Below are 57,671 nucleotides of genomic sequence, written 5' to 3'. Positions count from 1 at the left end.
GGAGCACTGCCACCAATTGGCCGATGCCAATATTCCATTTATCTTTGATCCAGGCCAAGGCTTGCCGATGTTCAACGGCCCAGAGTTGCTTGAACTAGTTGATATCGCCAGCTACTTAGCCGTAAACGACTATGAAGGTGAAATGCTTTCGCAAAGAACAGGGTTGAGCTTGGCAAAAGTCGCTGAGCGAGTAAAGGCGCTGATTGTTACCAAAGGTGCTGAAGGGGCCGATATCTATGTTGATGGCAAATGTATTGCTATTCCGCCAGTACCAGCAGCAAAAGTGGTTGACCCAACTGGTTGCGGTGATGCATTCCGCGGCGGCTTACTCTTTGGGTTAGAAAATGGCATGGACTGGGAGACTACCGGTCGCCTGGCAAGTCTCATGGGATCAATCAAAATTACCCATCAAGGACCACAAAATCACCAATTAAGCAAAGATCAGATTGCCAGCCAATTTAAAACGGCGTTTGGCTTTAGTTTCTAAGCATTCTTTGGCTTTTCTCTAAGCCATCCAAAATTCAGGCAATAAAAAAAGGGGTCTCGTGAGAGACCCCTTCTAGTAACACCCGTCTGTTTAAGGACGTGTGCCAGTTGGGAAGGGCCAAGCAGCGGCAGGATTCAACGCACTAGTCGCTGGTGCAGCTTTCTTAGCCGCGGGCTTTTTTACAGCGGAGCCCGCTTTCTTCGCAGCAGGCTTACTTACTTTTTTTTTGCTACTTTACGAGCAACTTTTTTAGCAGCTGGTTTTTTTGCTACTTTACGAGCTACTTTTTTAGCAGCAGGCTTCTTAGCAGCAGCTTTTTTAGCAGCAGGACGCTTTTTAGCTACTTTTTTAGCAGCAGGCTTCTTAGCAGCTACACGCTTCTTAGCAGCAGGACGCTTTTTAGCTACTTTTTTAGCAGCAGGCTTCTTAGCAGCTACTTTTTTAGCAGCAGGCTTCTTTTTAGCTACTTTTTTAGCAGCAGGCTTCTTAGCAGCTACTTTTTTCTTAGCAGCAGGTTTTTTTGCAGCAGGTTTTTTCTTGGCGATTGCCATAGTAATACTCCTTCACGTGAGGATTAGTACAAACTACATTAAGAAGACCCGACCACTCATTTCCGCCTGGTTTTGCAACCTTTTGGATCTGACGAGCGAGCCATTCATCGGCGCGCGGCTTGATACTAAGTGCTGCACGCTAATGAATCCTGGAAAAAAAGCCGTGGCCCCGAAGGACAACGGCTTCTTAAATACGGTGGAAAAAATAGAGGGAATAGCCCAGGCACCCTTGAGCAAGGGTTTTCGGATTTGAGTCTGGTTTTGCTGACTTCTAAAACTATCCAACCGTCTAATCTCCTATTTAGCCAGTTGTGCGCTTTACTTCCGTCTTACTACTCCCAACTAAGCGCACCACCGGTTTGATACTCAATAACGCGTGTCTCAAAAAAGTTTCGTTCTTTTTTCAGATCAATCATTTCTGACATCCATGGAAATGGATTCTCTTCATTTGGGAACATCGCGTCAAGTCCTATTTGCAAACATCTGCGATTACAAATGTATCTTAGGTACCCTTTGAACATCGGAGCGTTCAATCCGAGCACTCCGCGAGGCATCGTATCTTCAGCGTAACGGTACTCTAATTCGACCGCTTTTTCGAAGATAGATTTGATCTCGTCTTTGAACGCGGAAGTCCATAACTGCGGGTTCTCCAGCTTGATTTGGTTAATTAAATCGATACCAAAATTGCAGTGCATAGACTCGTCGCGAAGGATGTATTGATACTGCTCAGCAGCACCCGTCATTTTGTTTTGACGACCCATTGCAAGTATTTGCGTAAAACCAACATAAAAGAACAAACCTTCCATCACGCAAGCAAAAACAATGAGTGAACGGAGCAATGTTTGGTCAGCTTCTAGAGTGCCAGTCTTGAAATTTGGATTGGTAAGTACATCAATATAAGGAATCAAGAACTCATCTTTGGCGCGGATTGACTCAATCTCGTTGTACGCATTGAAGATTTCAGACTGATCTAAGCCTAAAGATTCCACAATATATTGGTACGCATGGGTGTGAATCGCCTCCTCAAAAGCCTGGCGCAATAGGTATTGGCGGCATTCTGGAGCGGTAATGTGGCGATAAGTACCCAAAACAATATTGTTTGCAGCCAAAGAATCGGCTGTTGTGAAGAAACCAAGATTACGCTTAATAATGCGACGCTCATCTTCTGTCAGGCCATTTGGATCTTTCCAAAGCGCGATATCGCGGTTCATATTGATCTCTTGTGGCATCCAATGGTTTGCACAACCTGCCAAATACTTCTCCCAAGCCCATTTGTACTTAAATGGAACCAACTGATTTACGTCAGTCTTAGCATTAATCACACGCTTATCAGCGGCATTTACACGCAAAGCTGCGCCGCCAGATAAATTAGCGGCCGCCACTGGCGCAGGTGCTGCAGCTTGTGGTGCCATTGCCACTTGATCTGGCTGTGGACGTTGTGGCTCCACTGCAACCGGCTGCGGTGCAATACCAACTTTCGCTAGCGCTGGAGCAACTTCCTCTTCCCAATTCAACATAACTCTCTCCTAATTCTTATATTTATCACCAATAAGCGAATCGCTTATTGGCATGCTTCACATTCTTCAAATCCTGCATCGCCTGGGCGCATTGTGCAAACCGGACCGTCCGCCTCAACACCGCCACCAGCAGCAGCTGCAGCTGCATCAGTACCATTTACGCCGCCGCCACTAGAAACAGAGTTCAACTGACCGCTAGCAACAGTTGATTTCTCAACGTGAGTAGCAGCCATTGTGCGGAGGTAGTAAGTCGTCTTCAAGCCGCGCAACCAAGCCAACTTGTAGGTGTCATCCAATTTCTTGCCAGAAGCGCCGGCCATGTAGATATTCAATGACTGTGCTTGGTCAATCCACTTTTGACGACGTGAAGCTGCCTCAACCAACCAGGTTGGCTCAACTTCAAAGGCTGTTGCGTACAAATCACGCAAATCTTGTGGAATGCGATCGATCTTAGACAAAGTACCGTCAAAGTACTTCAAATCGGCAATCATGACTTCATCCCAGAGGCCGCGATCTTTCAAATCACGCACTAAGTACTCGTTTACCACTGTGAATTCACCAGAAAGGTTAGATTTCACGAACAAGTTCTGGAATGTCGGCTCGATACAAGCAGAAACACCAATAATGTTGGAAATCGTTGCTGTTGGAGCAATCGCCACGCAGTTTGAGTTGCGCATGCCGTGTTGCTTGATACGTGCACGCAAACCGCTCCAGTCCATAGTGGAAGAGTTGTCTACCTCTACGTAACCGCCACGCTCAGCTGCCAACATCGCTACTGAATCCTGCGGGAGGATGCCGCGATCCCACAATGAACCTTTGTATGTGCTGTAAACGCCACGCTCTTCAGCCAATTCATTGGATGCTTGATAAGCGTAGTAGCAAACCGCTTCCATAGAAGAATCAGCAAACTTCACTGCTTCGTCACTAGCGTAAGGAATACGTTGCATATGCAAGCAATCCTGGAAGCCCATGATGCCCATACCGACCGGACGATGCTTCAAGTTGGAGTTACGAGCTTTAGCTACTGCGTAGTAGTTGATATCAATCACGTTGTCCAGCATACGCATTGCAGTGCGAACGGTTCTTTGGAGCTTCTCGTGATCCAAAATCATCTTGCCGTTGGCATCAGTTGTCATGTGAGCGGTTAAGTTCACAGATCCCAAGTTACAAACCGCAATCTCAGTCTCGTTTGTATTGAGAGTGATCTCAGTACAGAGGTTAGATGAGTGAACTACGCCAATGTGCTGCTGTGGACTACGGATATTGCAAGGATCTTTAAATGTGATCCATGGGTGGCCAGTTTCAAACAACATACCGAGCATCTTGCGCCACAATTGCTGCGCTGGAATGCGGCGGAATGGCTTCAACTCACCACGATCAGCTTTTTGCTCATAAGCAACATAAGCTTCTTCAAAAGCTTTACCAAACTTGTCATGCAAATCAGGGGTATTGGATGGAGAGAACAAAGTCCAATCGCCACCTTCCATAACGCGCTTCATGAACAAGTCAGGAATCCAGTTAGAGGTATTCATGTCATGGGTACGACGACGATCGTCACCAGTGTTCTTACGCAACTCCAAGAACTCTTCGATATCTAAGTGCCATGTTTCCAAGTAGGCGCAAACCGCACCCTTACGCTTACCGCCTTGGTTAACAGCAACAGCAGTGTCATTCACCACTTTCAAGAATGGCACAACACCTTGTGATTTACCGTTAGTACCTTTGATATGGCTTCCCAAAGCACGAACGTTAGTCCAGTCATTGCCCAAACCACCGGCAAACTTAGACAACAAAGCATTTTCTTTCAATGCTTCGTAGATGCCATCAAGGTCATCATCTACAGTAGTCAAGTAGCAGCTAGAGAGCTGTGGACGTGTTGTAGCTGAATTGAACAATGTTGGTGTGCTGGACATGAAATCAAATGTAGAGAGGATTTCATAGAACTCGATTGCACGACGCTCACGGTCCAATTCATTCAGAGACAAGCCCATTGCTACGCGCATAAAGAAAGCCTGTGGCATTTCAATGCGACGGTCTTCAATGTGCAAGAAATAGCGGTCATACAAAGTCTGCAAACCGAGGTAGTTAAATTGCAAATCGCGGCTAGCATTCAAGGCTGCAGCCAGGCGTGGCAAATCAAACTCACGCATGCGTGGGTCTAACAATTCAGCAGAAATACCTTCGTTGATGTACTTAGCAAAATAAGTGCTGTACTCAGCCTGCATGTCGCCTTGCAATACTTCTTTGCCCAAGATTTCTTTACGAATCACGTGCATCAAAATGCGCGCAGTTACTTGGCTGTATGCAGGATCTTTTTCAATCAATGTGCGGGATGCCAAGATCGCGGAGTCATACACCTGAGCCATTGGTACGCCGTCATACAAATTCTTAATGGTTTCAGTGATGATTGGGGTTGCATCAATATGTGTTCCCAAGCCTTCACAAGCAGCTTCTATCACCGTGCGCAAAGCGGCCATATCTAACCACTTCTCAACACCGTTGTCACTGACTTTGATGCCAGACTCACCGGCCTGATTAGCGGTTTGTGCTTCTTGTGAAACTTCTTGCTGAGCAGCACGTTCTTGGTTGCGCTTTTCACGATAGAGAACATAGGCACGAGCAACGTTGTGCTCGCCACTACGCATCAAGGCCAACTCAACCTGGTCTTGAATATCTTCAATGTGGAACGTGCCACCGTTTGGACGGCTACGCAATAATGCGCGCACAACAGAATGTGTCAGTTGCTCAACTTGCTCGCGAACGCGTGCAGATGCAGCACCTTGACCGCCATTAACTGCTAAAAATGCTTTAGTTACAGCAATGGCAATTTTGGATGGTTCAAAAGCAACAACGGAACCGTTGCGGCGAATGATTTTGTAATCAGACAATTGTGTTGCCTGAGTGCCACCAACACCACCAGCTACAAAGCCGGCGGAAGGGGCTTGATTCATTGCCCCTGCAGGACTCATTCCTGGGTTATTCGCTCCAGCGGATTGGTCTGCTGTCTGTGGATTAGCGTATGTCATGTTGCTCCTGCGTCTATATATAGTTATTTGGACAAAATATCGTTAAAAAAACAATGGGGTATTGCTGGATTCAAACACTACATCTAGTGTCTTGAAGTGCATTAGGCACTAAGTATAGGGAAATATTTAGTATTTGGTAAGCTATTTATTACAAATATTTACTAGTACTTTTACTAAGTTTTCCACTTATTTTGGGGTCATTTTGGTGCGGATTTTTTAGCCCTTTTTAGACAAAGGCTGTAAAAGTAAGCGGACGCTCACATACAAAACTTGCTTATCGGGAATCCAAACCAAAGGGCAGTTTTTTGGCAGAAATTCCTGTCTCTTTTTGGAACTTTTTCCAATCAAAATTTATTCCAGGATCCGTTTTACGCTCAGGGGCAATATCGCTGTGTCCAGCAAATTGCAAATCAGGGTATGAGTTTGTCAATTTTTGAATGAGGTCTGTTAAGGCCCGGTATTGAACGGCCTCAAATGGTGTATCACCATCACCCTCTAACTCAATCCCAATAGAAAAATCATTGCACTTTTCTCTACCAAGAAACTCAGAAACCCCAGCATGCCAAGCTTTCTTGCGAGTAGATACGAACTGCACCAACGATCCAGAGCGTGTTATCAGGAAATGGCTTGATACTTTTTGATCGGCAATCTCCGCAAAATAGGGATGCTGATTTGGGTCTAGCTTGTTTTGAAAAAAATCCACGATATATCCACTGGAATCCCGCTCTCTAAATTCACCGGGTGGCAGACTAATGTGATGAATTACCGCAAGATCGGGTTGAATATTGTCAGGCCTGATATCTTGGTTAGGCGAAATGCGCCAATACGCATTACCAATCCAACCTTCAGAATCGAGGGCATACAGATGCTCTTTCGCGCAGTAGAAACGATCGTCATAAGCAATTGCTTCTGGTTGCGGAAGATGCACTTTGCAATATTGACACTGCACCATGACCTCAGGATCGGTAGCCTTCTTAGGCTTATCTTTACTGGGTTTTGGGGGATTTTCAGCATTGAGCTTAGCCTGCTTTTTACCTTTAATCCAAAGATAAACAAGGCCAGCACCTGCAATTAATAAAATCCACTTAAACAAGAATTACACTCTCTGCAAAATGACTTCAAGCACAAAGCGACTGCCTACATAAGCAAGCAGTAAAGCCGTGTAAGCACTTAATACCCAACGAATTGCAGCCCTACCGCGCAAACCTACTCGCCAGCGAGCCAAAAGTAATCCTGCAAACAAGACCCATGAGACCAAAGCAAATATTGTTTTGTGATCAAACACCAACGGCTTACCAAACAGAGTTTGAGAAAAGAGCAAACCGGAGAAGACCGTCAAACTTAGAAGTGCAAAACCAACGTAGAGCAAGTTGAACAGCAGACTCTCCATGGTCATTAAGGGCGGAAGGTCCTCCAACCAATGAGCTAGTCTTCCATTGGGAATAATGGCTAACTGACGATGCAGGGCACGATCTTGCACGCTCATGAGCATGGCGTGCATAGCTGCCAAACTCAACAAGCCCACTGCAACCGTCGCCACAACAAAGTGACCCTTGAACCAAGGGTCTGAAACTGCCTTAGGCGAAATTAAAACTCCAGGAAATAAATTGGGAAGGAATGCACAAATCAGCGCAAACATTAAAGCCATCCAACGCAGACTGGAGATGGGCAAAAACCAAGATTGAAACCAATAAAAGGCTAGGCCAACCCATGCAATTAAGGATAAATCTTGCGCAAAACCGAATACAAAGCCTTCCGGAGTGAAGACAGAGTCGTGAAGCTGCACCCCATGAATCACCAAAATTACAAAAATAGCGGCCTGCACCATGGCCGTTGAGAACCTAGACTCCACGCCGCTCTTGGCTTTGAAGCTTAAAACCAGCAAAAGCACTAAATAAAGTGCGGAAGGAAGCCATCCGTAACTTGAGTAACCTAAAATATCCATCTGGAAAGTCTAATCGATAAATGCTAGAAAACCTCACCGACCGCCTATCTCGCGTTGTTAAAACAATGCGGGGCCAAGCCCGCCTTACTGAAGCCAATACCGCAGAAATGCTGCGGGAAATCCGTTTAGCCCTATTAGAGGCTGACGTAGCGCTTCCAGTAGTGAAGTCTTTGCTTGAGCAAATTAAATTTAAAGCCCTTGGCGAGGAAGTGGTTGGAAGCCTCAGTCCAGGACAAGCTCTTGTTGGCGTAGTTCAACGTGAGCTAGCCCAAGTGATGATGGGCGACACCAATCAAAGTGGTGAACTCAATTTAGCAACTCAGCCACCTGCAGTAATCTTGATGGCTGGTTTACAGGGTGCAGGTAAAACGACCTCTGTTGGCAAACTAGCAAAATGGTTGCAAGAGAAAAAGAAAAAGAAAGTTCTCACCGTTTCATGCGACGTCTATCGCCCAGCCGCTATTGAGCAATTAGAAACTGTTACCAAACAAGTTGGTGCTGAATTTTTCCCAAGCGATGTTAGTCAAAAACCAAATGACATTGCGCTAGCCGCTCTTGACTGGGCACGCCGTCACTACTTTGATGTCGTCTTAGTCGATACCGCAGGTCGCCTTGGTATTGATGAAGCGCTCATGCAAGAAATCAAAACCTTGCATGCCAGCCTTAATCCAATTGAAACCTTATTCGTAGTTGATGCGATGCTCGGCCAAGATGCCGTCAATACCGCCAAAGCTTTCCACGAGGCTCTGCCATTGACCGGTGTGATTCTCACGAAGTTAGACGGCGACTCCCGTGGTGGTGCGGCCCTTTCAGTTCGCCAAGTAACCGGTGTACCACTCAAATTTATCGGCGTTGCCGAAAAGATGGATGGCCTTGAGGCGTTTGATGCTGAGCGCATGGCAAACCGTATTCTGGGCATGGGAGATATCCTTGCCTTAGTTGAACAAGCACAGCAGCATGTCGATGTTGCTAAAGCCGAAAAATTAGCCAGCAAGATTTCTAAAGGTGGATTTGATCTTGAGGATTTCCGCGATCAACTCATGCAAATGCAAAAGATGGGTGGCATGGCTAGCCTGATGGATAAGTTGCCAAGTCAAATGGCGCAAGCGGCTTCCAAAACTAATTTAAGTAATGCTGATAAACAAACCACACGCATGCGTGGAATTATTGACAGCATGACGCCTCAAGAGCGCAGAAAACCTGAATTACTGAAAGCCAGTCGCAAGCGTCGTATTGCTGCGGGCTCTGGCGTAGAAGTTCAAGAAGTCAATCGCCTGCTCGCACAGTTCGAGCAAATGCAAACCATGATGAAGCAATTCAAGGGTGGCAAAATGGCGCGCACCATGGCAAGCATGGCTGCAAAAGGAGCCGCCAAGGGTATTGGCGGACTCTTTAAGAAATAACTAAATCTAAAAGCTAATTAAGAGACGACCTAAGCGATTGATTGCTTAGCAGCTTGTACAGCAGCAATTACTTTCGCCTTAATTTCAGCTAGCGGGATGTTTTGGGATTCAGCATCAGTGCGGCCTTTGAATTCCACTTGAGAATCCGCTAAACCACGATCGCCAATGACTACACGGAACGGCGCTCCGATTAACTCCCAGTCAGCAAACATCGCGCCTGGACGCTCGTTACGATCATCCAAAATCACATCGACGCCTGCAGCCAATAGCTCATCATGCAATTGATCGCACGCAGCTTTTACTGCTTCTGACTTTTCGTAACCCATTGGGCAGATCACCACTTCAAATGGAGCCATCGAGATTGGCCAAATAATGCCCTTCTCATCATGCCCTTGTTCAATTGCTGCACCAAGTAGGCGGGTTACACCGATACCGTAACAACCCATCACCATTGGCTGAGCTTTGCCCTGTTGATCTAAGTAAGTACAACCCATCGCCTCTGAATAACGCGTGCCCAATTGGAATACGTGGCCCACTTCAATACCGCGGCAAATATCAACAACACCTTTACCATCTGGAGAAGGATCACCAATAACGGCATTACGAATATCCAAAACCAAAGGCTCAGGTAAGTCACGACCCCAGTTCACGCCGGTTAGGTGATGGCCAGCGTCATTCGCACCGCAAACAAAATCCGCCATATTAGCAACAGTACGATCAGCAACAACAGTCACGTCAGCACTCACGCCAACAGGACCCAAGTAGCCCGCAGGTGCATTACAAGCTTGCTTAATTTCGGCTTCTGTAGCAAAACGAGATTCGGCCATACCAGGAATCTTGCCAGCCTTTACTTCATTGAGCTCATGGTCACCACGCACCAACAACATAAAGAGTTTGGCTGGACCATTCTCTTGATCAGCAGCAAACAGCAAGGACTTCACGGTGGACTCAAGCGGAACATTTAAGAACTTAGCCACATCAGCGCAATTGGTTTTATCAGGCGTTGGAACTTTGCTCATTGCCGCTGAAGCTGCAGCACGATTGGCTATCAAAGCCAATGATTCCGCTGCTTCCAAATTAGCCGCGTAATCAGAGTTAGGGCAATACACAATCGCATCTTCACCAGTATCGGCAATCACATGAAACTCTTGACTGCCAGAGCCACCAATGGCGCCATTGTCAGCAGTTACCGCACGGAACTGGAGACCCATACGCTTGAAGATGCGGGTGTATGCATCAAACATGATTTGATAAGACTTCTTGAGACCCTCAACATCGCGATCGAATGAGTAAGCATCTTTCATGCTGAACTCACGACCACGCATGATGCCAAAACGAGGACGACGCTCATCGCGGAACTTCGTTTGGATTTGATAAAAGTTGACTGGCAATTGCTTGTAACTCTTAATCTCATTGCGAGCCAAATCCGTAATCACTTCTTCAGAAGTTGGCTGAATCAAGAAATCGCGATCATGACGATCTTTGATGCGGAGCAACTCTGGACCCATCTTTTCCCAGCGACCAGTCTCTTGCCACAATTCAGCGGGCTGAATCATCGGCATCAGCAATTCAATAGCGCCAGCACGGTTCATTTCTTCGCGAATGATGTTTTCAACCTTGCGAATCACCTTCAAACCCAGCGGTAGATAGTTGTAGATGCCTGCGCTGAGCTTGCGGATTAATCCTGCGCGCACCATGAGTTTGTGCGAAACCACCTCAGCGTCGGAGGGGGCTTCTTTTAGCGTGGCGAGAAATGATTGTGAGGCTTTCATGTATGGATATAATCAAATCGTTGATTTTAAAGGATTTGAGGCACGATCATGCTTGACCGTGAAGGGTATCGCCCGAATGTCGGCATTGTCCTCCTCAACAGCCGTAACGAGGTTTTCTGGGGAAAACGCGTTGGGCAGCATTCGTGGCAATTCCCACAGGGTGGGATTCAGCATGGTGAAAGCCCTGAACAGGCTATGTACCGCGAATTGCATGAGGAGGTTGGCTTACTGCCGGAGCATGTCCAAATTATTGGACGCACCAGGGATTGGCTTCGCTACGACGTCCCTGAGGAATACTTGCGCCGCCAAAACTCCACCCGGGTCCACCGTGCCGCCTATCGCGGACAAAAACAAATCTGGTTTCTCTTGCGTCTAGTAGGTTTAGATAGCGATATTCAACTGCGCGCTTCAGAGCATCCCGAGTTTGATGCTTGGCGCTGGGTTCCATTTTGGATTCAATTAGATGCGGTTATTGGATTCAAACGCGAAGTCTATCAATTGGCTTTATCGGAACTAGCACGTTATCTTTCCAGGGGCATGCGAATGCAGCAACTGGCATGGGGCACCCCACTGGACATGATCCAGTCTTTTTATGCTGGACACGAAGATCAATCCAAATCTTCAGAAAAATCAGACAAACCAAAATGAAAAAAACATTCCCCAGACTTGCCATTTACCTAAACTGCTTCGTCTTAGCAGTCTGTTTAGAAGGTTGTGCTGGTGACCCGCTTCAGAGTGGCCTAGATCCGTTTGCGCCGATGGTCTTTAAAGAGGGCACAACAACTATGCCCTTAAACCCACCCAATCAAGCCACTCTATTGCCTTTTTACGTATCACAACACACGATCTTCAAGTTTGCCGTGGATACAGACTCAATACTCATTGGAGCAGATGGAGTAACTCGCTATATAGTTGTCATGAAAAGCCCTAGCGGCAATGAACAAACGCAATATGAAGGTATTCGTTGCGATTCATTTCAATGGCGTCTATATGGCACACTTGAAAACGGAGCATGGAGAGAGAATCCTCTATCAACTTGGCGCAACATTCAAAACAATGTCCCAAACCGCTATCAAGCCTCCTTAGCTCAAGGTGCTTTTTGTAACTTCAATTCTCAAGAGAAAAACATCAAAACCATCTTAGATTCTCTGAATCCAAATGGCTTTATTGGCGGACAAAAGCCAACTAATTCATACGGAATTCAGTAAAAGAAAGTTCTGATGGATTACTTGGCGCTCAGACGAGTGCCAATCTTCTCGCCCGCCATTAGACGAGTAAGGACATTGGGTTCGCGCCCAGAAGCAATGACTGTTACTGCACCAGTCTTCACAGCAATCTTGGCGGCTAATACCTTCGTGAGCATTCCACCCTTGCTTAGTTCGCTTGCTGCACCACCAGCCATCTGTTCTAAGGCAGGATCGCCAGCAATAGCATCTGCTAACAATGTGGCATTAGGATTTTGACGTGGGTCTGCAGTAAACAAGCCACCTTGATCAGTCAAAATAACCAAGAGATCTGCATGAATTAAATTGGTTACTAATGCAGCAAGACTGTCATTGTCACCAAACTTAATTTCATCGGTGACCACGGTGTCATTCTCATTAATAATTGGAACGACACCCAATTTCAAGAGAGTATCCAGAGTGGCTCTAGCATTGGCATTTCGTTCCGCATCAGCCAAATCTGCATTCGTCAGCAAGATCTGAGCGCTACGCAAATTGAATCGCGCAAAACAACTCTCATAAACCTGCACCAAACCCATCTGGCCAACTGCAGCTGCTGCCTGCAGCTGATGGATTTCTTGTGGGCGCTTGGTCCATCCCAAACGTTGCATACCCTCAGCAATTGCACCTGAGCTCACCATCAATACTTCATGACCAGCCTTTAATAGGCCTGCCATTTGCTCGGCCCACATAGCAATCGCAGCATGATCTAAACCTTCACCATTATTGGTGACAAGACTAGAACCTACTTTGACAACAATCCGTTGAGTTTTCTTAGCATTCATAGCAATGAGCAAATGGAATATTTAATCTGGTTTTTTATCTTCTAGCTGGTCTTGATAGCGAGGATCTTGAGAACGCTCATCAGCATCATCACGGTCACGACGCACAGAATCTAAATAATCTTGCAAAGAGTAGCAAAGCTTGTCGCAGCCCATGCCAGTCAGAGCAGAAATCTCAAATACAGGGCCTTTCCACTTAAACTTTTTCACAAAGTCAGCAACAACCTTTTTGCGATCCTCTTCAGGGATCATGTCGACCTTGTTAAGCACTAGCCAACGTGGTTTCTCAACTAAGGCTTCATCATACTTACGCAACTCATTCACAATCGCCACGGCATCAGCTACCGGATCAACATTCGCATCAAAAGGAGCGATATCGACCAAGTGAAGCAGCACACCAGTACGTTGCAAGTGACGCAAGAAACGATGCCCTAAACCAGCGCCTTCGGCCGCACCTTCAATCAAACCAGGAATATCGGCAATCACAAAACTTCGCTCAGCACCCACACGCACAACACCCAAATTTGGATGAAGGGTTGTAAATGGATAATCCGCAATCTTTGGACGCGCATTCGAAACGGCAGTAATCAATGTTGATTTACCCGCATTAGGCATGCCCAACAAACCAACGTCAGCTAATACTTTTAATTCCAGCTTAAGCTTCCGGCGCTCGCCTTCTTTGCCATTCGTCTTTTGGCGCGGCGCTCTATTTGTACTGCTCTTGAAGTGAATATTGCCCCATCCACCAACACCGCCCTGCGCCAAGCAAAGACGTTCGCCATGTGTGGTTAAGTCCGCGATAGGCTCGCCAGTTTCGTAGTCAGAAATAATGGTGCCAACAGGCATGCGCAGCTCAATGTCATCGCCAGCGCGGCCATAACAATCCGCGCCACGACCAGGCTCACCATTTTTTGCAGTATGCGTTTTTGCGTAGCGGTAATCGATCAAAGTATTGATATTGCGATCAGCCGTTGCCCAGACGCTACCGCCTTTGCCGCCGTCACCGCCATCAGGACCGCCAAATTCAATGAACTTTTCACGGCGCATAGATGCACTTCCGGCACCACCTTGCCCGGCAATTACTTCAATACGTGCTTCGTCTATAAATTTCATGAATAAAAAAGGCCTCGCTTAGCGAGGCCTGTTCCTAAGAGTTAAATTCGGAATAAATCTGAATCAAACGAGTCTCAGTCAGGCGCCTTATGAACGAGGCAGAACTGAAACTTGGGCCTTCTTCAAAGCACCCTTAACGCCGAATTCCACTTGTCCGTCAATTAAGGCAAACAAAGTGTGATCTTTACCGATACCAACGTTTGCACCTGGATGAACACGTGTGCCACGTTGACGAATGATGATGCTGCCAGCATTGATATGCTCGCCGCCAAATACCTTAACGCCTAAGCGTTTCGATTCTGAGTCGCGACCATTTCGTGTTGAGCCGCCGCCTTTTTTCTGTGCCATATCTTTCTCCTACCTGAATTAGGCTTTAATCGTGTTGATCAAAATTTCAGTGAAATTCTGACGATGGCCTTGGTGCTTTTGATAATGCTTGCGACGGCGCATCTTAAAGATTGTCACTTTATCGTGACGTCCCTGGGAGACGACAGTGGCCATCACAGCTGCACCATTAACCAATGGATCACCTAATTTCAGTGAAGCGCCTTCGCCAACAGCGAGGACTTGGTCAAGAGTGATTTCGCTGCCGATTTCCGCTGGTATCTGTTCTATTTTCAATTTTTCGCCTGCAGCAACTTTATACTGTTTGCCACCGGTTTTTATGACCGCGTACATGGTTTGAAACCTCAATTAATATCTACATTTAAGCTAATCCACCCTGGACCAGCTAAGCCCATTATTATATCTTGCATGCCTAGCACTGTCAAAACCAATGACTTAAGCCAAATCCTGGCCCCAATTGCCTTAGATTTCAAGGCCTTAGATGAGGTTATTCGTCAGCGCTTGGCCTCAAAAGTGGCCTTAATTGACCAAATTTCGACCTATATCATCCAGGCAGGCGGCAAACGGGTAAGGCCCGCCCTTTTGATGTTGGTGGCCAAATCCCTAGCTAACGGCAAAGAAACCCCCCATATTTTGGAGATGTCCGCTGTAGTTGAGTTCATTCATACAGCCACCCTCCTTCATGATGACGTAGTCGACGAATCCACCCTCAGAAGAGGTCGCGAAACTGCGAATGCTGCTTTTGGCAATGCTGCCAGCGTTTTAGTCGGCGATTTCTTGTATTCCAGAGCTTTCCAAATGATGGTGGGCCCAAATGACTTAAGGGTGATGCAAATTTTGTCGGATGCAACCAATACGATTGCTGAGGGCGAAGTTTTGCAACTCCTAAACATGAATGATCCGGAAGTTGATGAAGCTAGCTACCTACAAGTCATTCGCTATAAAACAGCTAAATTATTCGAAGCCTCTACCGAGTTAGGCGCTATTCTTGCCAACGCTACTGATGCACAACGCGAACAAGCTGCTGCATTTGGCCGTCACATCGGCACAGCTTTTCAGCTAATGGATGATCTTCTCGATTACACAGCCAATGCTGCACAAATGGGAAAAAATGCTGGTGATGATTTGCGTGAAGGCAAACCAACTTTGCCACTCATTTACTTATTAGAAAACGGCACTAACGAAGAACGACTTTTAGTGCGTGCAGCAATTGAGCAAAACCAAGATTTACCAGATGATGTTTTTGCACAAATTCTGGCTGCCGTACAAAACTCTGGTGCACTAGATTACACGCAAGCAGCGGCTAAACGTGAAGCAGATCTAGCTCTGTCTTATCTCAAAGACTTCCCTGCAAACCCAGCCAGTCAAGCGCTAGAAGCACTCTGCGCATATTCACTTACAAGACAAACCTAAGCTCCTAAGGTCTTAACTCTCAGCTCGCGTGCTGTAATTCGCGTCTGCTCAGCCTCTTCACGCAATCGTGTAATTTCCTGCGAAGACAGTCTATCTAGATTGGAGTAATCCATTTTCCAAGAAGGATCATCAGACCATCTCAATGGTGACTGAACGGTTGTGCGTGGTGCAGGAGCAGACTCCAGAAGACGCAAAGCTAATTGAAAATTGAGATCCTGCGAAGCAACGTCACTCGGCTTTGCTGCAGCATTACCCAAAGGAAAATCACTAAACAACAATCGCGGTACGCCGCAATACTCAACAATGTCTTTTGCAGCACCCATCACCACAGTTGAAATTCCTGCAGCCTCCAAATATCCCGCCAATAAACTTTGACTCTGATGACAGATCGGGCAATTCGGAATCAATACCGCTACATCCACACCATCTGCTTGAAGCATTTCCAAAATACGTGGGGCATCTATTTCTAATGTATGGCGCTGACTGCGATTAGTGGGCAAGCCATAAAAATTAGGTGAAAGCGCACCCACCTCCCTCGTTGCGGCCGCTCTCTTAGCAGCTTCCAGCGGAAACCAACAATTACCGTCTTCCATATTGGCATTCTTGCGATCAATGCCGACATGAGCAATCCGTAAATCAACTTTCCCTTCGATGGATTGCTTATACGGCTGATAAAACTTAGCTGATGAGTTGTAAGGAGCACCCTGACCCTGAGGACCCTTATCTGAGTCATAGGGAACGGCTGTAGTAATAAGGCCTAATACTGATTGAGCTAGAGGCTTTTTGAGGGGAGTAAAGGGCACATCAAGAAAGTGAGCCCAAACATAAGGATGTTCGTAGCCCAAGCCTAAGTAATAACTTCGGGTGCGCTCCATATAGCGAACCGGCTGATCCTGTTCTGGTGCAAATTCAAGCTCAGAAGTCTTAGACATCAATTCATCCCTGTAAGATATTGCATATCAAATATTTAACTTCATAGGAACTTATTATGGCTCAGTGGCTTAGATTTCAGCATCAAGGAAAAAGTGGTTTAGGACAGGTACAGGGCGACCAAATCGCCGTGTACGAAGGTAATTTATTCAACGGACCCAAGGCGACCGGTGAAACCATCAAATTATCTGATGTCACCATCGACATCCCATGCACCCCTTCAAAAATGGTGGCCATGGTCGATAACTTTCATGCCTTAGTCACCAAACTTGAACATGCGGTACCAGCTGAGCCTTTGTACTTTCTCAAAGGGAATAACTCTTTCTTGGCAGCAAACCAAGTGATTCGCACGCCCAAATCCTACACAGGAAAAGTAGTTTATGAGGGCGAACTTGGCATTGTGATCGGCAAGCGCTGCCATGAGGTAGATGAAGCAGAGGCTGCAAAGGCAATTTTTGGTTACACCTGCATTAACGATGTAACAGCTATTGAAATTCTGAATCGCGATCCCGGTTATGCACAGTGGACGCGTGCAAAGAGCTTTAATACCTTTGGTGTATTTGGCCCCTACATCACCACCGATGTTGATCCAAGCAAACTAAGCATCAAGACGATCCTCAATGATCAAGAGCGTCAAAACTACCCAATTGCAGATATGATTTTCTCGCCTGCAAAATTAGTCAGCCTGATCTCGCAAGATGTGCCACTCGAAGCAGGAGACATCATTGCTTGTGGTACTTCCGTAGGCGTCGGCTCAATGAAGCCGGGAAGCAATGTCAGCATCATCATTGATGGCGTAGGACAACTCGATAATCGCTTCGAGTAATTTAGAGTCCAGAAAAGCAAAAACCCTTGCTATGTTGAGTAGCAAGGGTTTTTTATTTGCAGTAACTTTACTTTTTAGTAGCCTGATACTGAAGGCAAGGCTAAGCTGCCCTTAGAAGCTTGGACGTTTTCATCCAGATACTTCGTCAAAGCAAAAACGGTATTCAAGCAAGGGGTCGGAGTTTGCGTGATCTTGCCAAGCTCAATCACTGAACCTAACAAAGCATCAATCTCCAAGCTACGACCAGCTTCTAAGTCTTGCAACATAGAGGTTTTGTGTTTACCAACTTTTTCAGCGCCCGCAATACGACGCTCAATATCAACCCGGAAAGTAACGCCCAACTTCTCAGCAATAGTCTGAGCTTCGGCCATCATGTTACGCGCCAACTCTTTGGTCAATGGGTATTGGCAGATACCTTCCAAGGTACCGTGAGTTAGAGAGCTAATTGGGTTGAAAGTCATATTGCCCCAAAGCTTGAGCCAGATCTCTGAACGAATGTCGTCCAAGATAGGTGACTTAAATCCAGCCGCGCCCATCATCTCGGACATCTTCTGAATGCGCTCTGTAGTCTTGCCATCCAGCTCGCCCAATGGGAAGCGGTTACCTTCCACGTGACGAATCACGCCAGGTGCTTGAGTAAAGGTTGCTGGATACACTACGCAACCAATAATGTTGTTTGGATTAATTGCATTCTTAGCAACACCACCAGCATCCACTGTTTCCACAGAGTGATCTTGATAGTCGCCACCAAGCTTCTGGAAATACCACCAAGGAATTCCGTTTTGCATTGGAATCAAAATGGTTTCTGGACCCATGATCGCAGCTAAGTCATCAATGATCGGCTCCACTTGATGCGCCTTCACTGCCAGAATGACTACATCTGGAGTTTCAGCATCACGAATTTTTTCCACAGCTTTTACTTGGGCAACCAAAGGCTCTGGTTGGTCATCCATAATCAGAGCAAGACCACGCTCTTTAATCGCCGCTAAAGTTGCGCCACGAGCAACAACAGTGACATCGTTGCCTGCTCGCGCCAACATGACAGCCAGGTAACCGCCAATAGCGCCACCCCCACCGATCACACAGATTTTCATAGGAACTCCATAAGAACTAAAAATTTTGAATTGGGTCTATTTTAATTGGGTTTTTGCGCTGCAGCAATTAAGGTTGCCTAATTTTTAAGCAACCTTTAACTTAAATGACCTTTAATTGATCTCTAGGCACTAGGCTACCTAAAAGCATGCCTGCAATACTCGCCACCAAGCCAGCCAATTGAGGGGGCATGATGGCATCAGGCGCCAAAGTTTCGCAGCTGATCCAGACCGTAAGACCCCCAACCACCGCCAACAAGCCACCTAAAGAATTGGCTCTTGACCAATACACACCAAGCGCCAGGGGAACAAAAGCAGCCACCAAGGTCACCTTGTAGGCGTTCTCAACCATTTTGAAGATTGAAAGGTTTGAGTTAATCGCAAAAAATGTGACCACCACCGCGAAACAGAGCACGGTAATTCGCATGACTTTTAGCAAATCCTGGTCTGACAAATGCTTAAAAAAGCCTCGCACAATGTTTTCGGCAAATGTGACTGATGGAGCCAATAAGGTGGCACTCGCACAACTCTTAATCGCCGATAAAAGCGCCCCAAAGAACATTACCTGTGCAATTAATGGCGCATGATTCAGAATCAGTTTCGGCAAAATCATTTGTGGATCGGTATTTAAATATTGCTTCACCAAATCCGGACTAATCAAGATTGCTGAGTAAGCCAAGTACATTGGCACAAAAGCAAAAATGAAATACAACACGCCGCCCAGCAAAGCAGCTTGAACAGCAATATTGACATTCTTAGATGAGGTAATCCGCTGGAAGACGTCTTGCTGTGGAATAGAGCCCAACATCATGGTGCACAAAGCGGCGACAAAACCCAAGATGGATGCCAAATTCATATCCGGCCAGAAGTTACTAAATTGACCAGCTGCGGCCGCATGTTCAATGACTACGCCAATGCCACCAGTCTGAGAGGTCATTTCACCGCCGATATAAAGCATGCCAATCACAATGATGATCATTTGAATAAAGTCGGTAATGGCAACTGACCACATACCTCCAAACAAGGTGTAAATCAGCACGCTACCCGCACCAATCAACATGCCGCCTGTCTGAGAAATACTGCCCTCAGACACAACATTAAATACGAGACCCAAAGCTTTAATTTGTGCAGCCACCCAACCCAAGTAAGAAACCACGATACAGAGAGTTACTAAAACCTCTACAGTGCGCCCATACTTTTCGCGAAAGAAATCACCAATGGTGAGCATGCGACGGTTATAGAGATGCCGTGCAAAAAAGAGGCCGACCAAAATCAAACAAAGGGATGATCCAAATGGATCAGAAACTACACCCCCTAAACCCTCTTTGAGAAAAGTAGCGGGAATTCCTAAAACAGTTTCAGATCCAAACCAGGTAGCAAATACCGTTGCAGTAACGATCGGCAGAGGAAGGCTATGACCAGCCGCAGCAAAGTCAGCAGTATTTTTGACTCGCAGGGCAGCCCACAAACCAATCCCTACCGAGACAACCCAGTAAATAATGACGAACCAAATTAGCACGCCTACATGCTCCTTCTGAAATGTGATGAAATTATATGTCCATGTCACTTTTAGCAGTTAGCAAAAAGCGCCCATTTGGAGTGCTCCACGAAAGGCGCTGGTCTGACATAATTCAAGAGTGAGAGCGCCTAAGCAAACCCCAACACCCAACCCCTCTGCTGATCTGGCCTACCAAAAAGCCATCCTAAGCTCTGTATCGCGTACATTTGCCCTCACCATACCGCTCCTGCCACCAAGCATCGAAAAAGTGGTTGGCAACACCTATTTGCTTTGCCGCATTGTTGACACTATTGAAGATGCAGCAGAATTAAGCGCCCAGACCAAGCAGTCACTCTCGGCGCTTTTTTTAGATGCCGTTCTTGAAAAGACGCCAGTTGAAAGTTTTGTTGAACCCTGTCTTGATGCATTAAAAAATTACAGCAATCCAGATGAAATTGATTTGATTGCGAATACACCAACAGTTTTACGAATACTGCACACCTGCTCCAGCAATGACCAGCAGGCAGTTAGTCGCTGCGTTTCCATTATGTCGGAAGGGATGTCCTTCTTTCATAGCAAACAGAATCAAGCGGGCCTTCAAGACCTCGCAGAGTTCGAAAAGTATTGCTATGTCGTTGCTGGCGTAGTTGGTGAGCTTCTTACCACCATATTCAGCAATCATTCCCGGGCTTTTGAAAGAGCGCTCGTAGGGCATGAGAATCTTGCTATCGCATTTGGTCAAGCACTACAAATGACCAACATCCTTAAAGACTCGCCAGAGGATAAGGCGCGCGGAGTTTCATGGAAGCCAATGAATGTGAGTCAGGCGGAGCTTTTAAAGATTGCCTATCAAAAACTACAAGAGTCTTTGCAATATATTCTGCTGATTCCTAAAGAAGAGCTAGGCATGAGGCGCTTTTGCTTTTTGGCTTTCGGGTTAGCAGTGATGACGCTTACAAAAATTGCTCAGCGCGCAGAATTTAATAGCAAGGATGAAGTCAAGCTTTCCAAAAGCGCTGTGATGAAGTTTTATGGCTTTACCAAGATTGCCGTTAAAAGTGATGTCCTAATGAAGGCTTTTTTCTACCTCAACAGTAGAGCCTTAATTAAATAAAACTTACAAAGCACCCTCGTGCTTTAAAAGCCAGAGCTTAATTTGGCGATACAAACCTGGGGAATCCTCTTTCATAAACCCCCCAATTCCTTGCGCAGAAACTACTCTATGGCAAGGTGCAATTAAGGGGTAAGGATTTGCACCACATGCGGTGCCCACTGCCCGTGGACCACTCTTAATTTTCTTGGCTACCTCACCATAAGTTTTTGTTGTGCCGGCCGGTATATCTTGAATGCTGGTCCATACCTTTTTCTGATGTTCAGTACCCACAGGTTTTGTAGGCAAGTCAAATTGCCAGGTAGGGTCTTTAAAGTACGCCTTGCACTGGCGTGCCACCTCTTTTGCTAGTGCATTTTTTGGTGCTATCAAAACCTCTTCTGCTGGTAAGTAGTCAATTTTTGACAACATTAAACTTCCCTCCACCAGTTCCGTCAAAATTCCCAGGCGACCAAAAGGCGCTGCAATCACACAGTAACTTGGACTATTCGTGGTGAATGGCGTTGGAGAGGCTGTCATAGGGATTCATTCTCACATAATTAAACAGGTTGGCTGACCACTCTTTACACTGTGGCTATAGCTTGCTACATATCACTTTGCTATATTGACTCATCCTTACTTTTTTAGGCAGACCACATGGACACTTTTTTTGACGATTGGCCGTTTTACGGTCAAGTTGCTCTAGTCCTATTTTTACTCGCACTCTCTGGCTTCTTCTCGATGGCAGAGACCAGCATGCTGTCCTCCAATCGTCATCGTCTCCGTGCAATGGCCAATAGCGGTAATGCAGGAGCAGCGCTGGCTGAAAGACTCCTAAAACGTATTGATTCACTGCTATCCGTTCTGCTGATCTCTAACAATCTTATTAATACCGTTTTACCTATCCTGGTAACAGGTATTGCCCTGCATATTTTTGGTGACAGTGGTCTCGTACTCTCCATAGCAACCTTAGTGGTTGCATTGCTGATTATTATTTTTAGTGAAATTACCCCCAAAGTTATTGGGGCGGCATTTCCGGAAAAAATTGCATCCAATGTTGGCTGGGTTATTTTGCCGCTGACATTTTTACTGAAGCCTTTGCTCTGGTTTATTAATAGCTTTGTGTCGGGCCTGATGAAAGTCTCTGGCCTGCAATCGTCCTCTGATAGCAGAGCCATGAGCAAAGAAGAATTACGCAGTCTAGTGTTGGAATCAAACCGCTTTGTTTCCAACCATCATCGCAATATTTTGCTCAACTTGTTTAATCTAGAAAACATCACCGTTGATGATGTGATGACACCTAGATCCAAGATTGAAGTTTTAGACCTATCAAGACCCATTGATGAAGTGGTTCAACAATTAGAAACCTGCTATCACAATAAATTGCCAGTATGTGACCAAGACTCTGAGCGAATTGTGGGCATCCTCTCGGTCAAAAAGGCCTTGTCATTGTTGGGTGATACAGACTTAAAGCATGAGGATTTTAGAGTCCTGCTAAATGAGCCCTACTTTATTCCGAGCGGCACACCAGTCTTGCAGCAAATGCAGTTTTTCCAAGACAATCAACAGCGCTTAAGCTTGGTTGTAAATGAATATGGCGAAGTGCTGGGTCTAGTCACGTTTGAGGATATTGTTGAGGAGCTGATTGGTGAGTTCACCACCTCTTTCTCCAATCTTTCAACCGATCCTCATTGGCTTGATGATGGGACCTATCTAGCAAGTGGTGGCGCCTCACTAAGAGACCTTAATCGCCTACTTAATCTCAACCTTCCTTTGGATGGACCGCGCACATTAAATGGCCTCATTCTTGAAAAGCTAGAGGCAATTCCAGATCACGATGTCAGCATTCGTATTGCAGGCATAGTCATGGAAATTATTCAATTTGATGAACATGGCGTAAAAACAGTAAAACTCTATCGCCCATTGCAAGACCAAGAGCAAGATTGAGCATTGCTCAAGATGACTCACTAATCATTCGCACTTGGTATGAAATTGCCGCTCATGCCCTAGATGCTAGAGCGAGTGATATTCATATTGAGGCTGGAGCCCAAGCCACCATCATTCGATTTCGTGTAGATGGTTTATTAAGAGTTCACTCGCACTACCCCATTGAATTACATGAACGTCTGATTGCACGCGTCAAAGTTCTGGCTCGCTTAGATCTTGCAGAGAAACGACTTCCACAAGATGGGCGTCTTTGTATTGGGCACAATTTCTCCAAGCCCGATAGAGATTGTCGCGTCTCAATTCTGCCAACCCTTCATGGAGAAAAAGGCGTCATTCGAATACTGCCAAGCTGTACTGAAGATCTTGATCTTGAGGAAATTGGCTTTCTTCCGGATCAATTGTGCGAAGTCCAGCATGCACTTGCCCAGCCCAATGGATTAATCATCGTGACAGGACCCACTGGCAGCGGCAAGACTCGCACTCTATATAGCTGTCTAAGGTATCTCAACCAATCTCATCGTAATCTTTGCTCCGTAGAGGATCCGATTGAAATTCGTCTGGCAGGAGTTAATCAAGTTGCCTATCATCCACGGGCAGGGCTAGACTTTCCAACCATCATCCGCGCCCTACTAAGACAAGATCCTGATGTCATCATGATTGGTGAAATACGCGATGCTGCCACAGCGAACTTAGCGATTCAGGCAGCACAAACAGGACACCTCATTCTGAGTACCCTACATACCCGTAATGCACGCGGGGCTGTACCAAGACTTCAGCATCTGGGAATTGATCAAGAGTCTCTGGAGTCTTGTCTATTGATTGTCAGTTCACAGCGCTTAGTCAGAATGACTTGCCATCAATGCCTCAATCATCATTCGAACGAAAAAGCTCAATGCTTAAGCTGCGGTGATAGCGGCTACTTTGGACGTATTGGGGTTCATGAAGTACTTAGTCAATCCAAACTCTTTGATCCATCCCATTCATTTACTACTATGCGAGCAGCTGGATTAGCTCATGTACAAGCCGGATTAATTACCCAAGCGGACCTAGAATCAGAAGTAGGTGCATGGCACTGAGCAAGCAAGATCAATTGCATTTTGCCGACCAACTCCTAACACTCCTCGAGTCCGGCTTACCACTTCTCAATGCAATTGCACTCATATACTCCACCGCACCCAAGTCCTGGTTACCCTGGATTAGTGGCATCTATGCGCAACTAAAAAAGGGAGAGAGCTTTTCTCAATGCCTACGCAGCCAACAAAATCTATTTTCTATGGAGTTTATTAATTTGATTCGGGTTAGTGAACGTACAGGCGACTTTAATCTAGCTCTTAAAACAATCTGCGCACAACTTGAGGCTCAAATAGAATTGCGACGAAAAATTCAACAGGCGATGAGCTATCCCATGATCACCCTGACAAGCTCCTGCCTACTGGTAATTGTGATGATGATTTGGGTTGTGCCGGTCTTTAAGGATGTATTTGCTCATTTTCAAGCAGAGCTGCCAGCCCCAACGAAGGCATTGATTGATCTATCCGCCTGGTTTGAGGCGTTTTATATTGAGATGGTGATAACTCTAATCAGCCTAGTCAGTCTCTTTAGTTTTGCATGGATCAAGCTTCCTAAACTACAAAAGCAATGCGATCGACTCAGCTTCTGCATACCCTTAATTGGACAGCTCCTCAGACTAGCTACACTGACTTATTGGTGTCGCACATTAGGCCATCTGCTGAAATCTGGATTACCACTGCCTGATGCCCTCAGAGTTACCGCCCAATCATCAAACCATTGGCTTAGCCATGATTTCAGCGCTGAAATATTTAAGCACTTGACCCGCGGCTGGTCGCTTGGGGATGCAATAGTAAAAGCCGATCCTCGACATTCACTATTTGACCTTGAGACACTGCAACTCTTAAGAATTGCCTCGGAAAGTGGTGCGCTCGCTGATATGCTACTGAGGCGCGCAACTGTATTGAGCAACCAATTAAGCAATCGCCTAAATACCCTCAGTCATAGTTTGGAGCCTTTATTGATTATTGTTGTTGGACTCATCATTGGAAGCCTAGTCATAATCTTGTATCTCCCCATCTTTAACCTAGGACAAATTGTTTAATGGCCAATCTTGTTTTTTCAGAGTGGATTCAAATATTCCTAATATTGGTCTTAATGTATTTGGCATACTTTGATTTGCGCACCTTCAGGCTGCCCGACATCATCACCCTGCCGCTCATCTTCACGGGCCTATTATTCAATAGCCTTTCAAACCAAGGTTTTGCCTCTTTTCAAGATTCAATCATTGGCGCCATTCTTGGCTATTCAGGTCTCTGGTTATTAAATTCACTCTATCGCGCACTCAAGAAACAGAATGGCATAGGCATGGGAGATGCAAAACTCTTAGCAGCCTTGGGAGCCTGGCTTGGCTGGCAGCCATTACCCGGCATTCTTCTCACAGCATCTCTGACTGGACTGATTGGTGGCGTTATTTGGCTAGTGTGGAATAAGCAAAATCATCGGGCTGCTTTTCCATTTGGCCCCTTTCTTGCTATTGCTGGCATCATTGAGTTGTTATGGCCACAGACTATACAAACACTCCTGCTGAGCAAGCTAGCCTAGGCGCATTAAAAGGGCAATTGCCCCTTGTTGGCCTAACAGGCGGTATTGGCTCGGGTAAAACGGCAGTTAGCGATGAGTTGGCCAAGTTGGGAGCGGGTATAGTTGACACCGATCTGATTGCCCACCAGATTACCGCCCCAGGTGGTGCGGCCATTCCTTTAATTCAAAAGCAGTTTGGTGCGGAATTTATTGATCCCAGCGGAGCGCTAGATAGAAGCAAAATGCGCAGCTTAGTTTTTGCGGACCCTAAGGCCAGGAAATGCCTGGAGAACATTACCCACCCCTTGATTCGGCATGAAACGATTAAACAAGCCCAGCAATTGCTAGAGGAAAAGGCTCCTTACCTTGTTTTTGTAGTCCCGTTGTTAATTGAGTCTGGCAATTGGAGGCCCCTGCTGGATTATTTAGTGGTAGTGGATTGCCCAGAAGAGACCCAAATTGAACGGGTGATGCACCGCAGCAAATTACCCCGTAACGAGGTTGAGGCAATCATTAAAGCCCAAACAAGCAGAGCTGAGCGACTTGCTTTGGCCGATATGGTGATTGAAAACCAGGGATCCCTTGATCAACTTAAAGCAGAAGTCGTGAGCTTGCACCAAAAAATCTTACAGATTCAGAAAGATCGCTCGAGTTCGTCATAGAATATGGGCTTGTGATTGTCTACGAATACCCCTTCAATGAATTAGTTCGAAGCATGCTTCGGCTGGAGTATTTGTTCGCCCGCTTTAATCACTTTATTCGCTCGGATGACCCTGAGTTACACCACAACGCTATTTCTATCTTGTTTGATCTTGGGGATATTGGCGCTCGCGGTGATATCAAGTCATTGCTACTCAAAGAATTTGAGCGCCAAAAGTATGCGCTCAATGGATTGAAGTCATCACAAAAAGTAGATCAAGAAGCGCTTACACAAACTCTTTCTGAAATTGATGCTGTTGCTGCTAGCATCAACCAATCTGCTGGCAGACCTAACTCCGCTATTACCGAGAGTGAATGGTTAAATGCAATTCGTACTCGCCTAAATATTCCAGGCGGCACAAGTCCAATTGATTTACCTAGCTATCATGCTTGGAAAAATAGTCCCACTTCTGAGCGTCGCGAATTGCTTGAAAAATATATTGGTCCACTCTTGCCTTGGCAAGAAGCATGTCAATTATTTTTGCGATTACTTCGTCAATCGGGCGAGGCTAAAGATGTGGTTGCACATAATGGATCATTTCAACAAGCTCCTTCTGGCAAGGTATATCAATTAATGCGTATTGCCGTTGAAGATGACACTTTATTTTCTGAGATCAGCGCGAATAAATATTTGCTCTCAGTACGCTTCTTAAAGTCGGAAAGCGATAAAAAAGCACAACTGGTTAATGCAGATGTGCCATTCAAGCTAACCCTCTGTCAGCTTTAAGCCAAAGCCCTTCTAAGGCACTCCAGCATTGGCCAAGCGGCCGGCAGTAACGGCTCAACACTAGGCGATTCTGCAGCAATTGACTCCCAAGATAGTGCCTGTCCTTCACACCCCTTAGGTATACCAGACCAACTCCGAATGATGCTGACATATAGGCGAACATAGGCATGAGGATAATCATGCTCGAGAACCGTTAGCTCTTCACTTGCATGTATATCAATACCAAGCTCTTCTTGTAACTCTCGTTGTAGCGCCTGAAAAACGGTCTCGCCTTTTTCAACTTTACCGCCAGGAACCTCCCAGTAACCTGCGTAAGGTTTCCCCTCTGGTCTTTGTCCCAAAAGATAACGGCCTTCTTCATCGATCAATATTCCCGCTGCAACAACAGTAATGGGACGCTGGATTTCAGTCATGAAAATAATTCACTTAGGATTTTGAGCCGGCCCAGTGTTTGGCAAATTGCCAAGCAACACGCCCTGAACGTGATCCACGCTCCAAAGCCCAAACCAAGGCCTCAGGACGAGCCACTTCAATCTCCTTGGAACTCAAGCCAAAATGCTGCAACCAATGAGCCACGATCGCTAAATACTCATCTTGTTTAGGTGGATAGAAAGATAACCAAAGGCCAAAGCGCTCAGACAAAGAAATCTTTTCTTCTACAACTTCTCCAGGATGAATTTCACCATCATCGTTATGAACATAACTCTCGTTATCCTTCATATATTCCGGCAATAAATGACGGCGGTTAGAGGTGGCATAAATCAAAATATTGTCGACCTGGGCAGAAACGGAGCCGTCTAAGGCTGATTTCATGGCTTTGTAGCCGGATTCCCCATCCTCAAAAGAAAGGTCATCACAAAAAATAATGAAGCGCTCTGGACGCTCTGCTAAGAGCTCAGTAATGTCAGCCAAATCTGCCAAATGCTCTTTTTCAACCTCAACGAGGCGTAGACCCTGGCTAGCAAACTCATGCAAGCTTGCCTTAATGAGAGAAGACTTTCCGGTCCCTCTCGCACCAGTCAACAAAATATTATTGGCTGGCTTCTTCTGAATAAAGTTTTTTGTATTGTCACGAATGGAATCGCGTTGACGATCAATATTTTGCAAGTCTTCGAAGGTGATGTCGGATACATGCTTTACAGGCTGCAAGAATCCAATGCTGCCAAAAATACTATCGCGACGACGCCATCTAAATGCAGTTGAGGATTTCCACTGCTCATCAGTTAAAGGCTTAGGTAAAAAAGTATCGAGGTGGTCTAAAAGACGATCTAATTTTTCATTCATATTTCAGGCTGTCTTTTATGAGCGGTAGTCTGCATTAATAGATACGTAGTCATGAGATAAATCACATGTCCACATAGTTTGTGTAGCTGTGCCACGACCCAAATCAATCTTCACAGTAATTTCTGGAGCCTGCATTACCCTCTGACCATCTGCCTCTTGATAAGTAGGATTGCGTCCACCATCTTTCGCAACCCAAACATCGCCAAGCCACATTTGCACACGGTTAACATCTAAATCAGAAATACCTGCGTAACCAATTGCTGCAAGGATGCGCCCTAAATTGGGATCACTTGCAAAGAAAGCGGTTTTCACCAAAGGTGAATGGGAAACTGCTTTAGCAACCAAGCGGCACTCTTCAGGAGTTTTTCCGCCAACCACTTCAATAGTCATGAATTTAGTAGCGCCCTCGCCATCACGCACGATCATTTGCGCCAGCTTGCGAGCTAATGAAATTAACGCATCTTTCAAGATTGTGTAGCTAGGATCATTCGCAGATTGAATCTGAACTACTGACTGACCAGTAGCCATAATGATGAATGAGTCATTCGTCGATGTATCGCCATCAATCGTGATGGCATTAAAAGAAAGGTCTGCAACTTCACGTGTCAGGTTGCCCAGTAGACCTGGAGCAAATCCTGCATCAGTCGCAATAAACCCAAGCATCGTCGCCATATTAGGATGAATCATTCCCGCACCCTTACAGATGCCTGTAATGGTCACTACGCCAGCAGGCGTCTCCACAGTGACTGATGTGGCCTTAGGTTGAGTATCGGTGGTCATGATGGCTTCAGCCGCATCAAGCCAGTTGTCCTCACCCAAATTGGCTACCGCGTTTGGCAAGGCGGTGATAATTTTTTCAATCGGTAGCGGCTCAAGAATCACGCCCGTTGAAAAAGGCAAAATTTGCTCAGGATTAATCTTCAAATCTTTTGCCAAAGCAGCGCAGGTTTCTAAGGCATGCTTCATGCCTGACTCACCTGTTCCAGCGTTAGCATTGCCGGTATTGACTACCAAGGCCCTTATTTCACCGTTACGACCCTCTTGAGCCAAATGCTCGCGACAAACTTGCACAGGAGCAGCGCAAAAACGATTCAGGGTAAAAACACCCGCAACCTGGGATCCAGGCACCAAGGTCATCACCAGAAGATCTTTACGATTTGCCTTCTTAATTCCGGCTTCAGCGATGCCCATCTGAAAACCTTTAACAGGCTTGAGTTCGGCTTTTTGGGGGAGAGGTAGATTAACTGTCATAGTCCGATAATTGTAGATCAGACACCCCTCTCAAGTGATGGCATTTAGTCCGCAAATCAAAGCTTAATTTAAGCAAGATCCTCCAGCACTTTTTGCTCAATTGAAGCCCACTCTTCATCGGTAAATAATCTTGAGCGCGTATGAAACGCCTTTCCAGTAGAGCCTTCAAGAGAGAAGGTGCCTCCCTGCCCATCAATTACATCCAAAATAAGCTGAGTGTGCTTCCAATACTCGTATTGCAGCTTGCCAATATAAAAAGGCACTCCACCAACCTCGCCTAATTTCACATCGTAAGGCCCAATGGTTAAATCGGTAGGTAGATAACAGTTGGCAGCACTGTTATCACAGCATCCTCCTGATTGATGAAACATAATTTCTCCGTGTTGAGCCTTTAACTCGGCAATTAAAGAAAGTGCATCATCAGTAGCAACTACACGCTCAACCATAATATTTCTCCAATGACAAGTATGACAAAAGGGCGGTTCAAACCGCCCTTTTAAAAACACCAAACCTATTACTACTTAGAAGAATCCAAGTTTTGATTCACTATAGCTGACTAAAAGATTTTTCGTCTGCTGATAGTGGTCTAACATCACTTTATGGGTTTCTCTACCGATACCAGATTCTTTATAACCACCAAATGCAGCATGAGCAGGGTAAGCATGGTAACAATTGGTCCATACACGCCCAGCCTTAATTGCACGACCCATGCGGTAGGCCACATTACCATTGCGAGACCAAACCCCGGCACCCAGGCCATAAAGCGTGTCGTTTGCAATTGCCAAAGCCTCTGCCTCATCCTTAAAGGTGGTAACCGCTAAAACAGGGCCAAAAATCTCCTCTTGGAAGATGCGCATTTTGTTGTGGCCTTTAAACAAGGTTGGCTGAACATAGTAGCCGCCCTCAAGATCACCACCTAGATTCGCCTGAGAGCCTCCAATTAAGAGTTCAGCACCCTCCTGCTTACCGAGATCCAAGTAAGACAATATTTTAGTAAGCTGCTCTTTTGATGCTTGAGCACCCATCATGCTGTCGGTATCCAACGGATTGACATGTTTAATTGCAGAAACACGTTTTAGAACTTTCTCCATAAACTTGTCATAGATACTTTCCTGAATCAGCGCCCTTGAAGGGCAAGTACATACTTCACCCTGATTAAATGCAAACAGAACCAAGCCTTCAATCGCCTTATCTAAGAATCCATCATCTTTGTCCATCACATCAGCAAAGAAAATGTTTGGCGACTTACCGCCCAACTCAAGAGTTGCTGGAATAAGGTTGTTTGCAGCAGCTTGGGCAATTACACGCCCCGTAGAGGTGGAGCCTGTAAATGCAATTTTTGCAATGCGCTTACTGCTAGCCAAAGGCATACCAGCCTCACGACCAAATCCGTTGACGATATTTAAAACCCCCGGCGGCAATAAATCAGCAATCAATTCAGCCAATACCAAAATTGAAATCGGAGTTGACTCTGCTGGCTTTAAAACTACGCAGTTTCCTGCAGCTAAAGCAGGCGCCAATTTCCAGGCTGCCATCAAAATTGGGAAATTCCATGGAATGATTTGGCCGACTACGCCCAATGGCTCGTGATAGTGATATGCAATAGATGTTTCATCAATCTCCGATAGAGAGCCTTCTTGAGCACGGATACATCCCGCAAAATAGCGGAAATGGTCAACCGTTAGCGGAATATCAGCATTTAGTGTTTCACGAATTGCTTTGCCGTTATCAACAGTTTCTGCATAAGCAAGCAATTCAAGATTTGCCTCAATACGGTCGGCAATCTTTAACAATATATTTGAGCGATCCGTTGGAGAAGTCTTGCCCCATGCATCTGCTGCCTTGTGCGCCGCATCCAAAGCCAATTCAACATCTTCCGCACCAGAGCGCGCTGCTTTTGTGTATACCTTACCGCTTATTGGAGTAACTACATCGAAGTATTGACCCTTCACCGGGGCAACCCATTTACCACCAATGAAATTATCGTATTGCGCTTTGTATTGGACTTTAGCGCCCTGGGCGCCTGGTTGTGCATAAATCAAAATGTTCTCCCTTATGAAACATAAAAATCATTCATCCAGATCAATGAATGTCCATGACAGCCACTTTCACCCAAGCGCAAGATTCAATCAATCAGATGCAGTGCAGCAATTTTTGAAAGCGTTAAATTAAAGGAAAAATGAGGGTATTTCCTAGTCTCAAAAAGATAGAACTGTTCATTTATGTGACAACCTATTCGTCTTAGAGCTCAACTCATTTCTATAGATCAATATGAAGGCCTCCAATCTTAGGGACATCAGGAAAAGCTGGTTGCTTCATGGCGAGCCACCCAAGACTGATCTAGAGAGTCAGCTAGGCCTTACTGTTTATCGCTCATGGCAAAGATGCCTAAAGTCTGGTCTTGAAGCATTTCAGAAACAAGTTCCCGACAACATCTTAAGTGGACAGATACTTCAATCTCGTATTGAACATCGACATGAATTAATTGCTATCGCCAAGCCGACCATGAACTACTTACACGGTCTGATGGCAGGAAGCGGAGGCGTCATCCTGCTCTCCGATCACCAAGGCGTCATAGTTCACTCAGTTGGTGATGCACAGTTTGTTTCCAAGGCTGACAGGGTCCTTCTTAAAACAGGTGCCTCCTGGCTAGAAAACCATCGCGGCACAAATGCAATCGGCACTGCTTTGGTGGAGCGAGATGCAGTCTCGGTAAATGGATCGGAGCATTTTCTTGAAAACAATGGCTTTTTAAGCTGCACGGCAGCGCCCATATTTTCTCCGGATGGAAAAATTAGCGGGGTTTTAGATATCTCTACTGATAAAAGTGCCTACCATCCCCATACGATTGGTCTAGTAAAGGCCACTGTCCATTCTCTTGAAAAGCAATTATTTCTAACTCAAGAGTCCCGGTACGCCCTCATTCTTAAAATTCACAATAGTCCAGAAGGTCTTGGATCTATGGGTGAAGGTCTAATTGGAATTGATGAAGATGGCACAATTACAGGCATCGACCGCACAGCGCTCTCATTAATAGAAATGAATGCGCTAGATATCGGTGTAGTAAAAATTCAGCAAATCCTTGATGTGACCCTCAGCGAAGTATTTGATAGCGCAATCAAGAGTGCTGGGAAAGTAAGTAAATTCAACACCCATTTTGGAAAGAGTTTATTTCTTAAGATGCAATCAAATCCATCTTATAAAAGTCATACTCATCCAAAAGAAATTGAGAGTGCATCACAAAATCAATTCGGCGATTTGGCGGGTCGGTCTATTTCGGAAGAGTTTGAAGCTGGTGCACTAAAGCAGTTATCTAAAATTGCCATTCAGAAAACTTTAGAAAAAACGAACGGCAATATTAGTCTTGCTGCAAAATTGCTGAGAATTAGCAGAAATACTCTTTATCGGTATTTAAAGGGTTAGCCTTAAATACCGATTAGGCTAATGCACCGCAGCAGTTCTTATATTTTTTGCCACTACCGCATGGACAAGGATCATTGCGCCCCACCTTTGGTCCAGTGCGAAGAGGTGCCGGCTGAATATCAATCGGCGCCCCGCGATCACCGGTTGATCCTGCAACTTCTTTTTCTGGATCAGCGTGCTGATACTGAACATCGGATAGCTTAGCCAAATCATCATTCATCGATTCAGAGGCTTGATCTAACTCGCTTGCACTACGAATCTGAACTGTCATGATGCTTTTAACAACATCATTCTTAATGACGTTAAGCAACTCACCATATAACTCGAAAGCCTCACGACGATATTCTTGCTTAGGATCTTTTTGGGCATAGCCACGTAAATGAATGCCTTGACGCAAATGGTCTAAAGCAGCTAAGTGCTCACGCCAATGACTATCTAAGCTATACAACAGAACTGAACGCTCAAAACTAGCAAAAGATTCTCGACCGGAAAGATCTACTTTTGCATCGTAAGCTTCTTTAGCAGCCTGCAATACACGCTCAACAATTTCAGAATCATCTATGCTATCGGCCGCTTCAACCCAACCCTTTAGATCAACCGTAAGACCCCACTCGCTAGCTAGTGCATTCTCCAACCCAGTGAGATCCCACTGCTCTTCCATAGACTCCAGGGGCACATAAACCGAACAAACTGAACGCAATACGTCTTCACGTAAATTGGCAATTAAATCGCCAATATCGCTGCTCTCAAGCACTTCGTTTCTGAGGCGATAGGTTTCTTTACGCTGATCATTGGCAACGTTGTCATATTCGAGCAACTGTTTGCGAATATCAAAGTTACGACCCTCAACTTTGCGCTGCGCAGACTCAATAGAACGAGTCACCATGCCAGCTTCAATCGGCTCGCCGTCTGGCATCTTCAGTCGATCCATTACAGCGCGTAAACGATCGCCTGCAAAGATACGAAGCAGCGCATCATCTAATGAAAGATAGAAGCGGGAGGAACCTGGATCACCCTGACGGCCTGAGCGGCCTCTTAACTGGTTATCAATACGACGGCTCTCATGACGCTCTGTACCGATGATGTGCAATCCACCTGACGCAAGAACTGCATCATGAATACTTTGCCACTCATCCTGCAATTGCTTAATTTTGGATGCTTTTTCAGCATCGGAAAGAGAGCTATCCGCCTCAATCAACGAAGATTGCTTGCCAACGTTGCCACCCAACACAATGTCAGTACCACGACCAGCCATATTAGTAGCAATCGTGATCATTTTTGGACGCCCTGCTTGAGCAATAATTTCCGCTTCACGAGCATGCTGCTTTGCGTTCAATACTTGGTGCGGCAATTTACGTTGATCTAGCAGTTGCGCGATCAACTCAGAGTTCTCAATTGAGGTAGTACCAACTAGTACTGGCTGACCACGCTCATAACAATCTTGAATATCCTTAATGACCGCATCATAGCGCTCACGAGAAGACTTATAGATTTGATCTTGCTTATCTTTTCTTTGACTAATCCGGTTTGGAGGAATCACAACTGTTTCTAGGTTGTAAATTTCCTTAAATTCGTAAGCCTCTGTATCAGCAGTACCAGTCATACCAGCTAACTTGCCGTACATGCGGAAATAATTTTGGAAAGTGATCGTAGCTAAAGTTTGATTCTCATTTTGAATCTGTACGCCTTCTTTAGCTTCCACGGCTTGATGCAAACCATCAGACCAACGACGTCCCTGCATCAAACGACCAGTGAATTCATCAACAATGATCACTTCGCCATTTTGAACAACATAATGTTGATCACGGTGATACAAAGAATGTGCACGCAGAGCCGCATACACGTGATGCATCAAAGTAATGTTTTGTGGCGCATAAAGGGAATCGCCATCATTAAGCGCGCCTAACTGAACTAATACTTGCTCAGCTTTATCGTGCCCTTGCTCTGTCAGATAAACCTGCTGGGATTTCTCATCTACCCAGTAGTCGCCCGGCTTTTCAACGCCAGTACCATCCGCCTTCTCTTCGCCAATTTGACGCCCTAAGTGAGATGGCAGAGCATTAATCTTGATGTAAAGATCGGTATGATCTTCCGCCTGACCGGAGATGATTAACGGTGTGCGCGCCTCATCAATCAGAATGGAGTCAACTTCGTCAACGATTGCGTAAGCTAAACCACGCTGTACACGCTGGCCCAAATCCTGAACCATGTTGTCACGTAAGTAATCAAAACCAAATTCGTTATTTGTACCGTAGGTAATATCTGCGGCATAAGCTTCTTGCTTGGTAGTGTGATCCATCTGGGATAAATTCACGCCCACCTTCATACCTAAGAAGTTATATAGCTTAGCCATCCATTCGGCATCACGCTGCGCCAAATAATCATTGACTGTTACAACGTGCACACCCTTACCAGTCAGCGCATTCAAATAGACTGGCAGAGTAGCGGTTAAGGTTTTTCCTTCACCAGTACCCATCTCAGCAATCTTGCCTTGATGCAAGGCTAAACCACCTAAAATCTGGGCATCGAAGTGACGCATCTTCATGACGCGGGCACTAGCCTCACGAACAACAGCAAATGCTTCTGCGGCAATGTCATCCAACGACTCACCAGAAGCTAAGCGAGACTTGAATTCAGCAGTTTTTGCGGCAAGTGCAGCATCATCCAAAGATTGCAGGCTCGCCTCAAAAGCGCCGACCTTAGCAACGACTTTGCGATACTGTTTTAAGAGGCGGTCGTTACGACTGCCGACCAGGGTTTTAAGAAGACCGATTACCATGGGATATTGAAGAAAATTAAGTCCTTGAGTTTATCACCCGCAACCCCATTTTTTATGAACTTCACCCCTAAATCATCCCGCAAGCACACAGCCCATGACTGGATGGATTACCTACGAGAATCCGATGGGCTTGGGGGGATTTTGGCTAAAACAGAGGATCTGGCAAAACTGAAGGGGCGGATCCACTCAGCACTTTCTACCCTGGATTTAGGTCACCTCAGCTCAAAAATTGAAGCTGGCTGGCGCTCTGGCTCAAAAGATGAGCTCTTTTTACTGGTGAACAGTGCCAGCATTGCTAGTCGCTTACAGCAAATTTTACCTAGTCTAATCAAAGAGTTAGCTAATTCTGGCTTAGTATGTAGCGCAATAATGGTTCGGGTTAAACCAGCCCCACCAGTCTGGGAGGTAAAAGCCAGACCAGCCGAACGGGAAAAGCCAAAAGGCTTAAATGAGGCAGCTAAAAAGTCTTGGGAGTCTCTTTTGGAGAAATTAGGGCCAGAATCAGGCCTGCGCTCATCTATCGAGAAACTACTCAAAAACAAGCCGAAGTAGGCTAAAAGACAGCTTCGAAGATTGTTTCGAGCTTCTTAGAAAAAGAGGGGTTGGCTTTCTTGGGAATAGGCTTCAGGAGCCTTATTTTCAGCAAAGGAGCTAATTTCGTAAGAGCTTGGATCTTCCAAAAGCTTACGCAAAAGTGCGTTATTGAGGGCATGCCCTGACTTTTCAGCAACATAAGCGCCCACAATTGGGTGACCAATGAGGTAGAGATCACCAATCGCATCTAAGATTTTGTGACGCACAAACTCATCTTCATAACGAAGTTCTTCGTTATTCAAAATGCGGTGCTCATCTAAAACAATCGCGTTATCTAAACTGCCGCCACGTGCCAAACCCATTTCACGCAATGCTTCCACTTCGTGAGCAAAACCAAAAGTACGTGCGCGACCAATTTCACTGCGATAAGCGTGTTCTGCAAAATCCACTACAAAACGTTGTCCAGTTTTATCTACGGCTGGATGTTTAAAGTCAATCGTAAAGTCCAACTTAAATCCAAAGAATGGTTCTAAGCACGCAAGCTTATCGCCTTCACGAACCTCAACTGGTTTTTTAATCACGACAAATTGACGTGGCGCCTCTTGCTCGGCAATACCCGCTGATTCAATTAAAAACAAAAATGAAGCAGCGCTGCCATCCATGATGGGAACTTCTTCGCCATCAAGTTCAATTAATAAATTATCCAAACCTAGCCCAGCACAAGCGGATAACAAATGCTCTACAGTTGAAACACGTACACCATCTTTCTGAATTACAGAGGCTAGTCTTGTATCGCAAACCGCCAAGGCAGTTGCGGGAACAACTGACTGCTCAGGCGTATCCACCCTAACAAACTGAACCCCTGAATTCACTGGCGCAGGCTTGATAGAAATCGTCACCTTGCGGCCAGAGTGCAAGCCAATCCCCACGGTTTTTACCGGAGTTGCGATAGTGCGTTGCTTCATCATATGTGGGTATCTAAATTCAGGAGATATTCGTTAGTAAATTCCGATTACAGCTTTTTCAAAATAGAAGCTGCATCACTTACTTCAAACTTGCCAGGAGCTTCGCGATCAAGTGACTTCACAACGCCGTCTTCAATAATCATGGCATAACGGTCAGATCGCACACCAAATCCACGAGCAGTTAAATCCAATTCTAATCCGAGCTTTTTGGTGAACTCTGCACTACCGTCACCGAGCATGCGAATCTTCTTACCTACTTTTTGATCGCGCCCCCATGCACCCATCACAAATGGATCATTTACAGAAACACACCAAATCTCATCAACACCTTTAGCTTTAATCGCATCAAAGTGCTCAACATATCCAGGCACATGCTTAGCAGAACAAGTAGGCGTAAATGCACCTGGCAATGCGAAAAGTACGATCTTTTTACCGGCAGCTAACTTCTCAACTTCAAAGGCATTTGGCCCCAAGGAGCAGCCCTCGGTCTCTTCATTCATAAATTCATAAAGAGTAGCGTTCGGTAATTTTTGTCCAACAGCAATCATGACATCTCCAATAAATAATTGTTAGTAAGCATGCCAACGCAAGCGCGGGATTCGTCGTCCGGAGGGGCGCCGCGCTGGCATTTTGCAATTACCTATTGTATTAAGCAGTCAATTAATCTGCTTGCTTACGCAAAAAGGCTGGGATTTCATAGTAATCAGCCCCTTTGTCCAACATGGATTTAGCTTGCGGAGAGCTATCTGCACCTAATGTAGGCGCAGGAGTCGCTTCACGAGAGCTACGAAAAACGCGTGGTAAATCGTATTGGCTGTAATCAACACCAGTGCTTGCTGGCTGTGCTGCCATCGCTGGAGCACTACCAACACCAGTCATTGCCAAACCTGCGCTAGTTCCCAAAGCGGAATCCATACTTACCTTGCTCATTGCAGCAGATGGGCTTGCAGGGGCGAAACTATTGAGATCAGCCATTGTTGGCATGGCATCGTGAGTACCAGTAGCTTGTCTCCAAACTACTTCAGGCTGGTTATTTTTACGAGCTTGAGGATTATTCAAACCAGTAGCAACCACAGTCACACGTAAGGCGTCACCTAAGCTCTCGTCATATACGGTACCGAAGATCACTGTTGCGTCATCTGCAGCGTAGCCGCGAATCGCAGCCATTACTTCACGAGTCTCAGACAACTTCAATGAACGGCTAGCAGTAATGTTGACCAATACACCGCGTGCACCTGAAAGATCAACACCCTCTAACAATGGTGATGCCACCGCAGCTTCAGCAGCCAAGCGTGCACGATCCATACCAGAAACAGTTGCCGTTCCCATCATGGCTTTGCCTTGCTCGCCCATGACTGTCTTAACGTCTTCAAAGTCAACGTTAATCAAACCTTGAACATTAATGATTTCTGCGATGCCTGAAACCGCGTTATGCAATACGTCATCAGCGCAAGCAAATGCTTTGTCGAACTCAGCATCTTCACCCATTACTTCAAAGAGTTTTTCATTGAGCACAACAATGAGTGAATCTACATATGACTCGAGTTCTGCAGCACCGTTCTCAGCAACCTTCAAACGCTTCACACCCTCAAAATCAAATGGCTTACTGATCACGCCAACAGTGAGGATGCCCATTTCTTTTGCTACTTGAGCAACGATTGGAGCTGCACCAGTTCCAGTGCCGCCACCCATACCAGCAGTGATGAACACCATATGTGCGCCTTGCAAGGTATCAGCAATGCGGGCACGCGCTTCTTCAGCAGACGCAGCACCGATTTCTGGTTTAGCCCCTGCACCCAATCCGCTAGAGCCCAGTTGCAAATTCACAGATGCCTCAGAACGCTGTAAAGCGCCAGCATCGGTGTTCATGCAAATAAACTCTACGCCGTTAACACCGCGACGGATCATGTGCTGGACAGCATTACCACCAGCGCCACCAACTCCAACCACTTTAATAATGGTCTTGCCGGCTGTTTCTTGATCTAACATTTCAAATTCCATATACCCTCCTAGGTAAAAAACGTACTACATTGACGACGACGAAAAAAACTTAAAAATTTCCTGCAAACCATTCCTTCATGCGCGAGATAACTCCTTGCAACGCGCCTGATTGAGAAACACGACGGCCGCGCAATAACTGCGCTTGACCTTCCATCAGCAAACCAATGCTGGTGGCATATCTGGGACTACGCAAAACTTCATGTAAATGGCCACGGTACTCAGGCGTGCCGATGCGGGCTGGTCTTAAAAAGACTTGCTCAGCCAACTCCACCATGCCAGGCATGAGCGCAGTGCCACCTGTTAAAACAATTCCTGAAGAAACCATGTCTTCGTAACCGGAGTCGCGAACTACACCTCGCACGAGCGTAAATAACTCTTCAACACGTGGCTCAATCACCGCTGCCAATGCTTGCTTAGACATCGGACGTGGCTCACGATCGCCCACACCAGGAACATCAATCATCGCAGTGGGATCTGCCATGTCTTGACGAGCAATGCCATGTGCAATCTTCAAATCTTCCGCATCAATTGTTGGTGTACGCAAAGCCATTGCAATGTCATTAGTAATTTGATCGCCTGCAATTGGAATTACTGCGGTATGACGAATAGAACCTTGGCAGTAAATTGCAATATCAGTAGTTCCGCCACCGATATCCACCAACACCACACCCAACTCTTTCTCATCCTCAGTGAGCACTGCCAAACTTGATGCCAAAGGTTGCAAAATCAAATCGTTTACTTCAAGACCACAGCGACGTACGCACTTCACAATGTTTTGTGCTGCACTTACAGCGCCAGTAACAATGTGTACCTTCACCTCTAAGCGAAGACCGCTCATACCAATCGGCTCGCGCACATCTTCCTGTCCATCAATAATGAATTCCTGAACAAGGATGTGCAAAATCTGCTGATCGGTTGGAATATTGATGGCCTTGGCAGTCTCGAGCACGCGCTCCACATCACCAGCGCCAACTTCTTTGTCGCGTATTGCCACCATGCCGCTCGAGTTAAAACTCACAATATGGTTACCAGCAATGCCCGTAAATACCTGAACGATCTGGCGATCCGCCATCACCTCGGCCTCTTCAAGCGCCTTTTGAATCGATTGAACTGTCGCCTCAATATTGACTACAACGCCCTTCTTCAAGCCTTTGGATGCAGTTTGACCAACGCCAACTACATTGAATTGACCATCAGGAGCTAATTCAGCAACCAAGGCAACAACCTTGGATGTACCAATATCTAACCCAACCAACACATCACGATTGTCTTTACTCATTGCCATTCCTCATTGCTTCAGCTCGCTTTTTTTGCCATCTACATCATTCTTCTTCAAACTTGCAGAGGCAAGATGAACCGCAAAACCATTTGCATATCGCAAATCAATTGCATCAATTCGATTAGCCCACTTCTCTTGTACTTGGGGCCAATATTTAAATAATCTCGCTACACGCTCTTCGGTTAAATTTTTATCGGAGCTTTCTTCATCGCGCCCAAACTCGACTCTCATACCATTTGAAAGTCTGACGTTCCATGCGTAGCGCTCCGTTAAGGCAAGACTAGTTACTTCTGCACCCCAAGGTTTAAACCAGCTATTTGCTTTTTCATAAAGACTCATCACTTCTTTGCCTGAATCTGCGGGGCCAGAGAAGTCAACCAGACGGATGTCGTCACCCACTTCAGAGACTCGTCCAGCAAATAGCTCCCCATGGGTATTCATTAAAGTGTGACTCTCAGCACCACCCCATGTACCAAATGGTTTCTGTTCTTCAATGCTGACGACCAATCCATTGGGCCAGACACGGCGTACATTGGCATGTCGAACCCAAGGCATGCTCTCAAAGCCACGCTTTACATCCTCTAGACGAACACTAAAGAAATTACCCTGTACTGTTTCAAGAACCTGCTGCTTCACGATAGGCTTCTTAATGTGTTTTAGCGTTTGTCCTGCAACTGGCTCAATTTGTATTTGCTTCAAAGCAAATACTGGACGCTGACTAAGCCAAACCAAAATACCAATTACTAGCATCACTATGAAGCAACGTATCAAGAAACGACTCAGCTTCTCCATGCGATCTGAGTGATTCCAAAGTGGAGCCATCAACATAGAGAAAATTTCACCGAAGCGGTCCATGAAGTTACTCATGCATGAGCACCCTCTTTTTGCTGCAGTGTTTGGCCCAATAACCAAAGAACCAAATCCGCATACTCAATACCTGCTGCCTTAGCGGCCATTGGTACCAACGAATGAGAAGTCATGCCCGGAGAAGTATTCATTTCTAGCAAATAAGGTTTGCCAGTTTTTTGCTCCAGCATCACATCAGCGCGACCCCAAGTCCGGCAACCCAAAGCCTTGTAAGCCGCCAAGGCTAATTCCTGCACGGCAGCATTCACCTCTGGCGCAAGCCCTGTTGGGCATAGGTACTGAGTTTCATCAGAGAAGTACTTATTATGAAAATCGTAATTTGCTTGTGGCGGAATAATTTTGATTACGGGTAACGCTTCTGCTGTTTTGCCCTGGCCGACCAATGGGCAAGTGAGTTCATCACCAATAATGCAGGTTTCTGCAATTACTTTTTTATCTAAACCAGCGGCAAGCTTGTAAGCAGCCGGCAATTCTTCGACTGATTTAACTTTGGTTAAACCTAAAGAGGAGCCTTCATGCGCAGGCTTCACAATTAATGGCAAGCCTAAATGTTGAACGACTGCATTCCAATCACTTGTTGCGGTCAACTCTTCATACTCAGGAGTCGCCAGTCCATTGCTAATCCAGACTTGCTTGGTGACAATCTTGTCGATTGCTAAAGCGGAAGCCAATACAGCACTACCGGTATAAGGCAAACCTAATAACTCCAGCAGCCCTTGAATAGTTCCATCTTCACCAAAGCGACCATGCAAGGAAATGAAAATGCGATCAAAATTTTCTTTGGCTAGTTCAGTTGGGCAGCGCAAACCAGTATCAAAAGCGTGGGCATCAACGCCTTTTGAACGCAGCGCTTCCAAAACGCCATTGCCTGACATGAGTGAAATTTCTCGCTCACCTGATTTGCCGCCAAGCAATACTCCAACACGGCCTAAAGACTTAAGATCCATACCAGCCAAGCTGGACTTCACGCGATCGCCCCAGGAGCTCAAATTCGCACCGACATTAAACATGCTTTGCCTCCGACAATGTATGTGGCAAAGCAGAAATTGATCCTGCACCCATCGTAATTAATACATCCCCATCTTTTAAAACTTGACTCAATTTTTCTGGCATCTCTGCAATATTTGCAGCGTAAGCAACTGCGCCTGAATTTAATAAGGCTTTTGAATTCTTATCTTCAGCTATTGCAGCCTTCATCAAACTCTTGCCATCTGCCCCTGGAATTTTTGCCTCACCGGCTGGATAGACATCAGTCAATACCAACGCATCAAAGCTTCTAAGGACTTGTACAAATTCACCAAAACAATCGCGCGTTCTTGTAAAGCGATGTGGCTGGAATGCCAGAACCAAACGGCGATCTGGATAAGCGCCGCGAGCGGCAGCTAAAGTTGCTGCCATCTCTACTGGGTGATGACCGTAATCATCAATCAAAGTAAAGCTGCCACCTGATGCCAGCGGAATCTCTCCATAACGCTGGAAGCGACGACCAACACCGCTAAATTCCGAGAGAGCCTTGGTGATGGCCTCGTCACCCACACCCAGCTCTGTAGCGATACCAATTGCAGCCAAGGCATTACGCACGTTGTGTAATCCAGGCAAGTTCAGCGTGACATTAAGTGGACCAGGCTTATTGCCATGTCTGCGGACAGTGCGACGATCAACCGTGAAATGCATCTGTGTGCCATCTGCGCGCACATTACTTGCGCGGATATCGGCATCCTCAGATAGGCCGTAGCGCAATATCGGCTGGGATACAAATGGAATGATGTCGCGCACATTTGCATCATCAATACAAAGCACTGCCACACCATAAAACGGCATACGCTGAATAAACTGTACAAATGCTTGCTTTAAGCGCGCCATATCGTGCTGATAGGTATCCATATGATCTGCATCGATATTGGTGACAACTTCCATTGCTGGAAATAATTGCAAGAAAGAAGCATCGGATTCATCAGCCTCAACAACGATGAAGTCACCACGCCCTAAACGCGCATTGGCGTTTGCAGAATTGAGTTTTCCGCCAATTACAAACGTAGGATCTAGACCACCTTCAGCCAATACTGATGCGACCAAACTAGTGGTCGTTGTTTTTCCATGGGTGCCAGCAATCGCAATACCCTGCTTTAAGCGCATTAACTCACCCAACATCACAGCACGCTGAATGACTGGAATCTTTGCAGCACGCGCAGCCAAAACTTCAGGATTGTTTCCAGCAACTGCTGTTGAAATGACTACTGCCTCAGCAGTGCCAATATTTTTAGGGTCATGACCAATATGAATCACGGCACCCAACTCCTTCAGGCGCTTAGTAACAGCGCCCTCAGCAAGATCTGATCCTGAAACCTGATATCCCAAGTTCAAAAGCACCTCAGCAATGCCGCTCATACCAGCGCCACCGATACCGATAAAGTGAATTTGCTGAACGATATGCTTCATTTGCCTACTCCCGCACAATCTGCACACACTTCAGCCACTCGCTGGGTCGCATTTGGTTTAGCCAAGGCATGGGCTCTCAGCGCCATTTCTTTTAATTCTTTGCGATTCAGGTTTTGAATCATCATTGCTAAATCTTGCGGATTGAGTAAGGGCTGCGGCAATAAAACTGCTGCGTCTGCACTAGATAAAAACTGTGCATTAGCGGTTTGATGATCATCAATCGCAAATGGGAAAGGAATAAGGCAAGAAGCAACTCCACAAGCGGCTATTTCAGAAACAGTCATCGCACCAGAACGACAAATCACTAAATCTGCCTGTGAATACGCAGCTGGCATGTCGTCAATAAATGGACGAATATCTGCCGCGACACCCAGATCGGCATAACGCTTTTCTAGATCTGCCAAATGCTTATCGCCGGCTTGATGAATAACCTTAGGACGAGACCCTGCTGGAATCAACGCCAAAGCAGCTGGAATATTTTCATTTAAGGCTGCAGCTCCCAAGCTCCCGCCGACAACCAAAATAGATAAAGGCCCTTGACGCTGCTCATAACGCTCTGCAGGCGCAAGCATATGGTCAAATTCTTCACGAATCGGATTACCAACCCACTCTGCATTTGCCATCGTATTGGGGAATCCAGTCAAAGTTCGCATGGCGATTTTGCTTAGCGCAATATTGGCGCTACCAGCAACTGAATTTGATTCATGCAAAACCAATGGACGCTTCAATAATTTAGTGACTAAGCCACCCGGGAAAGTAATGTAACCACCCATACCTAAAACAACGTTCGGCTTAACGCGACGCATGATTTTCCAACTCTGAATGCATGCACGCATCAAATTAATTGGCAACATGAGTTTGGTCTTTAAACCTTTCCCACGCAAGCCGCCAAAATCAACCGCCTCAAATGGAAAGTCACAAGACTTCACGAGGCGATACTCCATGCCCGCTTGATTACCCAACCAAGAGACATTCCAACCACAAATCCGCAAGTATTCAGCGACAGCTAGGCCTGGGAAGATGTGCCCACCAGTACCACCAGCCATTACAAGAATTGAGGGTTTTGTCAAAGCTTCCCTCCACGCATCAGAATGCGATTTTCAAAATCAATGCGCAATAGCATTGCCATCGCAACAGCATTCATCAAAATACCAGAACCACCATAACTCACCAATGGCAAAGTCAAACCTTTAGTTGGTAACAGCCCAAGGTTCACACCCATATTAATAAAGGCCTGCCAACCAATCCAAATAGCCACACCCTTAGCAGCAAGTCCTGCAAAGCTACGATCTAATTGCAATGCGGTGCGTCCGATTAAGAATGCGCGACGTACGATCCAGTAGAACAAGAAGATCATCACGACTACACCAACAAAACCAAGCTCTTCACCGATCACTGCCATGATGAAATCGGTATGGGCTTCAGGCAAGTAATGTAATTTTTCTACGCTACCGCCAAGGCCTGTACCAAACCATTCGCCACGTCCAAAAGCCATGAGTGAATGGGTTAATTGATACCCCTTATTGGCTGCGTTATCTACTTGCCATGGATCCATAAATGCCAACATACGTCCACGACGGAATGGTGAGAGCGCAATCATCGTTGCACCGCTCATCAAGCCAACTGCAATCAAACCACCAAATAATTTAGCGTTGATACCGCCCAAAAAGAGAATGCCAAATGCAATCAATGCAACCACTACGAATGCACCCATATCCGGCTCAGCCATCAGCAAGCCACCAACCAAGGCAACTGCAATACCCATAGGTAGCATGCCCTTCACAAAGGAATGGAGATACTCTTGACGTTGCACTGTATAGCTTGCCGCAAAGATCACTGCAGCAAATTTCATTAACTCGGAAGGCTGGAAGTTCATCAAGCCAAGGGGAATCCAACGCTTAGCTCCATTCACGCCTTTACCGACACCAGGAATGAGTACCGCGATAAGCAGTAAAACGGTAAATCCAAAAATAACTGGTGAATAACGATCCCACACCTTTGTAGGAATCTTGAAAGCCCAAATCCCCACTCCAATAGCAATCGCCAAAGAAATCATATGGCGGATCAAGAAAAAGTTGCTACTGTAGTTCGCATACTTAGGTCCATCAGCCAAAGTAATGGAAGCTGAATACACCATCACTAGACCAATCAACATGAGGGACAAAATTGCCCAAACAAGCAACTGGTCATACTCCATCATGCGCGAACGAGTTTGCTCTACGCCAGATACCGCATCTCGCAAGCCAGTACGGAAGTTATCGATTCCGCCTCTAGAAAAATTCCAGAAACGATTTAATCCAAGACGGTTTTCGGGAAAGAATTTCTCTTTTAAGTTCATGCCTGGACCCCTTCAAAGCGCATTCCCAACTCTTCGACTTCTGCAGCAAATACTTGAGCACGTTCTTTATAGTCGCGGAACTGATCTAAGCTAGCGCAAGCTGGAGATAACAGCACTATGTCACCGGATATTGCCTGTGCAGCTACAGCCTGGACTGCAGTCACTAAGTCACCGCAATTAGTAACGGGTATTCCAGCGCCTAATGATTCGCCAATGGCAACACCATCTTTGCCAATCACGAAGGCGCCCTTTACAAAACGCAAAGCTGGTTCACGAAGTGGGCTGAAATCCTGCCCCTTACCATCTCCACCAGCAATTAACCAAATACGTTTACCTAATTCGTTATTACCCAAACCATTTAATGCGGCAACAGTGGCGCCCACATTAGTGCCTTTACTATCGTCCACATACTCAACGTCTTTAACAATCGCAATGCTTTGTACTCGATGAGGCTCGCCATGGTAATCACGTAAACCATGCAATAACAAGTTCATTGGCAAATTGGCAGCACGTGCTAAGGCAAGCGCAGCTAAGGCATTTAAGGCGTTGTGACGACCACGAATTCTTAATGCATCAGCTGGAATGAGGCGCTTCAATCGTAATGGCTCATCATCCTCAACAACTGCAGACTTACGACGACGTTTAGGCTTAGGCTCCACATCCTCATCTACTTCAGCCCACACCAGCCAATCAATACCGCCAGCACGCAAGTCATGCTCAATACCAAATGCGCCTTGCTCATCTGGACGATTGGACCCAAAAGTCACAATAGATTTCTCTGCTCTCTGCTCTTCAGAAAGCAAGCCCATTACAAGAGAGTCATCACGATTCAGGATGCACACTGTATCGGTGCCAAATATTCTTGACTTAGCATCTGCATAAGCCTGCATATCCCCATGCCAATCCAAATGGTCTTGGGTAATATTCAACACAGTTGCTGCTGTTGCATTTAAGGTGTGGGTATAAACCAGCTGGAAACTGGATAACTCCAACACCCAAACATCAGGCATGTCGACAATTTGATCTGCCAAGTCTAAGCAGCTCATTAATTTTTCTAAAGCGGCAGGGCTGATATTTCCCGCAACAGCAACTTTCTTGCCGGCGCGCTCACAGAGTTGACCCGTTAGTGCAGTAGTCGTTGTTTTGCCATTAGTACCAGTGACTGCCAATACCGCAGCCTCATAGCTAGACTCTTGTGCCTGAGCCATGCGACCTAAAGCAGAAATTGCACGAGCAAAAAATTCAATTTCGCTCCACACGTCGATTTCAGCTTCCTCAGCCTTTACCAAGAAAGAATATGTTGGATCTTGCACCGGAGAAAGCCCTGGGCTGATACCAATCACATCAATTCCTTTGAGTAAGTCATCACTCAAAGGTCCAAAACAGGTATCTTTTAGACCCGCAATGTGAAGCTCTTGCAACCAAGCATTCTGACGCTCACTTAATGATGATTGCTCACGAGTGTCGGCGAGACGGACCTCTGCACCATTACGCAAGCACCACTTAGCCATGGCGACACCAGATTCACCCAAACCTAAAATGAGGAATCGGCTTGGTGCTTGATAGCCTTCATCACTCATGAAAGCTGAATTAGCGAAGGTATTTTCTAAAATCAACATATTTACTTTTGGGTCACCGTAACTTCAAGCTAGATAAGCCAATTAAGACTAAGAGAATCGTGATGATCCAGAAACGCACAACTACTTGCGTTTCTTTCCAGCCACCTAATTCAAAATGATGATGCAATGGTGCCATTCGGAAAATACGACGGCCCTCGCCAAAATGTTTTTTGGTTACCTTGAACCAAAATACTTGCAACATCACTGAAAGGGTTTCGGCAACAAAAATGCCGCCCATCACAAACAACACAATTTCTTGGCGAACAATGACTGCAATAGTGCCGAGTGCCCCACCTAAAGCTAGCGCACCTACGTCACCCATAAATACTTGGGCTGGATGGGTGTTGTACCAAAGGAAAGCTAATCCTGCGCCACCCATAGCGCCACAGAAAATCATTAACTCGCCAGCGCCAGGAATATAAGGGAAGAGGAGGTACTTCGCATAAATCGCATTACCCATTACATAGGCGAAAGCTCCTAATGCAGCACCCACCAGAATGACTGGCATGATGACCAAACCATCAAGGCCATCGGTTAGATTCACAGCGTTACTACTGCCAACAATTACTAAGTAACTCAAAATAATGAAACCCATAATTCCTAATGGGTAGCTCACTTCCTTCATAAACGGTAATAGCAAGTTAGTTTTTGCTGGTAGGTCTAAAGCAAAGCCGCTTCTGAGCCACTCATAGAACAATTGCAGCACCTTGAGGTTGTTGACCTCGGAAACAGAAAACGCAAGGTAGATTGCAGCAAATAAACCAATCAAAGTTTGCCAAAAGAATTTCTCTTTCGATGCCATACCCTTGGGGTCTTTGTAGACCACTTTACGGTAATCATCTACCCAACCTACCAAGCCAAAGCCAAAGGTAACAATCATCACAATCCAAATAAATCGATTGCTAAGATCTGCCCACAACATGCATGAAATAAAAATACCAATCAAAATCAAGACGCCACCCATTGTCGGAGTGCCTGATTTCACTAAATGTGTTTGCGGTCCGTCAGTTCTTACAGCTTGACCCATCTTTAAAGCAGTGAGTTTGCGAATAACCCAGGGTCCCGCAGCCAAACCGATTAACAATGCAGTCACCGTTGCCATCACCGCTCTAAAAGTGATGTAGTTGAATACTCGGAAAAATCCGAAGTCATCCTGCAACCATTGCGCCAACATTAAGAGCATGTTTTAGCCTCCTCTAACAAGGCCTGCACTACACGCTCCATGCGCATAAATCGTGAACCTTTAACCAAAATATTTAAATGCTGATTGCTGCCGCTGGACTGGGTATGAAGCGCATCTCTTAATTGCGTAATCAGACTGTCCATATCCGCAAAATGTATTGCCTGAGATGCAGTTGCAACACCTTTACCAGCTTCATTAAATCCTTGGAGTGCGAATTGACATTGCTCACCTAGGGCAAAGAGTTTGGCGATACCCTGTTCAGCAGCATAGGCGCCAACTTCCCGATGAAACTCGGGGCCTTGATTGCCAACTTCGCCCATATCACCCAAAATTAACCAAGATAAATTTCCCGATTGTTTTAAAGCATCAATAGCCGCTCTTACAGAATCAGGATTAGCGTTATAGCTATCATCAATGAGGGTTCGTTTTGAATCGATCGCCTTAGCTTGCATACGTCCATTGACCGGCGAGAAAGATTCGAGGCCCTGCTTAATTTTTTCAAGACTTACACCAGCCGCAATTCCTACCGCACTTGCTGCTAGAGCATTGCGAACATTATGGCTACCCAAGGTATTCAACTGAACCTCGATGCTGCCTTGTTCAGTTTTAATCTGTACTAACCCATTGCTTAATAGGGTGCCAGTTACTGCGGCTGATGCCTTGGTCTGTGCAGATGACAGAACAAAATCAATAACCTTGCGACCTGCAGCAGCCTGGTGCCAAACATTTGCAAATTCAGAATCTGCTGGGAATACAGCGATCCCATCAGTTGGTAACGCACGAATTGCATCAGAGTGTTCTTCAGCGACAGCGGCTACTGTTGCCATAAACTCTTGATGCTCACGCTGGGCGTTATTAATTAATGCGATATTGGCCTGAGCAATAGCAGCCAACTGTGCCGTCTCACCCGGATGATTCATGCCAAGCTCAACAACTGCTAGACGATCCGTCGAGCGTAACTTTAATAGGGTTAATGGCAAACCAATATCGTTGTTCAAATTACCTTTGGTCACCAGGGTATGTTGTTCGCCAACGGCAGCCTTGAAAATAGAAGCAATCATTTCCTTAACGGTGGTCTTACCATTGCTACCAGTAACCAAAGCCAAAGGAATAGGATGATTAGCGCGCCATGCTTTGGCTAAATTTCCTAAACCAACGCGTGTGTTCGAAACGCAAATTGCTGGCAAGTCGGCCGGGCATTTATCTTGACTACTAATTAGCGCAGCACCTGCGCCTGCTTTCGCAACATCAGATAAGAAGTCGTGTGCATCAAAGCGCTCGCCAACCAAAGCTACAAATAATTCATTACGCTCTATCTGGCGACTATCAGTACCCACTCGAGAAACAACCAAGTCCTGAGCAGCTTCTACAGAGGTATTAATTAGCTTGCTTCCAGGCAGCATGGCCTGGGCTTGAGCAAGCGTTGTCATGATGGACATTAGATTCCACCTCCTGCAGCCAAGCGGATATGTTCCTGGTCAGAGAAATCAAATTTCTTGCCATTGATTTCTTGGGTAGTTTCATGCCCCTTACCAGCCACCAAAACAATATCGCGAGCATTCGCATGACGCACAGCCGCCATAATGGCAGCAGCACGATCGGCAATCATCTGAACATTTGTTGCATCAACTTTTAGGCCACCACGAATCATCTGCATGATGGCTTGTGGATCTTCTGAGCGTGGATTGTCGCTAGTAATCAAAATTTGATCGGCATAACGCTCTGCAACAGCGCCCATTAGCGATCGTTTTCCGGCATCTCTATCGCCACCGCAGCCAAATACACACCAAATATTTCCACCACGCCGGTCTGCAATAGGCCGTAAAGCCTGCAAAGTTTTCTCTAAGGCATCTGGCGTATGTGCGTAATCGACAACCGCCAATAAACCCTCTGTTTTTTGAGGCTTGCCAAGTTGAATTAACTCCATGCGCCCAAGCACCGGATTTAATTGACTGACTTTTTGTGCTGCAAGCTCACAGCTCATGCCTTGAGCAAGCAATACTGTCCATACTGCAAGCGCATTACTTAAATTAAATTCACCCAACAATGGGATATGCAATTGAGCACTTCCTGCATTGTCATAAACAAAAGTGGAATCGTAGCCTGCACCATTCAACGCAGTCTCTTTTGCATAAATACGGTGCAATCGGTCACCAAATTTTTCAAAGCCTTCGAAAACTGATAGCGACAAGGCATATGCCCACACCTTCAAATTGTTTTTGGCCAACAGATTCATAGCCAACTCACGACCAAAAGCATCATCTAAATTAATCACCGCATGCTTAAGTCCGGACTGCTGAAATAACTTTGCTTTCGCCTCGGCGTACTCGGCCATACTGCCGTGGTAATCCAAATGATCTTGCGTGAGATTAGTGAAGATCGCGCAATTTAACTCAGTACCAGCGATTCGATCTTGATCCAATGCGTGTGAAGATACTTCCATGGCTACTTGCTTTGCACCTGCGCTACGCAACTCCGCTAGCTGAGTTTGTAACTTTGGGGCATCTGGAGTTGTATAGCCAGTTTGAACCAAGGCACCGGGAAATCCAGTTCCTAAAGTTCCTAAAACCGCAGTGCGATGATTGCTGGCATCTAAAGCCTGAGCAAGCCACTGAGTAATACTTGTTTTTCCATTGGTGCCAGTAACGCCAATAATGCTCAATTCTTTGCTGGGGTTTCCGTACCACCGAGAGCACAACTGGCCCGCCTCTGCAGCAAGATTTTCAACTGCGAAGCATTGTGGGTGATCTATAAATTGATTATCCATACCCGCAGGATCAAACACCACGGCCGCTGCACCATTTTCTAAGGCAGCATGAATAAACTGACGTCCATCGCGCAATGCATTGCCATGACCTACCAGATAGGCAAAAAAGATATCGCCAGACTGAATCTGGCGACTATCCGCACACACTTTTGCGGAGGAATTCGCTAGTGTGTGTAAGTGGTCAATCAAGTGATTGGTGTCTATTTTCAAATCCACCCTCATCGCTTCAAAACCACATGTTGAGCTTGTGCATTTGCAGACTGAATCTCGTGTGGACTCTTGTCTTGCAGCACCATCTGCTTCACTTTGTTATCTGGCAATACATTTAAGGTATGCAGTGTTTCGCTCACAATGGTCGAGAAAACAGGTGCGGCAACATCTCCACCGTAGTGACTTCCACCCGTAGGCTCATCAATCATGACTGCAACCACAATACGTGGCGCACTAATAGGGGCTAAGCCAGCAAAGTAAGCGCGATACTTATTGCCATACCCTTTACCAACTAACTTATGCGCTGTTCCAGTCTTGCCCCCTACACGGAAACCTTCAGCTTGCGCCTTAATGGCAGTGCCTCCAGGCTCAGTAACCGACTCCATCATGGTTCGCATTTCTATTGCAGTTTTTGGAGAAAGAACTTTTGTGCCTGGTTTAAATTCTGGGCTCCGCTCAATTGTCAGTGGAACCAATTCACCATCACGTGCAAAAACTGTGTAAGCACGAGCTACCTGAAATAGCGAAGCAGAAATACCGTAACCAAATGCAATACGCGCTTGATCGGTAGGCATCCACTTTTTAAATGGGTGAACTGTTCCAGCCACAGCGCCAGGGAAACCAATTTTTGGCGCTTGTCCAAAGCCAACTGCTGTGTAGAAATCCCACATCTCTTCGGCAGAAAGGCTGTTCATTGCAATCTTTGCCGTTCCAATGTTGCTGGACTTTTGAATAATTTGCGAGACCGTTAAATTTCCATAAGGATGCGTATCGGTAATTGGCTTAGGCCCAATTAAATACTTAGCGCCAATCACCATATTGGTATCAGGCTTGACCGCGCCTTTTTCTAATGCAATTGCAATCGTTAACGGCTTCATGGTTGAGCCAGGCTCAAAGGTGTCTGTTAATACGCGATTACGTAATTGCTCGCCAGTTAACACCCTGCGATCATTCGGGTTGTAGCTTGGATAGTTTGCCAAAGCCAAAATCTCGCCCGTTTGCGTATCAAGCACTACCGCGCCGCCCGCCTTAGCGTGATGCTTTTCAACTGCATCTTTTACGGCGTTATAGGCTAAAAACTGAATCTTGCTATCAATAGACAGATTTAAATCTTTTCCGTTTTGTGGCAACTGCAAAATAGCCATTTCATCGACAACGCGACCAAGACGATCAACCACTACACGTCTTTGTCCTGGGTGTCCGGCAAGGTCTTTCTCTCTAGAAAGCTCCATGCCCTCTTGGCCTTTATCGTTTACGTTTGTAAAGCCAACCACGTGCGCCATCGCTTCGCCCTCTGGATAGAAGCGACGATATTCATTATTTAAACCAATGCCTGGAATTTCTAATTGTTTAATTTGCTGCGCAACCGCTGGATCAACTTGGCGTTTTAAGAAGATTTGCTTGCGCTCTTCTTTTAGCTTCTTGCGTAAATCAGATTCACTCATCTGCAAGAGACTTGCTAGCTTCTGAACTTTGTCTGCAGCCAAATCGTCTGGAACTGTGTCGTTATAGGCGATAACCGATTTCGCCTCCAGACTAGTTGCAATAACCTGACCATTGCGATCCAAAATTTTTCCACGGCTTGCAGGCAACTCCAGCTCACGCTGAGTACCGCGCACGCCTTTTGCTTCATAGAATGCATTGCCTGGACCCTGAATCCAAAATGCACGCAGCAAAAGCATCATGAAAACAAAGAATAAGAGGAATAGCATTAAACGCGACCGCCACATTGGCAGACGCAACACTAAATTAGGCGTAGTAGAAAAACCGACCGGCCTCATTTAGCCTCCCTCAGATACAAAGTGCGTTCAGGAGAAATTGGGGACATGCGCAATTGATTGCGTGCAACATCACGAATACGTGCGGACTTTGAAAGATTGCGTTGCTCATACTCAAGACGTAACCATTCTTGATTTAGCTTACGCTCTTCAATCTGTGCACGTTCCTGCAGAATGAATAACTTACGCGCACGCTGCTGCGCCGCTACTAAAGATAGAGCGCAAATTAATAGCAATGCGAGCAAAGTAAATGTTGCACGATTCATGCAACTTCTCCCATGCGCTTTTCGGCAACACGCATAATTGCTGATCGTGCGCGAGGATTTTCAGATACCTCTGCATCACTAGGCTTAACGCGGCCAATAATTTCGAGTGCGCTTTGCGGCAAATCTTTTTCGCGCACTGGCAAGCCACGAGGCACCTCTACTTTGGCATGTGCTTGCATAAACTGCTTCACGATGCGATCTTCAAGAGAGTGGAAACTGATCACCGCTAGTCTTGCGCCAGGCTTTAATAATTTCAATGCCGCTTTTAAACCGAGTTCTAAATCTTCTAGCTCGCGATTGATAAAAATGCGCAGGGCTTGAAATGTTCTGGTTGCAGGATCTTGACCTGCTTCACGTGTGCGCACAACACTAGCTACAAGACTAGCTAATTCTGTCGTAGTTTTTGGTGACAATCCTTCTTCACGCTTGGCCACAATGGCCTTAGCGATCTGATATGCAAAGCGCTCTTCTCCGTAAGCCTTAATCACGTGCGTGATTTCCTCCGGTGGCGCTTGCTCCAACCACTCTGCTGCAGTTAAACCATGATCGGTATTCATACGCATATCGAGCGGACCTTCGCGTCGAAAAGAAAATCCCCGATGTGCTTCGTCCACTTGCGGCGAGCTGATGCCCAAGTCCAACAAAATTCCATCTACCGATTCTGCTTCCGCGTACTGATCCATCTGCGCAAAACTGTCGTGCACAATTTTCAAACGCGGATCGTTGATTTGTTGCGCTACTGCGATCGCATCCAAATCCTTGTCGAAAGAAATCATTCGTGCTGATGGATTCAATTCCTTGAGCAGCGCTTGAGTATGACCACCGCGCCCAAAAGTTCCATCGATCACTAGAATTTGTTTTGCAGAATTTTGATTTTGAATCAGTGGGCCACCAACTAGCGCCGTCACCGCCTCGGCCAGTAACACTGGGCGATGAGATATGTTCATAGCACCCTGTCATCAAAAATTAAATTGCTTGAGTGCTTCAGGCATGCCTTGCGCAATCGCAGCCTGTTCTTTTGCAGCGTATGTTGCTGCATCCCACAATTCCAAGTGACTTCCCATACCAAGCAAAATCACTTCTTTTTCTATTCCAGCTGCTGCGCGTAATTCTGGACTGACCAATACGCGACCAGCACTATCCAAATCCATTTCCGCTGCGTTACCCAAGAAGATTCGACGCCACCAATGAGCATCCATTGGAAGTTGTGCAACTCTCGCTCTGAAGGTTTCCCACTCAGGCCTTGGGAAGAGAAGTAGGCAGCCATCGGGGTGTTTTGTGAGCGTGATTCGGCCCTCGCCCTGTACCAACAAGGCGTCACGATGCTTTGCCGGCACAGACATGCGGCCTTTTGCATCTAAATTGAGAGCTGACGCACCTTGAAACACCATTTACCCCACTTTTTCACACTTCCTCCCACTTTAGAGGATCGCACTAAGAGGGTCAAGTGTTTTTAGGAGTTTTTTTAGGAATTTCTCTAGTGTTTACAAACACTTAGCGTCGTGTGTTCAGAAAATGGTGTTAGTAAAATAGCTACTTGAAACAATGGCTTGGAAAATATACTTAAGAATAGATCTTAGCTATTGGGCTAGATAATCCCAAAATATACTGTATTTATAAACAGTAATATCAAAAAAATATATCAAAATTAATCAGAAATTATTTTTTAAGAATTAATCGTATTTCAGTTTTAAATTTTGTAAGCAGTAGTGGTCATTACCTTAGACATTGCCTGCATTATTTTCTGAACAGGTTCTGGCAAATTTGCACCGCCTGCATTTTTTGCAGCTTGCCCATGTGCAATTTCATCAATGCGCATTTGATCAACAATTGCACGTGAGCGTTGATCCTCTTTAGGCAATTTTTCGAGATGACTTTCTAAGTGATTCTCTACTTGTTTTTCTGTTTCAGCAACAAATCCTAGGCTCCACTTATCGCCCGCTAAGCCTGCTGCCAAGCCGATCGCAAAGGATCCAGCATACCAAAGCGGATTGAGATAACTAGTATGTGATCCAAGTTCTTGTAGGCGAGTTTCACACCAAGCAAGGTGATCCATTTCTTCGCGGCCAGAGTGATCCAGCATCTCTTGAATATCTGAATTTCGTGCGACTAATTTTTGTGATTGATACAACGCTTGCGCACAAACTTCACCAACGTGATTAACACGCATGAGTCCAGCAGCATGTTTGCGTTCGGCAGCATCTAACCCGGAATGATTTGCAAAATCCGACCCTGGCGTAGGTCTTTGAGCATTGGCGCCCCCAACTACCGATCGAAGGGCGGTATCAAATTCCAGAATAAAGCGATCTATCGGGGACATACGCGACAAAGGTTAGATTAAAACCTCTGCTTTGCTGCTTTGCTTGGTCTTCAGACCCAACTCAGCCAAGAGTGCACGGTCTTGTTCTGCCTCAGGATTACCGGTAGTGAGTAGTTGCTCACCATAGAAAATAGAGTTAGCACCAGCCAAGAAACACATCGCCTGGACTGCTCTGCCGAGCTCCTGACGACCAGCAGATAGACGCACGCGGGCTTTAGGCATGGTGATCCTAGCAACCGCAATAGTTCGAACAAACTCGAGCGGATCCAATGGCTTTTGATCTGCTAATGGCGTACCGGCCACAGGCACCAAATGATTAATAGGCACTGATTCTGGATATGGACTCAGATTGGCTAAGCGCGCCAGAAAGGCAGCGCGCTGCTCCCTGGATTCGCCCATTCCTACGATTCCACCGCAGCAAACTGACATACCTGCAGCGCGGACATTGGAAATCGTATCCAAGCGATCCTGATAGCCACGAGTGGAGATCACTGAGCGGTAAAAATCTTCGCTGGTATCTAAATTATGGTTATAGAAGTCCAGGCCAGCTTCTTGAAGGGCCTGAGCTTGATCAGCTTCTAACATGCCCAAGGTAGCGCAGGTTTCAAGGCCTAGGGCCTTTACACCCTTAATCATGGCAGTCACTTTTTCAATATCGCGATCTTTGGGCTCACGCCAAGCAGCACCCATACAGAAACGATTAGAACCAGCCGCTTTGGCTGCTTTAGCAGCCTCTAAAACCTCTTCCAAGCCCATTAACTTCTCGGCCTTAACGTCCGTGTCATAACGGGCGGCTTGCGGGCAATAGCCGCAGTCCTCAGGACAACCACCTGTCTTGATTGACAACAGGGTAGCCAATTCCACATCACCCTCAGGGAAATAAGCCTTATGGGTCTCTTGGGCCTTCAACATCAATTCATTGAATGGGAGCGCAAATAAAGCCTCAATTTGAGCCACTGACCACTCTCCAGGTGCCGCAATCTCCGCATTAGCACTTTGATGCAATTCAGCCTTAGATTTGAACTGAGTTAATGGTTTTTCAACGGTTTGAGTGTCCTGCATGGGCAAATTCCAGAAATTAGGTAGATTCAAGGCATAAACATAACAGATACAGGCCTGAAGTTGGGAAAACTAGTGGTCAAATATCAAACATGAAGGTTATTTCTGATTTAAATCAAGCCGCACTCGTTGATCGCAGCCTAGCCGCCGTTTGGCACCCCTGCACTCAGATGAAACAGCATGAATCTTTTCCGCTAGTTGCAATTACCAAAGGCAAAGGGGCTTGGCTCTATGACGAAAACGGAAATGCCCTGCTCGATGCCATTAGTTCTTGGTGGACCAATTTATTTGGTCACTCTAATCCACGTATCAATCACGCAATCACTGAGCAG

Annotated in this window: 53 protein-coding genes and 2 pseudogenes (2 of these 55 running past the window's edge); 16 read left to right on the top strand and 39 right to left on the bottom strand. The window is 46.0% G+C overall.

The window, feature by feature from the left end; all coding sequences use genetic code 11:
• Window positions 1-487, top strand: the 3' portion of a protein-coding gene (locus ICN10_RS05695) for a carbohydrate kinase family protein (RefSeq protein ID WP_216213533.1). 473 nt of this gene lie to the left of the window's left edge; the window shows 487 of its 960 coding nt (coding positions 474-960); its start codon lies beyond the left edge, outside the window; the stop codon is at window positions 485-487.
• Window positions 488-577: 90 nt separating this feature from the next.
• Here the strand turns inward: ICN10_RS05695 and ICN10_RS05690 are convergent.
• The 5 genes and pseudogenes from ICN10_RS05690 to ICN10_RS05670 form a co-directional block, all read right to left on the bottom strand.
• Window positions 578-1,038: pseudogene (locus ICN10_RS05690) on the bottom strand (histone H1-like DNA-binding protein).
• Between the two features lie 332 nt (window positions 1,039-1,370).
• A complete protein-coding gene (locus tag ICN10_RS05685; protein WP_216213531.1) occupies window positions 1,371-2,555 on the bottom strand; it encodes a ribonucleotide-diphosphate reductase subunit beta in 1,185 nt (394 codons plus the stop codon).
• 44 nt (window positions 2,556-2,599) lie between these two features.
• Window positions 2,600-5,524 (bottom strand): ribonucleoside-diphosphate reductase subunit alpha, encoded by a 2,925-nt coding sequence (locus ICN10_RS05680; RefSeq protein WP_370626218.1) that lies wholly within the window; start codon window positions 5,522-5,524, stop codon window positions 2,600-2,602.
• Window positions 5,525-5,855: 331 nt separating this feature from the next.
• The gene (gene ampD / locus ICN10_RS05675; RefSeq protein WP_255536818.1) at window positions 5,856-6,674 is read right to left on the bottom strand and encodes a 1,6-anhydro-N-acetylmuramyl-L-alanine amidase AmpD; all 819 of its coding nucleotides are present in this window, start codon (window positions 6,672-6,674) and stop codon (window positions 5,856-5,858) included.
• A gap of 3 nt (window positions 6,675-6,677) precedes the next feature.
• Window positions 6,678-7,526 carry an inner membrane protein YpjD gene (locus ICN10_RS05670; RefSeq protein WP_216213525.1) on the bottom strand — a complete coding sequence of 283 codons (849 nt, stop codon included), beginning with the start codon at window positions 7,524-7,526 and terminating at the stop codon, window positions 6,678-6,680.
• Between the two features lie 20 nt (window positions 7,527-7,546).
• Between ICN10_RS05670 and ffh the strand changes: the two genes are divergently transcribed.
• Complete coding sequence (ffh, locus tag ICN10_RS05665) at window positions 7,547-8,929, top strand: signal recognition particle protein (RefSeq protein WP_216213524.1); 1,383 nt, start codon at window positions 7,547-7,549, stop codon at window positions 8,927-8,929.
• A 29-nt stretch (window positions 8,930-8,958) separates the two neighbouring features.
• Here the strand turns inward: ffh and ICN10_RS05660 are convergent, their stop codons facing one another.
• Window positions 8,959-10,701, bottom strand: coding sequence for a proline--tRNA ligase (locus ICN10_RS05660; RefSeq protein ID WP_216213521.1), 1,743 nt, complete (start codon window positions 10,699-10,701; stop codon window positions 8,959-8,961).
• A 48-nt stretch (window positions 10,702-10,749) separates the two neighbouring features.
• Between ICN10_RS05660 and ICN10_RS05655 the strand changes: the two genes are divergently transcribed.
• A complete protein-coding gene (locus tag ICN10_RS05655) occupies window positions 10,750-11,349 on the top strand; it encodes an RNA pyrophosphohydrolase (RefSeq protein ID WP_215348297.1) in 600 nt (199 codons plus the stop codon).
• A complete protein-coding gene (locus ICN10_RS05650) occupies window positions 11,346-11,909 on the top strand; it encodes a CNP1-like family protein (RefSeq protein WP_216213518.1) in 564 nt (187 codons plus the stop codon). Before ICN10_RS05655 ends, ICN10_RS05650 begins: the two co-directional genes overlap by 4 nt.
• Window positions 11,910-11,929: 20 nt before the next feature.
• Here ICN10_RS05650 and proB read toward each other — a convergent pair.
• From proB to rplU, 4 genes and pseudogenes are all read right to left on the bottom strand, one after another.
• Window positions 11,930-12,709: pseudogene (gene proB, locus ICN10_RS05645) on the bottom strand (glutamate 5-kinase); the annotation flags it as partial.
• Window positions 12,710-12,730: 21 nt separating this feature from the next.
• Window positions 12,731-13,819, bottom strand: coding sequence for a GTPase ObgE (gene obgE, locus ICN10_RS05640; protein WP_216213511.1), 1,089 nt, complete (start codon window positions 13,817-13,819; stop codon window positions 12,731-12,733).
• 87 nt (window positions 13,820-13,906) lie between these two features.
• Window positions 13,907-14,167: a 50S ribosomal protein L27 gene (gene rpmA / locus ICN10_RS05635; protein WP_011902041.1), complete on the bottom strand. Its 261-nt coding sequence runs from the start codon at window positions 14,165-14,167 to the stop codon at window positions 13,907-13,909.
• Window positions 14,168-14,185: 18 nt separating this feature from the next.
• Window positions 14,186-14,497, bottom strand: a complete 312-nt coding sequence (rplU, locus tag ICN10_RS05630; protein ID WP_011902040.1) for a 50S ribosomal protein L21 — start codon at window positions 14,495-14,497, stop codon at window positions 14,186-14,188.
• A 75-nt stretch (window positions 14,498-14,572) separates the two neighbouring features.
• Between rplU and ICN10_RS05625 the strand changes: the two genes are divergently transcribed.
• Complete coding sequence (locus ICN10_RS05625; protein ID WP_216213509.1) at window positions 14,573-15,577, top strand: polyprenyl synthetase family protein; 1,005 nt, start codon at window positions 14,573-14,575, stop codon at window positions 15,575-15,577.
• Here the strand turns inward: ICN10_RS05625 and ICN10_RS05620 are convergent.
• Window positions 15,574-16,509, bottom strand: a complete 936-nt coding sequence (locus tag ICN10_RS05620) for a hypothetical protein (protein ID WP_216213507.1) — start codon at window positions 16,507-16,509, stop codon at window positions 15,574-15,576. The genes ICN10_RS05625 and ICN10_RS05620 overlap by 4 nt on opposite strands.
• A 56-nt stretch (window positions 16,510-16,565) precedes the next feature.
• Here ICN10_RS05620 and ICN10_RS05615 point away from each other — a divergent pair, with 56 nt between their 5' ends.
• Window positions 16,566-17,333 carry a fumarylacetoacetate hydrolase family protein gene (locus ICN10_RS05615; protein ID WP_216213504.1) on the top strand — a complete coding sequence of 256 codons (768 nt, stop codon included), beginning with the start codon at window positions 16,566-16,568 and terminating at the stop codon, window positions 17,331-17,333.
• 74 nt (window positions 17,334-17,407) lie between these two features.
• On the opposite strand, the gene ICN10_RS05610 is transcribed toward ICN10_RS05615, so the two are convergent.
• Together ICN10_RS05610 and ICN10_RS05605 are read right to left on the bottom strand one after the other, a co-directional pair.
• Window positions 17,408-18,427, bottom strand: coding sequence for a 2-dehydropantoate 2-reductase (locus ICN10_RS05610; RefSeq protein ID WP_216213501.1), 1,020 nt, complete (start codon window positions 18,425-18,427; stop codon window positions 17,408-17,410).
• Window positions 18,428-18,527: 100 nt separating this feature from the next.
• Window positions 18,528-19,943: a sodium:solute symporter family protein gene (locus ICN10_RS05605; protein ID WP_216213498.1), complete on the bottom strand. Its 1,416-nt coding sequence runs from the start codon at window positions 19,941-19,943 to the stop codon at window positions 18,528-18,530.
• A 118-nt stretch (window positions 19,944-20,061) separates the two neighbouring features.
• Between ICN10_RS05605 and ICN10_RS05600 the strand changes: the two genes are divergently transcribed.
• Window positions 20,062-21,036, top strand: coding sequence for a squalene/phytoene synthase family protein (locus ICN10_RS05600; protein ID WP_216213495.1), 975 nt, complete (start codon window positions 20,062-20,064; stop codon window positions 21,034-21,036).
• A 3-nt stretch (window positions 21,037-21,039) separates the two neighbouring features.
• On the opposite strand, the gene ICN10_RS05595 is transcribed toward ICN10_RS05600, so the two are convergent.
• On the bottom strand, window positions 21,040-21,552 hold the full coding sequence (locus ICN10_RS05595; RefSeq protein ID WP_216213493.1) for a methylated-DNA--[protein]-cysteine S-methyltransferase: 513 nt from the start codon (window positions 21,550-21,552) through the stop codon (window positions 21,040-21,042).
• A 117-nt stretch (window positions 21,553-21,669) separates the two neighbouring features.
• On the opposite strand from ICN10_RS05595, the gene ICN10_RS05590 reads away from it, so the two are divergent.
• The 6 genes from ICN10_RS05590 to zapD are packed head-to-tail and all read left to right on the top strand — an operon-like array spanning window position 21,670 to window position 26,977.
• A complete protein-coding gene (locus ICN10_RS05590; RefSeq protein ID WP_216213491.1) occupies window positions 21,670-22,959 on the top strand; it encodes an HlyC/CorC family transporter in 1,290 nt (429 codons plus the stop codon).
• On the top strand, window positions 22,956-24,035 hold the full coding sequence (locus ICN10_RS05585; RefSeq protein ID WP_216213490.1) for a GspE/PulE family protein: 1,080 nt from the start codon (window positions 22,956-22,958) through the stop codon (window positions 24,033-24,035). Before ICN10_RS05590 ends, ICN10_RS05585 begins: the two co-directional genes overlap by 4 nt.
• Window positions 24,026-25,072 carry a type II secretion system F family protein gene (locus ICN10_RS05580; protein ID WP_216213488.1) on the top strand — a complete coding sequence of 349 codons (1,047 nt, stop codon included), beginning with the start codon at window positions 24,026-24,028 and terminating at the stop codon, window positions 25,070-25,072. The genes ICN10_RS05585 and ICN10_RS05580 overlap by 10 nt, the downstream gene beginning before the upstream one ends.
• Entirely contained in the window at window positions 25,072-25,572 is a 501-nt protein-coding gene (locus ICN10_RS05575) for an A24 family peptidase (protein WP_216213486.1), read from the top strand. The genes ICN10_RS05580 and ICN10_RS05575 overlap by 1 nt, the downstream gene beginning before the upstream one ends.
• Entirely contained in the window at window positions 25,527-26,213 is a 687-nt protein-coding gene (gene coaE, locus ICN10_RS05570; RefSeq protein ID WP_370626196.1) for a dephospho-CoA kinase, read from the top strand. Before ICN10_RS05575 ends, coaE begins: the two co-directional genes overlap by 46 nt.
• A gap of 11 nt (window positions 26,214-26,224) precedes the next feature.
• Complete coding sequence (gene zapD / locus ICN10_RS05565; protein ID WP_216213484.1) at window positions 26,225-26,977, top strand: cell division protein ZapD; 753 nt, start codon at window positions 26,225-26,227, stop codon at window positions 26,975-26,977.
• Here zapD and ICN10_RS05560 read toward each other — a convergent pair.
• The 5 genes from ICN10_RS05560 to ICN10_RS05540 all read right to left on the bottom strand — a co-directional run bounded on the left by ICN10_RS05560 (window position 26,974) and on the right by ICN10_RS05540 (window position 31,554).
• Window positions 26,974-27,390, bottom strand: a complete 417-nt coding sequence (locus tag ICN10_RS05560; RefSeq protein WP_216213482.1) for an NUDIX domain-containing protein — start codon at window positions 27,388-27,390, stop codon at window positions 26,974-26,976. The genes zapD and ICN10_RS05560 overlap by 4 nt on opposite strands.
• A gap of 13 nt (window positions 27,391-27,403) precedes the next feature.
• On the bottom strand, window positions 27,404-28,261 hold the full coding sequence (locus ICN10_RS05555; RefSeq protein WP_216213479.1) for an ATP-binding protein: 858 nt from the start codon (window positions 28,259-28,261) through the stop codon (window positions 27,404-27,406).
• Between the two features lie 15 nt (window positions 28,262-28,276).
• On the bottom strand, window positions 28,277-29,512 hold the full coding sequence (gene argJ / locus ICN10_RS05550) for a bifunctional glutamate N-acetyltransferase/amino-acid acetyltransferase ArgJ (protein ID WP_216213476.1): 1,236 nt from the start codon (window positions 29,510-29,512) through the stop codon (window positions 28,277-28,279).
• 68 nt (window positions 29,513-29,580) lie between these two features.
• Window positions 29,581-29,958, bottom strand: coding sequence for a DUF779 domain-containing protein (locus ICN10_RS05545; RefSeq protein WP_216213472.1), 378 nt, complete (start codon window positions 29,956-29,958; stop codon window positions 29,581-29,583).
• A gap of 75 nt (window positions 29,959-30,033) precedes the next feature.
• On the bottom strand, window positions 30,034-31,554 hold the full coding sequence (locus ICN10_RS05540) for an aldehyde dehydrogenase family protein (protein WP_216213469.1): 1,521 nt from the start codon (window positions 31,552-31,554) through the stop codon (window positions 30,034-30,036).
• 229 nt (window positions 31,555-31,783) lie between these two features.
• On the opposite strand from ICN10_RS05540, the gene ICN10_RS05535 reads away from it, so the two are divergent.
• Complete coding sequence (locus ICN10_RS05535; protein ID WP_216213465.1) at window positions 31,784-32,935, top strand: sigma-54-dependent Fis family transcriptional regulator; 1,152 nt, start codon at window positions 31,784-31,786, stop codon at window positions 32,933-32,935.
• 13 nt (window positions 32,936-32,948) lie between these two features.
• Here ICN10_RS05535 and secA read toward each other — a convergent pair whose 3' ends face one another.
• Window positions 32,949-35,714, bottom strand: coding sequence for a preprotein translocase subunit SecA (gene secA, locus ICN10_RS05530; protein WP_216213461.1), 2,766 nt, complete (start codon window positions 35,712-35,714; stop codon window positions 32,949-32,951).
• A gap of 24 nt (window positions 35,715-35,738) precedes the next feature.
• Here secA and ICN10_RS05525 point away from each other — a divergent pair, with 24 nt between their 5' ends.
• Window positions 35,739-36,266 carry a hypothetical protein gene (locus ICN10_RS05525; protein WP_255536817.1) on the top strand — a complete coding sequence of 176 codons (528 nt, stop codon included), beginning with the start codon at window positions 35,739-35,741 and terminating at the stop codon, window positions 36,264-36,266.
• Window positions 36,267-36,301: 35 nt separating this feature from the next.
• Here ICN10_RS05525 and lpxC read toward each other — a convergent pair whose 3' ends face one another.
• The 19 genes from lpxC to bioB form a co-directional block, all read right to left on the bottom strand.
• Entirely contained in the window at window positions 36,302-37,216 is a 915-nt protein-coding gene (lpxC, locus tag ICN10_RS05520) for a UDP-3-O-acyl-N-acetylglucosamine deacetylase (RefSeq protein ID WP_216213457.1), read from the bottom strand.
• A 44-nt stretch (window positions 37,217-37,260) separates the two neighbouring features.
• Window positions 37,261-37,761, bottom strand: a complete 501-nt coding sequence (locus tag ICN10_RS05515) for a peroxiredoxin (protein ID WP_068320303.1) — start codon at window positions 37,759-37,761, stop codon at window positions 37,261-37,263.
• A gap of 112 nt (window positions 37,762-37,873) precedes the next feature.
• Window positions 37,874-39,214 (bottom strand): cell division protein FtsZ, encoded by a 1,341-nt coding sequence (gene ftsZ, locus ICN10_RS05510; RefSeq protein WP_216213453.1) that lies wholly within the window; start codon window positions 39,212-39,214, stop codon window positions 37,874-37,876.
• Window positions 39,215-39,263: 49 nt separating this feature from the next.
• Window positions 39,264-40,493: a cell division protein FtsA gene (gene ftsA / locus ICN10_RS05505; protein ID WP_216213451.1), complete on the bottom strand. Its 1,230-nt coding sequence runs from the start codon at window positions 40,491-40,493 to the stop codon at window positions 39,264-39,266.
• 9 nt (window positions 40,494-40,502) lie between these two features.
• Window positions 40,503-41,360, bottom strand: coding sequence for a cell division protein FtsQ/DivIB (locus ICN10_RS05500; protein WP_216213448.1), 858 nt, complete (start codon window positions 41,358-41,360; stop codon window positions 40,503-40,505).
• A complete protein-coding gene (locus ICN10_RS05495; protein ID WP_216215203.1) occupies window positions 41,357-42,307 on the bottom strand; it encodes a D-alanine--D-alanine ligase in 951 nt (316 codons plus the stop codon). The genes ICN10_RS05500 and ICN10_RS05495 overlap by 4 nt, the downstream gene beginning before the upstream one ends.
• Before the next feature lie 55 nt (window positions 42,308-42,362).
• Window positions 42,363-43,799 carry a UDP-N-acetylmuramate--L-alanine ligase gene (gene murC, locus ICN10_RS05490; RefSeq protein ID WP_216213445.1) on the bottom strand — a complete coding sequence of 479 codons (1,437 nt, stop codon included), beginning with the start codon at window positions 43,797-43,799 and terminating at the stop codon, window positions 42,363-42,365.
• A complete protein-coding gene (gene murG, locus ICN10_RS05485) occupies window positions 43,796-44,869 on the bottom strand; it encodes an undecaprenyldiphospho-muramoylpentapeptide beta-N-acetylglucosaminyltransferase (protein ID WP_216213442.1) in 1,074 nt (357 codons plus the stop codon). Before murG ends, murC begins: the two co-directional genes overlap by 4 nt.
• Window positions 44,866-46,137, bottom strand: coding sequence for a putative lipid II flippase FtsW (gene ftsW / locus ICN10_RS05480; protein ID WP_068320291.1), 1,272 nt, complete (start codon window positions 46,135-46,137; stop codon window positions 44,866-44,868). Before ftsW ends, murG begins: the two co-directional genes overlap by 4 nt.
• A complete protein-coding gene (murD, locus tag ICN10_RS05475) occupies window positions 46,134-47,717 on the bottom strand; it encodes a UDP-N-acetylmuramoyl-L-alanine--D-glutamate ligase (protein ID WP_216215200.1) in 1,584 nt (527 codons plus the stop codon). The genes ftsW and murD overlap by 4 nt, the downstream gene beginning before the upstream one ends.
• Before the next feature lie 52 nt (window positions 47,718-47,769).
• Window positions 47,770-48,939, bottom strand: coding sequence for a phospho-N-acetylmuramoyl-pentapeptide-transferase (gene mraY / locus ICN10_RS05470; protein ID WP_216184653.1), 1,170 nt, complete (start codon window positions 48,937-48,939; stop codon window positions 47,770-47,772).
• On the bottom strand, window positions 48,930-50,378 hold the full coding sequence (murF, locus tag ICN10_RS05465) for a UDP-N-acetylmuramoyl-tripeptide--D-alanyl-D-alanine ligase (RefSeq protein WP_216213439.1): 1,449 nt from the start codon (window positions 50,376-50,378) through the stop codon (window positions 48,930-48,932). The genes mraY and murF overlap by 10 nt, the downstream gene beginning before the upstream one ends.
• Window positions 50,378-51,928 (bottom strand): UDP-N-acetylmuramoyl-L-alanyl-D-glutamate--2,6-diaminopimelate ligase, encoded by a 1,551-nt coding sequence (locus ICN10_RS05460; RefSeq protein WP_216213437.1) that lies wholly within the window; start codon window positions 51,926-51,928, stop codon window positions 50,378-50,380. Before ICN10_RS05460 ends, murF begins: the two co-directional genes overlap by 1 nt.
• The gene (locus ICN10_RS05455; RefSeq protein WP_216213434.1) at window positions 51,925-53,697 is read right to left on the bottom strand and encodes a penicillin-binding protein 2; all 1,773 of its coding nucleotides are present in this window, start codon (window positions 53,695-53,697) and stop codon (window positions 51,925-51,927) included. Before ICN10_RS05455 ends, ICN10_RS05460 begins: the two co-directional genes overlap by 4 nt.
• A complete protein-coding gene (gene ftsL / locus ICN10_RS05450) occupies window positions 53,694-53,960 on the bottom strand; it encodes a cell division protein FtsL (RefSeq protein WP_216213431.1) in 267 nt (88 codons plus the stop codon). The genes ICN10_RS05455 and ftsL overlap by 4 nt, the downstream gene beginning before the upstream one ends.
• Window positions 53,957-54,907, bottom strand: coding sequence for a 16S rRNA (cytosine(1402)-N(4))-methyltransferase RsmH (gene rsmH, locus ICN10_RS05445; protein ID WP_216213429.1), 951 nt, complete (start codon window positions 54,905-54,907; stop codon window positions 53,957-53,959). The genes ftsL and rsmH overlap by 4 nt, the downstream gene beginning before the upstream one ends.
• A 12-nt stretch (window positions 54,908-54,919) precedes the next feature.
• Window positions 54,920-55,348 (bottom strand): division/cell wall cluster transcriptional repressor MraZ, encoded by a 429-nt coding sequence (mraZ, locus tag ICN10_RS05440; protein WP_068320686.1) that lies wholly within the window; start codon window positions 55,346-55,348, stop codon window positions 54,920-54,922.
• Window positions 55,349-55,650: 302 nt separating this feature from the next.
• Complete coding sequence (coq7, locus tag ICN10_RS05435; RefSeq protein WP_216213426.1) at window positions 55,651-56,280, bottom strand: 2-polyprenyl-3-methyl-6-methoxy-1,4-benzoquinone monooxygenase; 630 nt, start codon at window positions 56,278-56,280, stop codon at window positions 55,651-55,653.
• A gap of 12 nt (window positions 56,281-56,292) precedes the next feature.
• Complete coding sequence (bioB, locus tag ICN10_RS05430; RefSeq protein WP_216213423.1) at window positions 56,293-57,342, bottom strand: biotin synthase BioB; 1,050 nt, start codon at window positions 57,340-57,342, stop codon at window positions 56,293-56,295.
• Between the two features lie 89 nt (window positions 57,343-57,431).
• On the opposite strand from bioB, the gene bioA reads away from it, so the two are divergent.
• A protein-coding gene (bioA, locus tag ICN10_RS05425; protein WP_216213421.1) for an adenosylmethionine--8-amino-7-oxononanoate transaminase crosses the window boundary here: on the top strand, window positions 57,432-57,671 show its 5' portion. It continues 1,107 nt past the right edge of the window; 240 of the gene's 1,347 nt are visible here — the first part of the coding sequence; the start codon lies at window positions 57,432-57,434; the stop codon falls past the right edge of the window.

Source organism: Polynucleobacter sp. 86C-FISCH (assembly GCF_018882415.1).
In the GTDB taxonomy this organism is placed as follows: domain Bacteria; phylum Pseudomonadota; class Gammaproteobacteria; order Burkholderiales; family Burkholderiaceae; genus Polynucleobacter.
The sequence above is the reverse complement of the archived record's forward strand: the minus strand, read 5'-3'. Positions and strand labels throughout refer to the sequence as shown.

Bases quoted from the DNA above. Each gene is read 5' to 3' on its own strand.
- ICN10_RS05495 (WP_216215203.1), bottom strand. From the start codon at position 42,307: ATGGATCTTAAGTCTTTAGGCCGTGTTGGAGTATTGCTTGGCGGCAAA.
- ICN10_RS05455 (WP_216213434.1), bottom strand. From the start codon at position 53,697: ATGAGGCCGGTCGGTTTTTCTACTACGCCTAATTTAGTGTTGCGTCTG.
- ICN10_RS05685 (WP_216213531.1), bottom strand. From the start codon at position 2,555: ATGTTGAATTGGGAAGAGGAAGTTGCTCCAGCGCTAGCGAAAGTTGGT.
- ftsZ (WP_216213453.1), bottom strand. From the start codon at position 39,214: ATGGAATTTGAAATGTTAGATCAAGAAACAGCCGGCAAGACCATTATT.
- argJ (WP_216213476.1), bottom strand. From the start codon at position 29,512: ATGACAGTTAATCTACCTCTCCCCCAAAAAGCCGAACTCAAGCCTGTT.
- ICN10_RS05560 (WP_216213482.1), bottom strand. From the start codon at position 27,390: ATGACTGAAATCCAGCGTCCCATTACTGTTGTTGCAGCGGGAATATTG.
- mraY (WP_216184653.1), bottom strand. From the start codon at position 48,939: ATGCTCTTAATGTTGGCGCAATGGTTGCAGGATGACTTCGGATTTTTC.
- ffh (WP_216213524.1), top strand. From the start codon at position 7,547: ATGCTAGAAAACCTCACCGACCGCCTATCTCGCGTTGTTAAAACAATG.
- obgE (WP_216213511.1), bottom strand. From the start codon at position 13,819: ATGAAATTTATAGACGAAGCACGTATTGAAGTAATTGCCGGGCAAGGT.
- ICN10_RS05535 (WP_216213465.1), top strand. From the start codon at position 31,784: ATGAAGGCCTCCAATCTTAGGGACATCAGGAAAAGCTGGTTGCTTCAT.
- ICN10_RS05590 (WP_216213491.1), top strand. From the start codon at position 21,670: ATGGACACTTTTTTTGACGATTGGCCGTTTTACGGTCAAGTTGCTCTA.
- ICN10_RS05680 (WP_370626218.1), bottom strand. From the start codon at position 5,524: ATGAGTCCTGCAGGGGCAATGAATCAAGCCCCTTCCGCCGGCTTTGTA.
- ICN10_RS05615 (WP_216213504.1), top strand. From the start codon at position 16,566: ATGGCTCAGTGGCTTAGATTTCAGCATCAAGGAAAAAGTGGTTTAGGA.
- murF (WP_216213439.1), bottom strand. From the start codon at position 50,378: ATGTCCATCATGACAACGCTTGCTCAAGCCCAGGCCATGCTGCCTGGA.
- ICN10_RS05555 (WP_216213479.1), bottom strand. From the start codon at position 28,261: ATGAATGAAAAATTAGATCGTCTTTTAGACCACCTCGATACTTTTTTA.
- ftsW (WP_068320291.1), bottom strand. From the start codon at position 46,137: ATGAACTTAAAAGAGAAATTCTTTCCCGAAAACCGTCTTGGATTAAAT.
- rsmH (WP_216213429.1), bottom strand. From the start codon at position 54,907: ATGAACATATCTCATCGCCCAGTGTTACTGGCCGAGGCGGTGACGGCG.
- coq7 (WP_216213426.1), bottom strand. From the start codon at position 56,280: ATGTCCCCGATAGATCGCTTTATTCTGGAATTTGATACCGCCCTTCGA.
- ICN10_RS05620 (WP_216213507.1), bottom strand. From the start codon at position 16,509: ATGTCTAAGACTTCTGAGCTTGAATTTGCACCAGAACAGGATCAGCCG.
- ICN10_RS05670 (WP_216213525.1), bottom strand. From the start codon at position 7,526: ATGGATATTTTAGGTTACTCAAGTTACGGATGGCTTCCTTCCGCACTT.
- ICN10_RS05650 (WP_216213518.1), top strand. From the start codon at position 11,346: ATGAAAAAAACATTCCCCAGACTTGCCATTTACCTAAACTGCTTCGTC.
- secA (WP_216213461.1), bottom strand. From the start codon at position 35,714: ATGGTAATCGGTCTTCTTAAAACCCTGGTCGGCAGTCGTAACGACCGC.
- ICN10_RS05515 (WP_068320303.1), bottom strand. From the start codon at position 37,761: ATGATTGCTGTTGGACAAAAATTACCGAACGCTACTCTTTATGAATTT.
- ftsL (WP_216213431.1), bottom strand. From the start codon at position 53,960: ATGAATCGTGCAACATTTACTTTGCTCGCATTGCTATTAATTTGCGCT.
- ICN10_RS05460 (WP_216213437.1), bottom strand. From the start codon at position 51,928: ATGAGGGTGGATTTGAAAATAGACACCAATCACTTGATTGACCACTTA.
- ICN10_RS05575 (WP_216213486.1), top strand. From the start codon at position 25,072: ATGGCCAATCTTGTTTTTTCAGAGTGGATTCAAATATTCCTAATATTG.
- ICN10_RS05625 (WP_216213509.1), top strand. From the start codon at position 14,573: ATGCCTAGCACTGTCAAAACCAATGACTTAAGCCAAATCCTGGCCCCA.
- murC (WP_216213445.1), bottom strand. From the start codon at position 43,799: ATGAAGCATATCGTTCAGCAAATTCACTTTATCGGTATCGGTGGCGCT.
- ICN10_RS05500 (WP_216213448.1), bottom strand. From the start codon at position 41,360: ATGAGTAACTTCATGGACCGCTTCGGTGAAATTTTCTCTATGTTGATG.
- ICN10_RS05580 (WP_216213488.1), top strand. From the start codon at position 24,026: ATGGCACTGAGCAAGCAAGATCAATTGCATTTTGCCGACCAACTCCTA.
- ICN10_RS05610 (WP_216213501.1), bottom strand. From the start codon at position 18,427: ATGAAAATCTGTGTGATCGGTGGGGGTGGCGCTATTGGCGGTTACCTG.
- murD (WP_216215200.1), bottom strand. From the start codon at position 47,717: ATGAGTGATGAAGGCTATCAAGCACCAAGCCGATTCCTCATTTTAGGT.
- lpxC (WP_216213457.1), bottom strand. From the start codon at position 37,216: ATGATGAAGCAACGCACTATCGCAACTCCGGTAAAAACCGTGGGGATT.
- ICN10_RS05595 (WP_216213493.1), bottom strand. From the start codon at position 21,552: ATGACAGCCTCTCCAACGCCATTCACCACGAATAGTCCAAGTTACTGT.
- coaE (WP_370626196.1), top strand. From the start codon at position 25,527: ATGGCCACAGACTATACAAACACTCCTGCTGAGCAAGCTAGCCTAGGC.
- bioB (WP_216213423.1), bottom strand. From the start codon at position 57,342: ATGCAGGACACTCAAACCGTTGAAAAACCATTAACTCAGTTCAAATCT.
- ICN10_RS05655 (WP_215348297.1), top strand. From the start codon at position 10,750: ATGCTTGACCGTGAAGGGTATCGCCCGAATGTCGGCATTGTCCTCCTC.
- ICN10_RS05660 (WP_216213521.1), bottom strand. From the start codon at position 10,701: ATGAAAGCCTCACAATCATTTCTCGCCACGCTAAAAGAAGCCCCCTCC.
- rpmA (WP_011902041.1), bottom strand. From the start codon at position 14,167: ATGGCACAGAAAAAAGGCGGCGGCTCAACACGAAATGGTCGCGACTCA.
- ICN10_RS05545 (WP_216213472.1), bottom strand. From the start codon at position 29,958: ATGGTTGAGCGTGTAGTTGCTACTGATGATGCACTTTCTTTAATTGCC.
- rplU (WP_011902040.1), bottom strand. From the start codon at position 14,497: ATGTACGCGGTCATAAAAACCGGTGGCAAACAGTATAAAGTTGCTGCA.
- ftsA (WP_216213451.1), bottom strand. From the start codon at position 40,493: ATGAGTAAAGACAATCGTGATGTGTTGGTTGGGTTAGATATTGGTACA.